The 41,579-nt window shown below is 63.7% G+C and carries 46 protein-coding genes and 2 pseudogenes (1 of these 48 only partly in view); 25 read left to right on the top strand and 23 right to left on the bottom strand.

The features are described 5' to 3' along the window. Both FQ664_RS27510 and FQ664_RS17535 read left to right on the top strand, forming a co-directional pair. Positions 1 to 366: pseudogene (locus tag FQ664_RS27510) on the top strand (PAAR domain-containing protein); the annotation flags it as partial. After that, positions 356 to 754, top strand: coding sequence for a hypothetical protein (locus tag FQ664_RS17535; RefSeq protein WP_144173689.1), 399 nt, complete (start codon positions 356 to 358; stop codon positions 752 to 754). The pseudogene FQ664_RS27510 and the gene FQ664_RS17535, both read left to right, overlap by 11 nt. Positions 755 to 851: 97 nt before the next feature. Here FQ664_RS17535 and FQ664_RS17530 read toward each other — a convergent pair whose 3' ends face one another. After that, positions 852 to 2,033, bottom strand: a complete 1,182-nt coding sequence (locus FQ664_RS17530; RefSeq protein ID WP_144173688.1) for an NnrS family protein — start codon at positions 2,031 to 2,033, stop codon at positions 852 to 854. A gap of 214 nt (positions 2,034 to 2,247) precedes the next feature. On the opposite strand from FQ664_RS17530, the gene FQ664_RS17525 reads away from it, so the two are divergent. The 9 genes from FQ664_RS17525 (at position 2,248) to ureG (ending at position 9,119) form a co-directional block, all read left to right on the top strand. Continuing rightward, positions 2,248 to 3,162 carry a site-specific integrase gene (locus tag FQ664_RS17525; protein ID WP_144173686.1) on the top strand — a complete coding sequence of 305 codons (915 nt, stop codon included), beginning with the start codon at positions 2,248 to 2,250 and terminating at the stop codon, positions 3,160 to 3,162. 394 nt (positions 3,163 to 3,556) lie between these two features. After that, complete coding sequence (locus FQ664_RS17515) at positions 3,557 to 4,390, top strand: urease accessory protein UreD (protein ID WP_144173685.1); 834 nt, start codon at positions 3,557 to 3,559, stop codon at positions 4,388 to 4,390. 9 nt (positions 4,391 to 4,399) lie between these two features. Beyond that, positions 4,400 to 4,702, top strand: a complete 303-nt coding sequence (locus tag FQ664_RS17510; RefSeq protein WP_144173684.1) for an urease subunit gamma — start codon at positions 4,400 to 4,402, stop codon at positions 4,700 to 4,702. A 19-nt stretch (positions 4,703 to 4,721) separates the two neighbouring features. Continuing rightward, positions 4,722 to 5,039, top strand: coding sequence for an urease subunit beta (locus tag FQ664_RS17505; protein ID WP_144173683.1), 318 nt, complete (start codon positions 4,722 to 4,724; stop codon positions 5,037 to 5,039). Continuing rightward, positions 5,036 to 6,739 carry an urease subunit alpha gene (gene ureC / locus FQ664_RS17500; protein ID WP_144173682.1) on the top strand — a complete coding sequence of 568 codons (1,704 nt, stop codon included), beginning with the start codon at positions 5,036 to 5,038 and terminating at the stop codon, positions 6,737 to 6,739. Before FQ664_RS17505 ends, ureC begins: the two co-directional genes overlap by 4 nt. 10 nt (positions 6,740 to 6,749) lie before the next feature. Next, the gene (gene ureE / locus FQ664_RS17495) at positions 6,750 to 7,247 is read left to right on the top strand and encodes an urease accessory protein UreE (protein WP_144173681.1); all 498 of its coding nucleotides are present in this window, start codon (positions 6,750 to 6,752) and stop codon (positions 7,245 to 7,247) included. 17 nt (positions 7,248 to 7,264) lie between these two features. Next, the gene (locus tag FQ664_RS17490) at positions 7,265 to 7,810 is read left to right on the top strand and encodes a HupE/UreJ family protein (RefSeq protein ID WP_144173680.1); all 546 of its coding nucleotides are present in this window, start codon (positions 7,265 to 7,267) and stop codon (positions 7,808 to 7,810) included. Then, positions 7,810 to 8,484, top strand: coding sequence for an urease accessory protein UreF (locus tag FQ664_RS17485; protein WP_144173679.1), 675 nt, complete (start codon positions 7,810 to 7,812; stop codon positions 8,482 to 8,484). Before FQ664_RS17490 ends, FQ664_RS17485 begins: the two co-directional genes overlap by 1 nt. Before the next feature lie 11 nt (positions 8,485 to 8,495). Continuing rightward, positions 8,496 to 9,119 (top strand): urease accessory protein UreG, encoded by a 624-nt coding sequence (ureG, locus tag FQ664_RS17480; RefSeq protein ID WP_144173677.1) that lies wholly within the window; start codon positions 8,496 to 8,498, stop codon positions 9,117 to 9,119. 329 nt (positions 9,120 to 9,448) lie between these two features. Here the strand turns inward: ureG and FQ664_RS17475 are convergent, their stop codons facing one another. From FQ664_RS17475 to mcpP, 12 genes and pseudogenes are all read right to left on the bottom strand, one after another. Further along, positions 9,449 to 10,177 (bottom strand): DUF899 domain-containing protein, encoded by a 729-nt coding sequence (locus tag FQ664_RS17475; RefSeq protein WP_144173676.1) that lies wholly within the window; start codon positions 10,175 to 10,177, stop codon positions 9,449 to 9,451. A 95-nt stretch (positions 10,178 to 10,272) separates the two neighbouring features. Next, positions 10,273 to 12,474 (bottom strand): LTA synthase family protein, encoded by a 2,202-nt coding sequence (locus FQ664_RS17470; protein WP_144173675.1) that lies wholly within the window; start codon positions 12,472 to 12,474, stop codon positions 10,273 to 10,275. 136 nt (positions 12,475 to 12,610) lie between these two features. After that, positions 12,611 to 13,891, bottom strand: a complete 1,281-nt coding sequence (locus FQ664_RS17465; protein WP_144173674.1) for a transporter — start codon at positions 13,889 to 13,891, stop codon at positions 12,611 to 12,613. A 39-nt stretch (positions 13,892 to 13,930) separates the two neighbouring features. After that, entirely contained in the window at positions 13,931 to 14,683 is a 753-nt protein-coding gene (locus tag FQ664_RS17460) for a hypothetical protein (protein WP_144173673.1), read from the bottom strand. Between the two features lie 46 nt (positions 14,684 to 14,729). Continuing rightward, the gene (locus FQ664_RS17455) at positions 14,730 to 15,410 is read right to left on the bottom strand and encodes a C39 family peptidase (protein WP_144173672.1); all 681 of its coding nucleotides are present in this window, start codon (positions 15,408 to 15,410) and stop codon (positions 14,730 to 14,732) included. 62 nt (positions 15,411 to 15,472) lie between these two features. After that, complete coding sequence (locus tag FQ664_RS17450) at positions 15,473 to 16,783, bottom strand: heme utilization protein (RefSeq protein ID WP_144173671.1); 1,311 nt, start codon at positions 16,781 to 16,783, stop codon at positions 15,473 to 15,475. Positions 16,784 to 16,832: 49 nt separating this feature from the next. Then, positions 16,833 to 17,411 (bottom strand): adhesin, encoded by a 579-nt coding sequence (locus tag FQ664_RS17445; protein WP_144173669.1) that lies wholly within the window; start codon positions 17,409 to 17,411, stop codon positions 16,833 to 16,835. Between the two features lies 1 nt (position 17,412). Continuing rightward, positions 17,413 to 17,847: a hypothetical protein gene (locus FQ664_RS17440; RefSeq protein ID WP_144173668.1), complete on the bottom strand. Its 435-nt coding sequence runs from the start codon at positions 17,845 to 17,847 to the stop codon at positions 17,413 to 17,415. Positions 17,848 to 18,145: 298 nt separating this feature from the next. Next, positions 18,146 to 18,715 carry an AAA family ATPase gene (locus FQ664_RS17435; RefSeq protein WP_144173666.1) on the bottom strand — a complete coding sequence of 190 codons (570 nt, stop codon included), beginning with the start codon at positions 18,713 to 18,715 and terminating at the stop codon, positions 18,146 to 18,148. Further along, positions 18,712 to 19,278, bottom strand: coding sequence for a nicotinamide riboside transporter PnuC (gene pnuC / locus FQ664_RS17430; RefSeq protein WP_144173664.1), 567 nt, complete (start codon positions 19,276 to 19,278; stop codon positions 18,712 to 18,714). The genes FQ664_RS17435 and pnuC overlap by 4 nt, the downstream gene beginning before the upstream one ends. Positions 19,279 to 19,519: 241 nt before the next feature. Then, positions 19,520 to 20,254: a methyl-accepting chemotaxis protein gene (locus FQ664_RS28315; protein WP_474707147.1), complete on the bottom strand. Its 735-nt coding sequence runs from the start codon at positions 20,252 to 20,254 to the stop codon at positions 19,520 to 19,522. 138 nt (positions 20,255 to 20,392) lie between these two features. Continuing rightward, positions 20,393 to 21,064 (bottom strand): annotated as a pseudogene (gene mcpP, locus FQ664_RS28310) (methyl-accepting chemotaxis protein McpP); the annotation flags it as partial. Between the two features lie 388 nt (positions 21,065 to 21,452). Here mcpP and FQ664_RS17415 point away from each other — a divergent pair. Together FQ664_RS17415 and FQ664_RS17410 are read left to right on the top strand one after the other, a co-directional pair. After that, complete coding sequence (locus FQ664_RS17415) at positions 21,453 to 22,283, top strand: undecaprenyl-diphosphate phosphatase (protein ID WP_144173661.1); 831 nt, start codon at positions 21,453 to 21,455, stop codon at positions 22,281 to 22,283. After that, entirely contained in the window at positions 22,276 to 22,689 is a 414-nt protein-coding gene (locus tag FQ664_RS17410) for a DUF1294 domain-containing protein (RefSeq protein ID WP_144173659.1), read from the top strand. The genes FQ664_RS17415 and FQ664_RS17410 overlap by 8 nt, the downstream gene beginning before the upstream one ends. 24 nt (positions 22,690 to 22,713) lie before the next feature. Here FQ664_RS17410 and FQ664_RS17405 read toward each other — a convergent pair whose 3' ends face one another. After that, positions 22,714 to 23,592: a helix-turn-helix domain-containing protein gene (locus FQ664_RS17405; protein ID WP_144173657.1), complete on the bottom strand. Its 879-nt coding sequence runs from the start codon at positions 23,590 to 23,592 to the stop codon at positions 22,714 to 22,716. Between the two features lie 172 nt (positions 23,593 to 23,764). Here FQ664_RS17405 and pobA point away from each other — a divergent pair, with 172 nt between their 5' ends. From pobA to FQ664_RS17390, 3 genes are all read left to right on the top strand, one after another. Continuing rightward, entirely contained in the window at positions 23,765 to 24,952 is a 1,188-nt protein-coding gene (gene pobA, locus FQ664_RS17400; RefSeq protein ID WP_144173655.1) for a 4-hydroxybenzoate 3-monooxygenase, read from the top strand. Positions 24,953 to 25,135: 183 nt separating this feature from the next. Then, the gene (gene ggt / locus FQ664_RS17395) at positions 25,136 to 26,926 is read left to right on the top strand and encodes a gamma-glutamyltransferase (RefSeq protein WP_144173653.1); all 1,791 of its coding nucleotides are present in this window, start codon (positions 25,136 to 25,138) and stop codon (positions 26,924 to 26,926) included. Positions 26,927 to 26,995: 69 nt separating this feature from the next. Beyond that, complete coding sequence (locus FQ664_RS17390) at positions 26,996 to 27,877, top strand: LysR substrate-binding domain-containing protein (protein WP_144173652.1); 882 nt, start codon at positions 26,996 to 26,998, stop codon at positions 27,875 to 27,877. A 214-nt stretch (positions 27,878 to 28,091) separates the two neighbouring features. Here the strand turns inward: FQ664_RS17390 and FQ664_RS17385 are convergent, their stop codons facing one another. After that, positions 28,092 to 28,265, bottom strand: a complete 174-nt coding sequence (locus FQ664_RS17385; RefSeq protein WP_368667970.1) for a hypothetical protein — start codon at positions 28,263 to 28,265, stop codon at positions 28,092 to 28,094. Between the two features lie 49 nt (positions 28,266 to 28,314). Continuing rightward, the gene (locus FQ664_RS17380; RefSeq protein ID WP_144173650.1) at positions 28,315 to 29,367 is read right to left on the bottom strand and encodes an ornithine cyclodeaminase; all 1,053 of its coding nucleotides are present in this window, start codon (positions 29,365 to 29,367) and stop codon (positions 28,315 to 28,317) included. Positions 29,368 to 29,553: 186 nt separating this feature from the next. Between FQ664_RS17380 and FQ664_RS17375 the strand changes: the two genes are divergently transcribed. Next, complete coding sequence (locus FQ664_RS17375) at positions 29,554 to 29,976, top strand: Lrp/AsnC family transcriptional regulator (protein ID WP_144173648.1); 423 nt, start codon at positions 29,554 to 29,556, stop codon at positions 29,974 to 29,976. Between the two features lie 448 nt (positions 29,977 to 30,424). Here the strand turns inward: FQ664_RS17375 and FQ664_RS17370 are convergent, their stop codons facing one another. Together FQ664_RS17370 and FQ664_RS17365 are read right to left on the bottom strand one after the other, a co-directional pair. Further along, positions 30,425 to 31,024, bottom strand: a complete 600-nt coding sequence (locus FQ664_RS17370; RefSeq protein WP_144173646.1) for an START domain-containing protein — start codon at positions 31,022 to 31,024, stop codon at positions 30,425 to 30,427. A 91-nt stretch (positions 31,025 to 31,115) separates the two neighbouring features. Further along, positions 31,116 to 31,952, bottom strand: a complete 837-nt coding sequence (locus FQ664_RS17365; protein WP_013972924.1) for a bifunctional allantoicase/(S)-ureidoglycine aminohydrolase — start codon at positions 31,950 to 31,952, stop codon at positions 31,116 to 31,118. A 287-nt stretch (positions 31,953 to 32,239) separates the two neighbouring features. Between FQ664_RS17365 and FQ664_RS17355 the strand changes: the two genes are divergently transcribed. Continuing rightward, a complete protein-coding gene (locus tag FQ664_RS17355) occupies positions 32,240 to 32,911 on the top strand; it encodes a TetR/AcrR family transcriptional regulator (RefSeq protein WP_144173642.1) in 672 nt (223 codons plus the stop codon). Between the two features lie 209 nt (positions 32,912 to 33,120). On the opposite strand, the gene FQ664_RS17350 is transcribed toward FQ664_RS17355, so the two are convergent. Continuing rightward, entirely contained in the window at positions 33,121 to 34,128 is a 1,008-nt protein-coding gene (locus FQ664_RS17350; protein WP_144173640.1) for a GlxA family transcriptional regulator, read from the bottom strand. Positions 34,129 to 34,289: 161 nt separating this feature from the next. On the opposite strand from FQ664_RS17350, the gene FQ664_RS17345 reads away from it, so the two are divergent. Next, positions 34,290 to 34,760, top strand: coding sequence for an FAD/FMN-containing dehydrogenase (locus tag FQ664_RS17345; protein WP_144173638.1), 471 nt, complete (start codon positions 34,290 to 34,292; stop codon positions 34,758 to 34,760). A 104-nt stretch (positions 34,761 to 34,864) separates the two neighbouring features. Then, on the top strand, positions 34,865 to 35,077 hold the full coding sequence (locus tag FQ664_RS17340) for a PLDc N-terminal domain-containing protein (protein ID WP_144173636.1): 213 nt from the start codon (positions 34,865 to 34,867) through the stop codon (positions 35,075 to 35,077). Positions 35,078 to 35,121: 44 nt separating this feature from the next. Here FQ664_RS17340 and FQ664_RS17335 read toward each other — a convergent pair whose 3' ends face one another. Next, on the bottom strand, positions 35,122 to 35,448 hold the full coding sequence (locus tag FQ664_RS17335) for a hypothetical protein (RefSeq protein ID WP_144173634.1): 327 nt from the start codon (positions 35,446 to 35,448) through the stop codon (positions 35,122 to 35,124). A 228-nt stretch (positions 35,449 to 35,676) separates the two neighbouring features. Between FQ664_RS17335 and FQ664_RS17330 the strand changes: the two genes are divergently transcribed. Further along, entirely contained in the window at positions 35,677 to 36,087 is a 411-nt protein-coding gene (locus tag FQ664_RS17330; protein WP_144173632.1) for a RidA family protein, read from the top strand. Positions 36,088 to 36,164: 77 nt separating this feature from the next. Here FQ664_RS17330 and FQ664_RS17325 read toward each other — a convergent pair whose 3' ends face one another. After that, positions 36,165 to 36,884, bottom strand: a complete 720-nt coding sequence (locus FQ664_RS17325) for a TorF family putative porin (protein WP_144173630.1) — start codon at positions 36,882 to 36,884, stop codon at positions 36,165 to 36,167. An 81-nt stretch (positions 36,885 to 36,965) separates the two neighbouring features. After that, complete coding sequence (locus FQ664_RS17320; protein WP_144173628.1) at positions 36,966 to 37,217, bottom strand: hypothetical protein; 252 nt, start codon at positions 37,215 to 37,217, stop codon at positions 36,966 to 36,968. 130 nt (positions 37,218 to 37,347) lie between these two features. On the opposite strand from FQ664_RS17320, the gene FQ664_RS17315 reads away from it, so the two are divergent. The 3 genes from FQ664_RS17315 to FQ664_RS17305 all read left to right on the top strand — a co-directional run bounded on the left by FQ664_RS17315 (position 37,348) and on the right by FQ664_RS17305 (position 40,620). Then, complete coding sequence (locus FQ664_RS17315) at positions 37,348 to 38,007, top strand: VIT1/CCC1 transporter family protein (protein ID WP_144173626.1); 660 nt, start codon at positions 37,348 to 37,350, stop codon at positions 38,005 to 38,007. A gap of 229 nt (positions 38,008 to 38,236) precedes the next feature. After that, positions 38,237 to 39,706, top strand: a complete 1,470-nt coding sequence (locus tag FQ664_RS17310) for a DUF3300 domain-containing protein (protein WP_144173624.1) — start codon at positions 38,237 to 38,239, stop codon at positions 39,704 to 39,706. Further along, the gene (locus tag FQ664_RS17305; protein ID WP_144173622.1) at positions 39,703 to 40,620 is read left to right on the top strand and encodes a DUF2950 domain-containing protein; all 918 of its coding nucleotides are present in this window, start codon (positions 39,703 to 39,705) and stop codon (positions 40,618 to 40,620) included. Before FQ664_RS17310 ends, FQ664_RS17305 begins: the two co-directional genes overlap by 4 nt. Positions 40,621 to 40,624: 4 nt before the next feature. Here the strand turns inward: FQ664_RS17305 and FQ664_RS17300 are convergent, their stop codons facing one another. Then, on the bottom strand, positions 40,625 to 41,479 hold the full coding sequence (locus FQ664_RS17300; RefSeq protein ID WP_144173620.1) for a LysR family transcriptional regulator: 855 nt from the start codon (positions 41,477 to 41,479) through the stop codon (positions 40,625 to 40,627). A gap of 92 nt (positions 41,480 to 41,571) precedes the next feature. Between FQ664_RS17300 and FQ664_RS17295 the strand changes: the two genes are divergently transcribed. Then, positions 41,572 to 41,579, top strand: the 5' end (the start) of a protein-coding gene (locus tag FQ664_RS17295) for a multidrug/biocide efflux PACE transporter (RefSeq protein ID WP_144173617.1). It continues 421 nt past the right edge of the window; 8 of the gene's 429 nt are visible here — the first part of the coding sequence; it begins with the start codon at positions 41,572 to 41,574; the stop codon falls past the right edge of the window.

Raw genomic sequence — 41,579 nt, 5'->3', positions numbered from 1 at the left:
GCACGGCTCAGCAAGTACCTTGAGTATGGTGGGTATGCTGCAATTGGCCTGGGTGGGACTTCTTCTTATCTGAAAGTGCAGGAGGTCTGTCGAGCCGGAAACGAAGAAGCTTGCGCAAGGATACGATATGTTGAAATCGGATCATTTAGCGCTGGGATAGGGGGCGCGTCAGCGGGTGCAGCATTGGCTGGTACTGCAGTAGGTACGTTGTGTGCGGTCTTTAGCGTAGGTACTGCGGGAATAGGTTTTCCAGTTTGTGGCATCGTTATTGCGGGCGCAGGAAGTCTAGCAGGAGGGATGTTAGGAGAAGTGGTGGGCGGGCGTGTAGGGGAGTTTATTTATGAGGCTTCTAATGATGAGCTTTGAAAGCTGGCCTGTCGTCATGAAAATTCTTTTCCTAATCACGCCATTTGCTATTGCCATTCTAGGGGCGTCTATTAATTTGTATACCACGCTAACGCGCGATTTTAAAATTGTCTGTGCTTCGATCACAAGCAATCCGTATATGGAACAGCTAAAAGTCTGTTGGGGGACATCAAGTCTGAAATGGCGCTGGATGCTGGTCTGTAGTATCGGCGGTCTTGTTACATTTCCCGGCCTGGCTTTGCGTTACGGCAAGCTGGATGTCGATGAGTTAAAAGCATTTCCACCAAAGCTCAAACGAAGGCTTGGGATTTCTGTATGGTTATCCATCATCGGGTTTACTTGGATTGTGGTTGCGGTCGTTGTACTCGAGTCTTCCAAAGTGCAGTGAACTTGTCTAGGTAGCCTCATTAATTTAACTTTTTCGCTGAAATCGCTTGGGCCGCTTTGCGGCCCTATCGCGACACAAGGCCGCTCAACTTGTCGCATTAGCCAGGCATGCCATCTACCCGGGGCTGCAGCAAAATGGGCAGGTAGTGGCGCAGGAACAGCAGCAGCGCCAGGCTCCAGCACACTACCGAAAGGCTCACCCCGAGCGGTGTGAACAGCGGCAGCACCACCCTTGCCAGCGTCGCCAGTTGGATCAAGGCAAAGGCCCAGGCAATGCTGGTTGGCACCTGCAGCGGCCTGCCGGTGTGGCCCAGGCTGACCCGTGCCATCATCGCCAGGATCAAGCCGGTCATGGCACCCACGGTCAGGGCGTGAGTCACCAGGCTCGGGCTCAGCGCCACCCCGGCGTGCCACAGCGCCATGCCCAGGCAGGCAATGGCAATCCAGGCATAGGCCAGGTGCAGCGACCACAGCAGGGGCACACGCCACAGGCCGCGGTCATGCCACAAGGCCAGGCGCGTAGTGTGCAAGGCGCACAAGGCGCCGAACAGCACGGCCAGGCCAATATGCGGCGTATCGGCCAAGCCCGAGGCAAAGGCCAGCGGTACCGTCACGCTCAGTAGCAGGCAGGCCCGGTCCAGCCAGGGGCGGGCAGGGGCCGGGGCCATGTTGCCCAGACCGCGCCGGGTGAAGAACGGGATCACCCGCCCGCCCAGCACGGTCATCATCGCGGCCACCAGCCACAACCCGGCAAATACCCCGCGGCGCTGCCACAGTTCGTCCTGGCGCAGCCAGCCGACCGAGGTCAGCCACTGGCAGGCGGCGATCAGCAGCACCAGGCCGACGATCGGGTAGTTGTTGCGCAAGCGCCGTTGCACGATCGGCCGTGCCAGGGCCAGTGCCACCAGTGGCAGGAAGCTGCCCTCGATCACTACCAACAAGCTGCCCGGTAATGGCAGGAACCAGCCCGCCCGGCCCAGCAGCCAAAGCAGGAACAAGCCCTGCAGCGCGCGCCCACTCAAGCCTGGGATGCCGCTCCAGTTCTGCACGGCGGTCAGCAGGAAGCCCGCGATAATGGCGGCAGCGAAGCCATAGAGCATCTCGTGGCGGTGCCAGGCGAGCATGCCGCCGGGAGGCGTGGGCTCCAGCGCTCCGGCCAGTACGCCGGCCCACAACAGCAAGGCGAGCAGTGCAAACAAACTGCCAGCCAGGAAGAATGGGCGGAAACCCAGGCCCCAGACGGCCTGACGTGGGCGTGAATCGATCGGCTGCACAAGCATGGGCGGACCTTCGTTCGTTCAGTAGGCTTAATTGGGGTAAGATCACGATCCGTGCCAGCTTCAAACCCCTTGTATATCAAGGTGATGGCACCTCTCCGGGTCAGAATGACATGCGTATTTTGCTGTTATTCAGACTTGCTTGTATGTCGTTTTGACTTGCTTCAGGGTTTGGCCGGTTCGCCGCTGGCCAACGCTTCGCTACAGGATTCACGTTTTGTCCGAACTCTCGAAAAATCCGCTGCTGCAGTACATGGCCCGCCTGGCCCCATCCAGCCAGCAAACCATGCGCTACATCCTTCAGGACGCTGCCGACCGGCTGGGTTTTGTCGACTGCAATATCGTCGATGTGCCTTGGCATCGGCTCGAGCCCGGCCATGTGATTGCCCTGGTGGCGGCCCTGCGTGAGGACGGTTACGCGCCCAACAGCTCGTCACTGTACGTCAACGCCATCCGCGGGGTGATGAACGAGGCCTGGCGCCAGGGCCTGATCGACCACGAGCAGTTGTTGCGCATCCGCGAGGTCAAGCCGGCCGCCGGCAGCCGCCTGCCGCCGGGGCGCAACCTGCGCCGCAGCCTGATTCGCGAGCTGATGGATGTATGCGCAGCCGACCCCCGGCCGCAGGGGGTACGGGACGCGGCAATCATCGCCTTGCTGTATGGCACCGGCATGCGCAAGTCGGAATCGGTGGACATCGACCTGGACCAGGTCGACTTCGAGGCGCGCAGCCTGCAGGTATTGGGCAAGGGCAACCGCCAGCTGATCAAGTACGCCCCGCCATGGGCGTTCGAGAAGTTGCAGGCCTGGCTGGACCTGCGCCGCCAGGACTTGCCGGCAGGGGCTGAGGACGACCCGTTCCTGTTCAACCGCATCCGCCGTGGCAGCCATATCACCCGGGCGCGTATCACCAAGCATGCCATTTACTACATCGCCCGCCAGCGTGGCGCGCAGGTGGGTGTGAAGATCATGCCGCATGACTTCCGTCGAGCGTTCATCACCCGGGTGATCGAAGAGCATGACCTGTCCATTGCGCAGAAGCTGGCGCACCATGCCAATATCCAGACCACGGCCATTTATGACCGGCGCGATGACAACGAACGCCGGCGCGCGGTGGACCGCTTCGATTACTGAGGCCCTGCCGCTGTATAAAGAGCTTGATCCAACCCTGTGGGAGCGGGTTCACCCGCGAACACGGGCGAAGCCCGTGCCATGCACTGGTTGGATTCTTCGCGGGTAAACCCGCTCCCACAGGGGCCGCCTCTCAACATCGGGTAGTTTTTGCCTTGATATGGCCCAGCACCGAAACAGGGCCGAAGCACGCCCCCACCTCGTGCGCCATCTCGCTGTATGCCCGATGCCAGAGCGGCGGTGGCAAGAGTTTCATTTTCGTTCACCTGCGGAATTGGCCCGCAACCTGCTATATCCAGCCTGCGAATTTGATCGAGTGGTCAGGCCGCGCGCGCTGTAGCCGTGCGTGCCTGCCCCTCTAAACGGCCAGCAGGCCACGGATTTCAGGGGCCGCAGGATGTCGCTCGCGGAGCAGATCGAACAACGGCAAGACGATGCAGGCTGGAGCGCCCACCTGCAGTTGCGCTTTGTCAGGCGCGACGCGGTGACCCGCCTTGGTGCGCGCCGGCATTTCGGACCTCTTTTGGTGCAGCGGCCGTTCTATCCGGAGGGCGCCCCGTGCCATGTCTACGTGCTGCACCCGCCCGGTGGCATCGTCGCCGGCGACCGCCTGGAACTGGACATCCAGCTGGAGCCGGGCAGCCATGCGCTGCTGACCATGCCCGGCGCCAGCAAGTTCTACCGCAGTATCGGCCCGACCGCGCGGCTGGCCCAGCGCTTTCACCTGGCCACCGGCAGCACCCTGGAGTGGCTGCCGCAGGACAGCATCTTCTTCTCCGGCGCCCGCGCCAGCCTCGACAGCCGTTTCACCCTCGAACCGGGCGCGCGCCTGCTGGCCTGGGAAACCCTGTGCCTGGGGCGCCCGGTGATGGGCGAGCGTTTCGACCAGGGTGCCCTCGACAGCCGCCTGCGCATCGAACTGCCCGACGAAGTCGGCCTGCACGAGCGCCTGCGCCTCGAAGGCGGGCGCCTGGACAAGCTTGGCGGGCATCCGCTACTGGCCACCTTCTGCGCCGCACCAGCCGACCAGGCCGTGCTGGAGCAGGTGCGCCCGCTGCTCGACGAACTGGTCAACCCGGCCGGTGCGACCCTGCTCGGGTCGCTGCTGGTGATCCGCGTGCTCGACCATGACAACCAACACCTGCAACGCACCCTGCAACGCCTGTGGCATGTGCTGCGCCCGGCCGTCCTCGGCCTGGCGGCCTGCCCCCCGCGTATCTGGGCTACCTGAGAGAGCGCCATGGAGCTGACCCCGAGAGAGAAAGACAAACTGCTGCTGTTCACCGCCGCGTTGCTGGCGGAGCGGCGCCTGGCCCGTGGCCTGAAGCTCAACTACCCGGAAGCAGTGGCGCTGATCAGTGCCGCCGTGCTTGAAGGCGCCCGTGATGGCTGCACTGTCGCCGAACTGATGAGCCTGGGGCGCGAAGTGCTGAGCCGCGAGCAGGTGATGCCCGGCATTGCCGAAATGCTCCACGACGTGCAGGTCGAAGCGACCTTCCCGGATGGCACCAAGCTGGTGACCGTGCATGACCCCATCGTCTGAAATTGCCCAGGAGCCCCGCATGATCCCAGGTGAAATCCAGGTCGCCGCCGGCGACATCGAGCTGAACAGCGGCCGCGCGACGCTCAGCGTCAGCGTGGCCAACCATGGCGACCGGCCGGTGCAGGTCGGTTCGCACTACCACTTCTACGAAGTCAACGAGGCGCTGGTGTTCGAGCGCGCGCCGACCCTGGGCTTTCGCCTGGACATCCCCGCTGGTACCGCCGTGCGTTTCGAGCCGGGCCAGGCACGCACCGTGCAACTGGTAGCCTACGCCGGCAAGCGTGAGGTCTACGGCTTTCAGGGCAAGGTGATGGGCGCGCTGGAGGGCAGGGCATGAGCCGTATTTCCCGCCAGGCCTATGCCGACATGTTCGGCCCAACCGTGGGCGACCGCGTACGCCTGGCCGACACCGCGCTGTGGGTCGAGGTGGAACAGGACTTCACCATCTATGGCGAAGAGGTCAAGTTCGGTGGCGGCAAGGTCATCCGCGATGGCATGGGGCAGGGCCAGATGCTGGCCGCCGAAGCCATGGACCTGGTACTGACCAATGCCCTGATCATCGACCACTGGGGCATCGTCAAGGCCGATATCGGCATCAAGCACGGGCGTATCGCCGTGATCGGCAAGGCTGGCAACCCCGATGTGCAACCGGGCGTGAACGTGCCGGTGGGCCCCGGTACCGAGGTGATCGCGGCCGAGGGCAAGATCGTCACCGCCGGTGGCGTCGACTCGCACATCCATTTCATCTGCCCGCAGCAGGTGGATGAGGCGCTGAACAGCGGTGTCACCACCTTCATTGGCGGCGGTACCGGGCCGGCCACCGGCACCAACGCCACCACCTGCACGCCCGGCCCCTGGTATCTGGCGCGCATGCTCCAGGCCGCCGACAGCCTGCCGATCAACATCGGCTTGCTGGGCAAGGGCAACGCCTCGCGACCGCAAGCGCTGCGCGAGCAGATCGCGGCCGGTGCCGTGGGCCTGAAGTTGCATGAAGACTGGGGTTCGACGCCAGCAGCCATCGACTGCTGCCTGGGCGTGGCCGAGGAAATGGACATCCAGGTGGCGATCCACACCGACACCCTCAACGAGTCCGGCTGCATCGAAGACACCCTGGCGGCCATCGGTGACCGCACCATCCACACCTTCCACACCGAGGGCGCGGGTGGCGGTCACGCCCCGGACATCATCCGTGCGGCGGGGCAGGCCAACGTATTGCCGTCCTCGACCAACCCGACCCTGCCGTACACGGTCAACACCGTGGACGAGCACCTGGACATGCTCATGGTCTGCCACCACCTGGACCCGAGCATCGCCGAAGACGTGGCCTTTGCCGAGTCGCGCATCCGCCGCGAAACCATCGCCGCCGAGGATATCCTCCACGACATGGGCGCCTTTGCCATGACCTCGTCCGACTCCCAGGCCATGGGCCGGGTTGGCGAGGTGGTGCTGCGCACCTGGCAGGTGGCCCACCAGATGAAGCTGCGCCGCGGGCCACTGGCGCCAGACACCAGCTACAGCGACAACTTCCGGGTCAAGCGCTACATCGCCAAGTACACCCTCAACCCGGCACTGACCCACGGCATCGGCCACGAAGTGGGTTCGGTGGAAGTCGGCAAGCTGGCCGACCTGGTGTTGTGGGCGCCGGCATTCTTTGCGGTCAAGCCGGCCCTGGTGATCAAGGGCGGGATGATTGTCACCGCGCCCATGGGCGACATCAACGGCTCCATCCCCACGCCGCAGCCGGTGCATTACCGGCCGATGTTCGGCGCCCTGGGTGCCGCGCGGCATGCCACGCGCATGACCTTCCTGCCCCAGGCGGCGATGGACCGCGGCCTGGCCGAGGAGCTGAACCTGCGCAGCCTGATCGGTGTGGCCCACGGCTGCCGCCGGGTGCGCAAGCCCAACATGGTCCACAACTCCCTGCAGCCGCTGATCGAGGTCGATGCGCAGACCTACCAGGTGCGTGCCGACGGCGAACTGCTGGTCTGCGAGCCGGCCCGCGAACTGCCGCTGGCCCAGCGTTACTTCCTGTTCTGAAGGAGCACCGATGATTGTCTTGACCCGCCGTATCACCGACCCCGGCATGCTGGGCGAAACCGGTACTGTCACCCTGGACGTGGACAGCCGCATCAAGAGCCGCCTGCGGGTGACCCTGGATGATGGCCGCGAGGCCGGGCTGATGCTCGAGCGCGGCCACCTGCTGCGCGGAGGCGAACTGCTGGCCGATGCCGAGGGCGCCCAACTGATCCGCGTGCTGGCGGCGCCCGAGGCGGTGTCCACGGTGCGCTGCGCCGACCCGCACCTGCTGGCCCGCGCGGCCTATCACCTGGGTAACCGCCACGTGCCGCTGCAGATTGAACCCGGCCTGTTGCGCTTCCAGCACGACCATGTGCTGGACGACATGTTGCGCGGTCTGGGCCTGACGGTAGAGGCCGAACAGGCACCGTTCGAGCCTGAAGCGGGTGCCTACCAAAGCGCGCCGCACAGCCATAGCCATGCCCACGGCCACGATCATCCGTTCGTGCGCCTGCCTGCCCATTCCTGAACTGCCTGGAGCAACCGATGAAAAAGACTTTCGCCCTGTTTCTGCTGATGCTGGCGCTGCCAGCCTTCGCCCACCCCGGGCACGACAGCAACCCGCTGCAGGACGGCCTGCTGCACCCGCTGACCGGCCTTGACCACCTGCTGATGCTGCTGGGTACCGGCGTGCTCGCCGCGTTGACCCGGCGTAGCCTGACGCTACCCCTGGCAACCCTGGCGGCGATGTTCGGCGGCGCGGCATGCGGTCACCTGTTCGGCGATGTGCTGGGCATGGAAACCCTGATTGCCGTGTCACTGCTGGTGGCTGCCGGGGCCGTGCTGCTGCCCAGCCGCCAGTTGTTGCTGGCCATGGCCATGCCGGTGTTCGCCCTGTTCCATGGCTGGGCCCATGGCGTGGAGGCCACGCCAAGCGCGTTCTGGCTGTTCAGCGCCGGCTTCGTCACGGTCAGCGGCCTGTTGCTGGCGGCCGGCTTCGCGGTCGGGTGCCTGATGCGCAGGCATAGCGGCTTGCAGAAGGCCTTTGGCGGCGGCCTGCTGGCCGCCGCCGCGCTGGTACTGGCCGGTTGATGGACAGCGACCTGGCGTTGCTGCGCCTGCTGCAGTTGGCCAGCCCTGGCTTGCCGGTGGGTGGTTTTACCTACTCGCAAGGCCTGGAGTGGGCGGTCGAGGCGGGCTGGGTGCGGGACGTGGAAGGTTTCGCTGCCTGGCAGCGCGAACAGATCGACGACACCCTGGCCTGCCTCGACTGGCCGGTGCTGGCGCGCCTGTACCAAGCCTGCCAGGCTGAGGACGCCGAGGCCTTCGGCCACTGGAGCCGCTTTCTGCTGGCCAACCGCGAAACCGCCGAGTTGCGCCTGGAAGAACAGCAGCGCGGTGCTGCGCTGGCACGGCTGCTGGACGGCTGGCAACTGGGCCAGGCGTCAGCCTGGCGTGCCAGCCTCGAACTCACTCAGCTGGGCGCTATGGCCTGGCTGGCTGCGCACTGGGCGATCCCACTGCGCCAGCTGGCCCTGGGTCATGGCTTTGCCTGGCTGGAGGGAGCGGTAATGGCCGGGGTCAAGCTGGTGCCGTTCGGCCAGCAGGCTGCCCAGACCTTGCTGCGCGACCTGGGCGCAGGGCTGCCCGCGGCCCTCGACCAGGCATTGGCTTTGGGCGATGACCAGCTTGGCGGAGGCCTGCCGTTGCTGGCCATTGCCTCATCGCGTCACGAAACCCAATACACCCGTTTGTTCCGTTCCTGAGGACTGCCTGCATGCAAAGCTATCAACAACCCCTGCGCGTCGGTGTCGGCGGCCCGGTCGGCTCTGGCAAGACGGCGCTGCTCGAAGCCTTGTGCAAGGCCATGCGCGACCACTACCAGATCGCTGTGGTCACCAACGACATCTACACCAAGGAAGACCAGCGCATCCTCACCGAAGCCGGGGCCCTGGAGCCGGAGCGCATCGTCGGCGTGGAAACCGGCGGCTGCCCGCACACGGCGATACGTGAAGACGCCTCGATGAACCTGGCGGCGGTCGAAGCACTGGCGCGCAAGTTTGGCAACCTTGAGGTGATCTTCGTCGAAAGCGGCGGTGATAACCTGAGTGCCACGTTCAGCCCGGAGCTGGCCGACCTGACCATCTACGTGATCGACGTGGCCGAAGGCGAGAAGATCCCGCGCAAGGGCGGGCCGGGGATTACCAAGTCGGATTTCCTGGTGATCAACAAGACCGACCTGGCGCCTTATGTGGGGGCTTCGCTGGAAGTGATGGCGCGCGATACCCAGCGCATGCGTCCGCAGCGGCCATGGACCTTCAGCAACCTGAAGAAGGGCGAGGGGCTGCAGGTGGTTATCGATTTCATCGTCGAGCGCGGGATGCTGGGTGTGCGCGGGTGATGTAACGGGTTGAACGCCGTCTGGGCCCTGGCGCAATTCCTGTGGGAGATGGCCCAGCCCTTTGGGCTGCGCTGTCGCATAGAGAACTGAATTCGCAAGCGGTCCGTGCATCCTGTGGGCTTTAGCCGCGAAGAATCCAACGCGGTGCATGGCACCGGCTGCGCCGGTGTTCGCGGCTAAAGCCGCTCCCACAGGGGCCCTGCTAATTCAACGAGTTATGTGCAGTTCTATGAGAGCGGGTTTACCCGCGAACACCGGCCAGCCGGTGCCACCCACCGCGTTGGATTCTTCGCGGCTAAAGCTCCCACAGGGATATATGTTGCCTCACGTTATGTATGGCCGCAGTGAGGTTTGTCCGGTTGCCCTTCATAGCGATCATGATGCCGCACCCAGTCCATGGTCCCACCCTCATTGCGCCCCAGTGGCGCAATGTCGAGGAAGTTGTAGGTGTTGACCAGGATATCCAGCCCGCGGGCATAGGTTGAGTAGGTGTGGTACACGCTGCCATCCGGCTCGCGGTAGAACGCACTCAGGCCGGGAAGCTCGCTTTCAGCTCCGTCATATGGCTCATAGTTGTACTGCCGCTGGCCCTCACTGCCGACGCTGACGCCAAAGTCCTCGTTGAAGCCGCTGCCATGTGACGAATACCAGGGGAACTGCCAGCCCATGCGCCGGCGGAAGGCCTGGAACTCGGCATACGGCGCCTGCGACACCGCCACCAGCGACACGTCGTGATGCGCCAGGTGCAAGTTGGCGCCGTCAAAGTGGTCGGCCAGGAACGAGCAACCTGGGCAGCCTTCGCTCCAGCCCTCGGCGAACATGAAGTGGTAAACCAGCAGCTGGCTGCGGCTTGCGAACAGGTCGGCCAGGCCCAGTTCGCCGTCCGGCCCTTGGAAGCGATAGTGGTGCTCCAGCTTGACCCAGGGCAGGGCGCGACGGGCTGCGGCCAGCGCGTCGCGGTGGTGGGTAAAGGCTTTTTCGTGCAGCCACAGCTGCCGGCGAGCCGCCAGCCACTGGCTGCGGGAAACCACCGGGTGCCTGCTTTCGCTCGTGCTCATGGTGCTGTCTCCACGTTGGGGGATTCACAAACTAGTCGAGCACGCGCGGGATGAATCGACAGGCAGCGGTGGCGGGGCGATGAGCGGTACTGTGCTCAACCCGAATGGGCGATATGCCCCTCGTCCAGGTCCTCCGTTGCTTCATCTTCCCCAGGCAGCGCGGTAATCACGCTGAAGTCGCTGACTTCAACCTGGCCACCGCCATAGCCCAGCAAATGGAAGGAAAACGCCTTGCGCGCGGTCGGGTTGTCGAAGCTGAACTCCATCTCCAGTGGCTCGTCGGCGGTGACTTTCACTTCGTCAGGCAAGCCCAGCGGTACGTCCTGCTCCAACTGCTTGGCCTTGAGCTGGATATAGGCTGCGCGCTGAGGGTCCAGCGAGCGTACCTTGACCCGCACGCGGGTATGCGACCCCTCGGGCATCTCCAGGTACTGGGCGCCGATCAGGTTGTCGGCCCAGTCATCGTGAATGCGTTTGCTCAGCTGGATCGGCGATGGGCTGCCGAACTGGTAACGCAGGTTGAGCGGTGTTTGCAGCAGGGACTGGTCGAGCACCCCGGCGAGGGCCCCGATCTGCTGGCCGAGCAGGCTGTCGCCCGGGCCAAGGTAACGTGCCTGGTCAGCAATGAAGCCCTCGCTGGCGTAACGTCGGCAGCGCTGCTGGAAGTCACATTCGGTGAACACACCGTGGCCGTCGTGATAGCGCAGCATGCCATTGGTGTAGGAGATCATCTCGCGACCGCTGTCGTAGTCGCGGTACAGCGAGCGACCGCCGAGCGCCATTGGGATGGGCAGGGCAAAGTAGTCGAGCAGGGAGGTGGCCAGGTCGATATGGCCGTAGGTTCCGTGCTTGATCTGTGGCAACTGCGCCTGCTCCGGCGCCAGGGTGAGGTTGAAGCCCCAGGACGAGGCCAGGCGCACACCGTCGATGCCGTGGGACTCGTCGGAGGTCACCACCACCAGGGTGTCCTTGAGGACGCCCTGGCGTTCGAGGTTGTCGAGGAATGCCCCGAGCGCGTCGTCCAGGTAGGCGACTGCCGCCTGTTTCGGCGTGTCGTAGCGCTGCAGGTACTCGGCCGGTGCCGAGTACGGCTGGTGGGTGCCCACGGTGAGCAGGGTCAGCATCCAGGGTTTGTCCTGCTTTTGCAGCTGGCCGACGTAGTCCAGCGCACCTTCGAAGAAGGCCCGGTCATCCTTGCCCCAGGGGAAGTCCAGGTAGTTCTTGTTGCGGAACCACTCCTGGCCGTGCACCGCGTCAAAGCCGATGTGCGGCATGATGCGGTCCTTGGCCATGAAGCGCAGGCCGGCGCCCTGCAGGTAATGGGTGGTGAAGCCGGCCTGGCGCAACTGCGCCGGCAGGCAGGCCTGGTTGCGTTCGTTCTGGGTCAGCAGTTCGACGCCCTTGGGCGTGCCATTGGCCAGCTTGTCGTAGTCACCGCACAGCATCGCGTACAGGCCACGGATGGTCTGGTGGGTATGCAGCACGTAGTCCGGGGTGTTCATGCCGCGCTCGGCCCACCGGCTGAGCTTGGGCATCAGCTCTTCGTCGAAGCGGCTGTGCAGGGCCTGACGGTTGGGCCGCAGGTAGGCCCCGGGGATGCCTTCGACGGTGATGAGCAGCAGGTTGCGGGCGTTGCCTGGCCCGGCAAGCAGGCGCTGGCCATGCAGGTCGGACTGGGTCAGGCCCGTGCTGGCCAGGGGGGTGAAGGTTTGCGTCCGGCCCATCCAGCCTTCAACCTGGCGCTGCAGGTTGCCGGCCCCGGCCGACAGCAGTTGGTGGGTGAGGTTGTATTGCCGCCATTGCTCGGCGTCGGAAGGTAGCAATTGCTGGCTACCCCAATGAGTACCAAACAGCAGCAGCGGAATGGCCCAGGCCTTGCGTGGTAGCGGCTGGCTGCGTTGCGTGCGGCTGCGCCAGACGCTGGCCAGCCAGGCCAGCAGGCCGGCGCCCATGGCCCAGGGCAGCCACGCATGGGCCAGGCCGCCACCGGTCGAGTTTTCCATGAACTGCGGGTCGACCAGGTACGTCAGGTCGGCGCTGGTGGGCAAACGGCCCACCGCGCTCACCAGTTCGGCCGAAGTCACCCAGAGGGCAGCCCAGGCCAGCAATACGGGCAGCGCCAGCCACCACGGCCGACGGTGCAGCAGCAAGAGCAGCAGGCTGCCGAGGGCGAGGTCGGACAGGTAACCGAGCGGGTTGGACCAGCCCAGCATGGCGCGCGTACCCAGTGGGATCACCAGTACCAGGGTCGCCAGGGCGACAAGCCGGGTACGTGGGTGGTCTGACAGGTTCTTCACAAAAACATCCCTTTTGCCATTAAATCGTCATGCAACTGTGCTTGATCATAACAGGCTGCGGCAGGGAAGGCGGTCCGGGACAAGGCAGATAACCAGAAGCCGGGCCCGTTCGCGCGGGCCCGGTCGTTGGCAAGTATCAGAAGTAGTAGGGGAATTTCAGGCTGAAGGAAAAGTCTGGCGCGTCATCGGTCAGACCAATGGCCAGGTTGGGCACGATGGTCAGGTTGTCGGTGGCGGCGAAGGTCATGCCGATGTTGAAGTTGGCCGCGTTGTAGTCGCTGTTGGCGATCGACTGCCAGTCGCCGCCATCCGGTTTGATCTTGCTCTTGCGGGCAAACTGGTCAGACACCGAAAACGACATGCTCATCTTCTCGTTCAGGGCAAAGGCGATACCGCCGCCGATCTGCCAGGAGTCGCCCAGCTTCACGTCACCCGGCACCTTGCTGTTGGCCTGCGGGCTGATGTCGCTGAACGAGTCTTCCATGTTGTAGGTGTAGGACAGGCTGGCGAACAGCACGGCCGGGTCGAAGGTCTTGACCAACGAGATGCCCGGCGTGATCGACCAGACGCCGTTGCCGGTCGGCAGGCTTTCCGGCACCGACAGGTTGTCGTTGCCGGGCACTTCGCGCAGCTTGATGCCATACGGGTCCTTGCCGGTGGGCGCCTTGATGCGCAGGGTGGCAACGGCGTCTGGCCAGGTCTGCGACTCGTCGAGGAACTTGTAGGCCACGCCGACGTTGATGTCGCCGATTTCCGGGTCGCGGGTGACGGTTTCGTCGGAAGTGCTCGGCCCGGCACCGCCCGCGCCGCCGGAGGAATAGGTGGACTGGCGGTACACCACCGGTACGTTGATGTCGAACTGCCAGCGCTGCGCCACGTTGTAGCGGCCGGTCATGTCCAGGGTCCAGTTGTCTGCCTTGATCCGGTCGAGGTTGATGCTGCCGAGGAAGATCGAGTCCAGCGCCAGGAAGCCGTTGAGCACCAGTGCCCGGGTATCGTAGTGGGTATAGGTGATGCCGGTTTCGAAGCTGAACTTGCCGCCGCCGAAGAAGCCGCTGGCCTCGTCATACAGGTTGGATACGCTCTGTGCCGGTTCGGCGTCGGCGGTCAGCGCCTGGCCATAGGAGCTGCCGCTGGTGCCCGGCGCGCCTGACGCCACCGTCTGCGCGCCCTTGACCCCCTCGGCGGGGGACCTGACCAGGCGTTTGGGTGGCGGCGCGGCAGGGGTTTCCTCAACCTGGCGTACGCGCTGCTCCAGCACCATCAGCGCCTGTTGCTGCGCCTCGTAGCGCTGCTTGAGTTCGAGCAGTTGTTGCTTCAGTGCTTCGACCTGCGGGTCGGCAGCTGCGAAAAGGGCGGTGGCCGGAGCCAGGCTGGTCAAACAGACAATGGCGCTGAACGTAAATGATCGGTGCATGGATTTGCCGTCCCTTTCGACTGCCTTTGAACTTGGAGATCAATAGCCGAATGTGCGCAGGCCCTTGAGCTGGTCGAGGCTGCCGTTCAACGAAGCGGCTGTCGGCACGTTCTCGCGCATGACCACGTTGAGGGATGTGACGTTGTTGACGTGGTTGCCATTGCCAAGCAGCGTCGAGCTCTGCATCAGCCCGCCCTGGGCCAGGCGCTGTACGCTGCTGCCCTGGTTGTTGTTGGCATTGATGTGCAGTTGCACGCCAACACCGGTCGACGACACGCTGAGCGAGCCGGCAGCGTTTTCGCCGACCAGGGTCTGGCCCGCGGCCAGCACCTGGCCCTGTGGTTGTGTGGCCGGTGCCTGGTTGGCCTTGGTCACGTTGATGTCGACATTGTTGTAGGCGGTGTTGTTGTCACCGGCCGCGCGCACCACTTGGGTCACCCCTTCGGTGCTGTTGAGCCCGCTGCCGCCAGTGACCGTACCGTTGCCGGCGGACGCAGCGCCGCCGGCGGTCGAGCCGCTGCCTTTTTCGTCGATCATCGACACATGGAACTGTGGCTTGATGGTCGACTGCTGGATCTGCAGGGTGGAAGTCGCACCGATCACTTCACCATTGGCGTTCTGCCAGGTGCTGGTCATGACGATGCCGAAACTGACGATGCGCCCCGGCAGCACGTAGCGCCCGCGCAAGTTCGCCAATTCCTGGTCCTTCAGTTCGATGGGCTTGAACGTTTCGGCGTGGGCCGGCAGGCTGGCTGCCAGGCAAACTACTGCAAGCCAGAATGGATTGTTCATTGGGGGGCTCCCCGGAGCGTCGTGCTCCTTGTCGTTGCAAGCGTCGTTAGAAGAAGTCGCTTTTGATGAAACCGAAGTCCAGCAGCTCTGCGTCCTGCACCGGGGTGAAGTTGTTCACCCGGCCTTTGGCGGTCAGCGGCAGGGGCGGGTCGAGCAGGACGTTGTTCTTGTCGTAGCCCTGGCCGATCACGGCGAAGATGATGCCGTTCCAGCCCTTGAGAAAATCGTCGACCTTGTAGCGCTTGTGGCCCAGTACCGGGTCACCGATGTACACCCAGCCCTTGTCGACCTTCTGCATGACCACGAAGTGCTTGTAGCCGCGCACGTCCATCAGTACCACGACCGGGATGCGCACGCTGTGCAGGGTCTCGGGGGCCACCCGGTAGCCGCGGGCACGCATCCCCAGGCTTTCCACGTAGCGTTTCATGTCGAGCATCGAGAAGCCTTGCGTGCGCACCAGGTCCTGGTCGGCGTGGGCCAGCATGCCTTCGATGATCTGTTGTTCGTCCACATCCAGCCAGTAGGCCTGGCGCAGGATGGTGGCCAGTGCGGCGGCGCCGCAACTGAAGTCGGTCTTCTGTTGCACCAGGTCGGCGAATTTGCGCTCGCGTACGCTCTGGATGGGTTTGAACACCACGGCACCGCCCGGCAATACGGACAGCGGCATTTGTGCCGCTTCGCTGACGCTGGCCAGGCACAGCAAAAACGCCAAGGCAATAATGCGCATGATCGGATGCCTTCCGGTTGTGTTGAAGAAAGGCCCCCCGAAGGGGGCCTCAAGCACAGCGATCAGAACGAGGTGTTGGAGATGGCCAGCGAGTTGCTCTGCTGGTTGCCCACACCGGCTGCCACGTTCACGCCCAGGTTGCCGCTGCCACCGTTCACCGAACCGCTCAGGGTTGCAGTGTTGGTCACAGGGTTAGCCCAGCCGGTCGGGGTCAGCACCTGGAACGACACGGTGTTGCTCAGGTCGTACGAGCTGCTTTCGCTGTAGCTCTTCACCACGTCTTTCGACGAGTCCTTCTGCTGGCTGCCCGACTTCTCGTACGAGGAGTCGAAAGCTTCCTCGAACGAGGAGTCAAACGACTTCTGGAACGACGAACTGGACGACTTGTCGCGGGTTTTTTCGATCGACGCATCCAGCGATGCACTCAGCGAAGCGTCCACAGACTCGCTGCGAGTGTGGTCGTGACGGCCATGGTCGCGGGTGACGGTGTGCGAGGCTTCGGCGGCCGCTTCCAGGGTCGCGGTCAGCGTCGCGTTGTAGCTGGAGCTCGATTCCTTGTTGCGCGAGCCGCTGACATCCACCGACTTGGAGCCGCTGGCATCCCAGCTGTTGCTGCCACGCTTCTCGAAGCTCGACGACGAGCTCTTGTCGATGCTCAGGTTCGACGCGCTTTCCCGAGAGGCACTGCCGCTGGCCGATTTGGTGAAGGTCAGCGTATCAACCCGGTAGGTGCGGTCGGCGCTGTTGTTCACCACCAGGCCTGGGCCGTCCTGGTCGGCAGAGGCCGTGGCCGTGGCGTTACCCAGTGGTGCATGGGTGTTGGCGATGGCCATGGTGTTTTTCTGCTGGTTCAGGTCGCCGCCAGCAATGTTGACACCCACGTTGCCTTCAGCGCCGTCGGCCGAGCCGCTCATGATCGCCGAAGACTGGGTAGACCAGTTGTCGACGCGGTTGCCGTTGCTGTACTGGCGGACGTCAGCGGTGGCTTCGGCAGTGCCGAAGACGAAGCTGTTGTCCAGGCTCGAGTCGGACGCTGCGTTGGCAATGGCTGCGGCGTTGTCCTGCTGGTTGCCGTTACCGGCCGCAACGTTGACGCCGACGTTACCGCTGGCGCCAACGGCCGATTGGTTCATCTCGGCTTCGTTGATGGTCCCTTGGTTGGTGATGGTGTTGTCGGTGCTGCTCTGGTTGTCCCAGGCATTGGCCGTTGCATACACAGGGATCTTGGTTGGAGGAGGCGTGTGATGACCATTGTTGTGATGGTGGCCGTTATGGTGGTCATTACGCCGATCGTTTTGCCCAGCTTGTACAGCAACAGCCATGATCGCAGCAATTGCGAAAACCAGAGGCTTTATTGCCATCGAGGGTTTCATGGTGATTCTCCGTACTTTTTAGGTTAAGTGTTGTTCTTAACTGAATGGGTCAATCCGCGACCCGTATGCTCAAGGTGTTGGCCATTCGGTTTCCCACCCCGGCACTCTGATTCAACTGGATCACCCCGCGGCTACCGGTGAATGCCTGGTCACTGGTGGTGACCTGGCGATGGCCGAGTGAGGCGTCAGCTGAATCGGAGTTGTTGAGCAGCGCCACGTTCTGTTGCATGAGGACGCTGTCGTCGATGCTTTGCGGCTGGGCACTGAGGCTGATGCGCAGTGCGTTGGCTTGCTGGGTGTCGGCACCGGCACTCTGGTTTACCCCGAGGGCACCGCTGCCATTGCTGAAAGCGTTGCCCTGGATGCTCGATCGGGCATCCATCGGCGAGGCTGCGGGGGTGTTCAGGCGCTGGCGGATCTGCGTGGTGGCGCTGGCCTCGGGCCCCACGGCGAAGGCGCGCGTGTTGGCCTGTTGCTGTTGGTCACCGGCCGCCTGGTTGACCGACAGGTTGCCCTGGTAACGGCTACCCGAGCTGTCGATGTCGGCGTTGTTGCTCACGGGAACCGGGGATTGCGCGAAGGCCGAGGTACTGCACAGCATGGCCAGGATCAGCAGCGTGTGCTTCATCTCACTTGCCTCCGGTCAGGATCTGCAGCGGCGCCAGGCCGCGCTGCACACTCGAATTGACCATGTTCGAGATGCCATTGCCCGAGCCCGTGCCGCGGCCGCCTGCCAGGTTGGGCAGTTGGGTCTGGTTGTTGAGGTTGCCGCCCAGGTTGTTGGTCTGCTGGGTGATCAGCGTGCTGATACCCGCACCGCTGCTGATGCTGGCGAAATCGCCATCACTCAGTTCGCTGGTTTGCTTGAGGATGTGGGCGGAAGGGTTGGCGTTGGCGGTGGTGGGGTTGGGGTCGGGTCGTAACGGCGGGACCACGGCGTTGCGTGTCTGCACATCACGGGTTATCACGATGATGCCGTTGTCGGCCTGGGCCGTCAGGCTCAACGAGCCCAGCACACAGCCCATCAGTAACAGGTGATAAAGGCCTTTGTCAGGTTGCCTCACGACGGTAACTCCTTCTCTCGAGCGCTGGCCCTGTTCAGCGATGCGAAGGAGAGAGCAGAAGGTGTGCCGCTTTTGCGAAGCGTTTTCAGATCAACAGCTTAAGGTCAGTACCTGACAAGCTGCGGCGTATTCTGTCTCAGGGGTGAAACAGGCAGCCGCGAGCGTTGTCGGCAAAGCCAGTGGTGGTCTTGATTGGAAGGGTTCTTGCGGGGGTGTTTCAGCGGCTTGACACTACCCCCGAAGCAGGGGAAACCCCCCGCAATTTCGGGGCCTTTGCCCATTGGGATGTGTCAGTGGGTTAACACTCGGTAGCGCAGGCTGGCGCATCGCTACCAATGAGCTTAGCCACTGTTTGCAGTGCCAGCAACTGGCGTTGTGGCCAATTGCCTTCAATTATCTGGTATGCCTGGCCATGCTGTTGCAGCCAGTGCAGGCTGTCGTCGAAAAAGCGCTGGCGGTCGCGCAGTTCGGGCTGGCTGCGCTGGCCATCGGCAACCCAGTCCACACCTTGCGGGCTTAGCAGCAGGTGCAGGTGGTAATGCCGCGCCAGCAAAGCCTGTTCCAGCCAGGCCGGGCAGTCGTCGAACAGGGCGTGGCTCCAGAGCATGTTGCTGAGCAGGTGGGTGTCGAGAATCAGCAGCGGCGGCGCTTGCTCGCGGGCGTGGTCTTCCCAGGCCAGCTGGCCGCGGGCGATGGTGGGGATATCGGCGTAGCAGGTGTCACGGCATTCCTGGTCGATGAAGTGGCGCACGTATTCGGCTACCACCACACCGCCGAAATGCGCCTGGATCACCCCACTGAGCCAGCTTTTTCCGCTGGATTCCGGGCCGCACAGCACCAGTACCTTCATGGTCTGCGCCGCGCTCATGGCTGCACCAGCGCCGGGTCTCGGCGCCATTCCAGCCAGCCGCGCACGGCAATCAGGGTGAGCACGGCGAAGAAGCCCGCGGTGAAGTACAGCTGCTGGTGCAGGTACTGGCCTACGTAGACGATGTCTACCACCACCCACAGCGGCCAGCACTGCAGGCGCTTCTGCGCCATCCACAGTTGTGCCACCAGGCTGAAGCCGGTCAGGGTGGCGTCCAGCCAGGGCAGGGCGGCGTCGGTCCAGTTGGCCATGGCTGCGCCCAGGGCGGCGCTCAGCAGCACCCCGACGGCCAGACCGGTGAACAATGCCGGGCGCTGCAGGCGGGAGACCTGGCGGGCATCTTCAGCATGGCCTGGGCGCTTCCATTGCCACCAGCCGTACACTTGCAGGATGGCGTAGGCCAGTTGCAGCAGCATGCCCGAGTACAGCTTCACCTCGTAGAACAGCCAGCCATAGATCAGCACCATGACCAGGCCGATCGGCCAGCACCAGGCGTTCTGCTTGACCGTGAGCCAGACAGCGGTGACGCCGAGGACGGCGGCGATGAGTTCAAGGCCGGACATCGGCGATCCTTGGAGATTACAGGGGAGGGGCGCGATTGTAGCGGGTCGGAGATCGAAGGTGTATAGCGTCAGGCCTGGTATGCATATGAGCTTGAGAGAGTCTTGCACTAAGTCTACAAGTTAGCCCGGCACCCTGTGGGAGCGGCTTTGGCCGCGAACACCGGCGCAGCCGGTGCCATGCACCGCGTCGCCTTCTTCGCGGGTAAACCCGCTCCCACAATGACCGCGTCGCCTTTCAAGGCTATACCCGGAACTGGCGTAGCAATTGCTCCAGCTCTTCGCTCAACCGCCCCAGCGCCACCCCGGCATCGCTGGACTGCCGCGCTGCATCGGCGGTCTGCTGGGACAACCCGGCAGTATCCAGCACATTGCGGTTGATCTCTTCTACCACGTGCGATTGCTGCAAGGTGGCGCTGGCAATGGAGGCATTCAACGCGGTGAGGTTGTTCAGCGCCTGGTTGATGGCATCCAGGCTGGCACCGGCCTCACGGGCCTGCTCGACGGTCTGGCGCGAGGCCTCGCTGCTGGTGTCGATGGCCCTGACTGCAGCGTCCGACTGGCTTTGCAGGTGCTCGATCATGGTATGGATCTCGGCCGTCGACTGCGCCGTGCGCTGGGCCAGCAGGCGTACCTCGTCGGCGACCACGGCAAAGCCACGGCCTTGCTCGCCGGCCCGCGCCGCCTCGATGGCTGCGTTCAGCGCCAGCAGGTTGGTCTGTTCGGCGATGGAGCGGATCACGTCCAGCACGCCACCGATGCGCGTGCTGTGTCCGGCCAGGTCACGGATCACCTGCACGGCCTGGTCGATGGTCAGCGACAGCCGGTCGATCTGCGCCAGGCTGCCGTGAATGGCTTCCTGGCCGTGCGTCACCTGCTGTTGTGCGGTACGCATTTCCCCGGCCGCCTGCTCGGCGGTCTTGGCCACGTCCTGCACGGCGTAGGTCACCTCGTTGACTGCTGTGGCCACCTGATCCATCTGCAGCGATTGCTGGGCACTGCGCTGTTGCGCGGCGCCGGCGTTGTCACCCACATGCCCGGCGGATTGGGCCAGGGCATGGGCTGCCCCCTGCAATTGGCCGACCACACCTTGCAGCTTGCCGTTGAAGCGGTTGAAGTGTTCACCCAGGCAAGTGATTTCGTCGCGGCCATGGGTGTCCAGGCGCCGGGTCAGGTCGCTTTCGCCGCTGGCGATGTTGCCCATGGCCTGCACCGCCTCCTGCAGGGGGCGAGCGATGCTGCGGGCAATCAGCATGACCACCAGCGCCATCAGCAGGGCAATGGCCAGGCCGACCAGTGAGGCGTCGCGCAACTGACGAGTGAATTCGGCCTGCACGTCGTCGACGTACACGCCCGAGCCGATGATCCAGCCCCATGGCTTGAACAACTGGATATAGGACGTCTTGGCCACCGGCTCGCTGGCACCGGGTTTGGGCCAGCGGTAGTTGACCGGCCCGGCATCCTGCTGACGGGCCAGAGCGACCATCTCGTTGAACACGGCAAAGCCGTCGGGGTCGCGGATGGCCGACAGGTCCTGGCCGTCGAGCTTGGGGTTGGCCGGATGCATGATCATCTTCGGCCCCAGGTCATTGATCCAGAAGTAGTCGTCATGGTCGTAGCGCAGGGCGCGTACCACTTGCAGCGCCTGTTGCTGGGCAGCTTCGCGGCTGAGTGTGCCGGCCGCTTCCAGGCCTTGGTAATAGGCCAGTACCCCCGCTGCGGTCTGCACCACGTGGCGGGTCTTTTCCGCTTTGGCCTGGTACAGGTCACCATGGATCTGGCGTAGCATCAGCAGGCCCAGCACCAGCAGCATGGCCACTGCCACCAGAAGGATCAGCCACAGGCGGCGGCTGATAGACATCGATCTCAGGGTTTTCATCCCACAGCTCCCGCATTGTTCTTTTTATTCAGGTGCATCCAAGCATGGTTTGCGCCAGGGCCCTACTCGACTAATGGCTAAGTGCTATACGACTGATAGTCTGCAGCGGTCGTACAAGGCGATCGCGAAGGCGCTCTGCTAGGATTTCGGCCGCGCAAGATGAAACCTTTAGGCAGCGTGAACTTTTCTGCTGGCATTGCGCCCAACAGTCGCTGTAAAACAGCCGGGCCGCGTGCGGTAATTTCAAGCAAATCAAGAACAAGGGGCCTGCAACGCGCAGCGCTCCATCGGGGGAACGATGGATTTTTGGACTGCCTTCCAGGCAATCATCTTAGGCGTGGTAGAAGGGTTGACGGAGTTTTTGCCGATCTCCAGTACCGGCCACCAGATCATTGTCGCCGACCTGATCGGGTTTGGCGGCGAACGGGCCATGGCTTTCAACATCATCATCCAGCTGGCGGCGATCCTGGCGGTGGTGTGGGAGTTCCGCGGCAAGATCTTCGACGTAGTGTTTGGCCTGACCAGCCAGCCCACGGCGCGGCGTTTCACCGGTAACCTGCTGTTGGCGTTTTTGCCGGCGGTGGTGCTGGGCGTGCTGTTCGCCGACCTGATTCACCATTACCTGTTCAACCCGATTACCGTGGCGGCGGCGCTGGTGGTCGGTGGGGTGATCATGCTCTGGGCCGAGCGCCGTGAGCACCGTGTGGAGGTGGACCACGTCGACGACATGCGCTGGAGCCACGCGCTGAAGATCGGCTTCATCCAGTGCCTGGCGATGATCCCGGGCACTTCGCGCTCCGGTTCGACCATTATCGGTGGCCTGCTGTTCGGTCTGTCGCGCAAGGCAGCGACCGAGTTCTCGTTCTTCCTGGCAATGCCGACCATGGTCGGTGCGGCGGTGTACTCGGGCTACAAGTACCGCGACCTGTTCCAGCCCGGTGACCTGCCGGTATTTGCCATTGGCTTCGTGACCTCGTTCATCTTTGCCATGATCGCGGTGCGCGCGCTGCTCAAGTTCATTGCCAACCACAGCTATGCGGCGTTCGCCTGGTATCGCATTGCCTTTGGCCTGCTGATTCTGGCGACCTGGCAGTTCGGCTGGGTTGACTGGGCGACGGCAAATGGCTGAGGCAGCACGGGGACAAAGGGTGGAGGGCGTACGCAATGTACGCCTGAAGCTGCTGCTGTTGGGCTTGCTGTGCCTGCTACCGGGCCTGGGCGCGGCGCGCATGGCCTGGGTCGATCAGGCTTGGTGGCCACTGGCGCTGTACCCGGCGATGAGCCTGATCAGCCTGTTGCTGTATTGGCAGGATAAACAGCAGGCGCGCACCCAGGCTTGGCGTACGCCAGAGAAAGTGCTGCATGCCAGTGAGCTGCTGGGTGGCTGGCCGGGGGCGCTGCTGGCGCAGCAGCTGTATCGGCACAAGACGCGCAAGGTGTCGTACCAGTTGGTGTTCTGGGGGATTGTGCTGGTGCACCAGGTGTTCTGGGCGGACTGGCTGTTTCTTGGCGGGCGCTATCTGCCTTTTAGTTGATTGTTGTCTACCGGCAAGCAAACATCAGTCAGGCTGCACCGCCCGCCGATAGCCATTTGGCGTCTGTCCGCTCAGGCGCTTGAACCACCGGGCAAAGTACGTCGGGTCGGTAAACCCCAGGCTGTCCGACAGCTGTCCAATACTCATCCGCGTATACACCAGGCTCCGCCGCGCTTCCAGCAGCAACCGCTGGTGCACCACCTGCAGTGCAGTCTGCCCACTCAGCGCCCGGCACAGCTGGTTCAACTGCAAGCTGGGAATATTCAGCCGTGCGGCAAAGTCCTCCACCGACAGGTGCTCACGGTAATGCGCCTCGACCAGACGCAGGTACTGCCCCAGTAACTGGCGGTCACGCTCATCGCGGTTGCGCGGCGCCTGCCCCAGCTGCTGGCGGCGGCTGATCCACACCATCAGCGCCGTCACCAGCGCCTCGAGCAGGGCCGCCCGCGCCGGGGCGTTACCCTGATACTCCTGCTGCAGGGTATCGATCAGGCTGCGCAGGCGCGCCCGGTCCTGGCCCAGCGGGTAACACGCCGCTTTCGCCAGCACCGGCAACGGCGCGCCCAGGCGCTGCTCCAGGTTCGCCACCAGTGCCGTGCCAAAGGTCAGCACATGCCCCTGGATATCGGCGCTGAAGCGAAAGCCGTGCACGGTCATCGGTGGCACCACCTGGATCGCCGCTTCGCTGATGGCGCTGCGCACCCCCTCGATCTCCACCTCGGCCCGGCCGCGCTGTACGTAGAGCAACTGGAACAGCTCGGCATGCTGGTGCGGCTTGATCTCCCAGTGGTGCAGGCGGCTGCGCGCCGGGATCGACTCGCAGTGCAGCAGGTCGGTGCCGGGCCAGGCCTGGTTTTCGCCATACAGCTTGAACAAAGGGACGCCGGGTAGGGTGGATTTCATGCGGGTTGGCCTGTCCGTTAACCGAACGTTTTTCGTAAAAGTGCAGGTTATACATGGAATAGCACACTTCAATGGCTGTTTTTGCCAGTAAAAATGCAAGGGCAAACCCTAACAGCAGATGCCGCCCCACTGCCAGTCCAGGGCCGGCATCGTCCGCACAGAGACAACAACAATGAAAACTCAGGTCGCAATTATTGGTGCAGGTCCGTCTGGCCTGCTGCTGGGCCAACTACTGCACAAGGCCGGTATCGATACGGTCATCGTCGAACGCCAGTCCCCCGAGTACGTGCTCGGCCGCATCCGTGCCGGGGTGCTGGAGCAAGGCACTGTCGACCTGCTGCGTGAAGCCGGTGTGGCCGAGCGCATGGACCGTGAAGGCCTGGTACACGAAGGTGTCGAGCTGCTGGTCGGCGGGCGCCGCCAACGCCTGGACCTCAAGGCCCTGACCGGTGGCAAGACGGTGATGGTCTACGGCCAGACCGAAGTCACCCGTGACCTGATGCAGGCACGTGAAGCCAGCGGCGCGCCGATCATCTATTCGGCCAGCAATGTCCAGCCGCACGAACTCAAGGGCGAACGGCCGTACCTGACTTATGAAAAAGACGGTCAGCTGCACCGGGTGGACTGCGACTACATCGCCGGCTGTGACGGCTTCCACGGTGTTTCGCGGCAGAGCATTCCCGACGGTATCCTCAAGCAGTACGAGCGGGTCTACCCTTTTGGCTGGCTGGGCATGCTGTCCGACACGCCACCGGTCAACCACGAACTGATCTACGCTCACCACGAGCGCGGCTTCGTACTGTGCAGCCAGCGTTCGCACACCCGTAGCCGCTACTACTTGCAGGTACCGCTGGAAGAGCAGCTGGAGGCGTGGTCCGACGAGCGCTTCTGGGCGGAGCTGAAGGCACGCTTGCCCGCAGAGGTGGCTGCGTGCCTGGTCACCGGCCCGGCCCTGGAAAAGAGCATCGCGCCGCTGCGCAGCCTGGTGGTCGAGCCGATGCAGTATGGCCACCTGTTCCTGGTCGGTGACGCCGCGCACATCGTCCCGCCGACCGGTGCCAAAGGCTTGAACCTGGCGGCATCGGACGTCAATTATCTGTACCGCATCCTGGTCAAGGTGTACCGCGAAGGGCGCACCGACCTGCTGCAACAGTATTCGCCGCTGGCCCTGCGCCGGGTGTGGAAAGGCGAGCGCTTCAGCTGGTTCATGACCCAGTTGCTGCATGACTTCGGCAGCCACAAGGATGCCTGGGACCAGAAGATGCAGGAGGCCGACCGCGAGTACTTCCTGACCTCGCCGGCGGGGCTGGCGAATATTGCCGAGAACTATGTGGGCTTGCCGTTCGAAGAAGTGGCCTGACCAGCCATTGCGCAAGCCTGGCAATCACGTCATGCGCACAGCATCCCGGCAAGCGATGAACGCAATGGGGCAGGCTCCTCGGTGCCCTGCCTGCATCCTGGAAAAAACACGCCAGGGCTTGCAGTCAGGTTTGCGCATGACCGACAGTGCCTTGCTGAATAGGTAATGGCAGGAAGCACAACGATGACATTCTCCACACCCCTGATGGGCGCCTTGTGCCTGGTAGCTGCCAGTGGCTGGGCCTGTGCCGACCAGGTGCTGCCCGCGCCACCGGAACTGGCTTCCGGCTACCGCAGTGGCCTGCAGCCGGTGCATGCCAGCCGGCACATGGTCGCCGCCGCCAACCCGCTGGCCAGCGAAGCGGGGCGGGCGATGTTGCGTGCCGGTGGCAGCGCCATCGACGCGGCTATCGCCATGCAGATGGTGCTGACCCTGGTCGAACCGCAATCCAGTGGCATTGGCGGCGGGGCGTTCATCCTCTACTGGGATGGCCAGCGCGTGCAGGCGTTCGACGGCCGCGAGGCAGCCCCGGCGGCGGTGACGGAAAACCTGTTCCTGCAAGCCGATGGTTCACCGATGCCGTTCAGGGCGGCGCAGATTGGCGGGCGTTCGGTGGGCGTACCGGGGGTTCTACGAGCCCTGAAGCTGGCCCATGAGCAGCACGGCAAGCTGCCCTGGCACGACCTGTTCGCCCCGGCCATTGCGCTGGCACGTAACGGTTTCCCGGTGTCCGAACGCCTTCACACCCTGGTGGCGGGCGACCCGTTCATTGCCCGTTCACCGGCCATGGCCCGCTACTTTCTGGATGAGCAGGGTAAACCGCTGGCGGTGGGGGCTACCTTGCGCAATCTCGAGCTTGCGCAAACCTTCGAGCAAATTGCCGCGCAGGGCCCAGAGGTGTTCTACAGCGGCGAGATCGCCGCCGCCATCGTCGCCAAGGTGCGCAGCCATGCCAATGCCGGCTACCTGTCGTTGCAGGATATGCAGCAGTATCAGGCCAAGGCGCGCGAGCCACTGTGCGGCCCTTACAAGGCCTGGCGCATCTGTGGCATGCCGCCGCCGTCGTCGGGCGGGGTGGCGGTGCTGCAGACCCTGGGCATCCTCGAAGCACTGCAGCGGACTTCGCCACAACGCGACCTTGCCGGCATGCGGCCGCTGCGTACTTCGTCCGCTGCCGGGCTGGAAGTCCCGCCGCTGGCCGTACACCTGGTTGCCGAGGCCGAGCGCCTGGCTTATGCCGACCGCGCCCAGTACCTGGCCGACAGCGATTACGTGCCGGTTCCGCTCAAGGCCCTGACCGACTCCGCGTACCTGGCCAGCCGCGCCGCGCAGATTGGCGCGTACAGCATCAAGCGCGCCCGCCCGGGCCAGCCGCAGGGCGCGGACCTGGCCCTGGCGCCTGACCGCTCGCCACTGCGCATTTCCACCTCGCACCTCAGCGCGGTGGATGATCGCGGCCAGGCCCTGGCCATGACCACCTCGGTGGAAGCAGCGTTCGGCTCGCACCTGATGGTCAAGGGCTTTTTGCTCAACAACCACCTGACCGACTTCTCGTTCATCCCCCAGGAGCAGGGCAAGGCCGTGGCCAACCGGGTGCAACCGGGCAAGCGGCCGTTGTCGGCCATGGCGCCGACCCTGGTGTTCTCGCGAGCCTCCGGCGAACTGGTGGCCAGCCTGGGCTCGCCCGGCGGCTCGCAGATCATCGGCTACGTGAACAAAGCACTGATCGGCCTGCTGGACTGGCAGCTCGACCCGCAGCAGGCCGCCGGGCTGCCCAACTTCGGCAGCCGCAATGCCGGCACCGAAGTAGAGGCGGGGTTGGCCAGCCCGGCGCTGATCCGGCAGTTGGCGGCCTGGGGGCATGAGGTGACGCCGATGACCATGACCAGTGGCATGCAGATCATCCAGCGCAGTGGCGAGGGTTGGTCGGGCGGTGCCGACCCTCGGCGCGAAGGCGTGGCACTTGGCGACTAGCCGGCGCATTGCGGTGCAGCAGGTGGCGTGTTAGAAGTCAGTCTTGTCATTTAGAAGTTGAATACCAAGATGTCCATCAGCGCGAAATCGAATAGGGCCCTGTTCGACCTTGACCTGCTGCGCGCCATTGTCGTGGTGGCCGATTGCGGCAGCTTCACCACGGCTGCAGCCCGCCTGCATTCCACTCAATCGACCATCAGCCAGAAGGTGCGCCGCCTTGAGGATATGGTTGGCCACCGCCTGCTGGTGCGTGGCAATCGCGATGTGCTGCCGACCGATGCCGGGCAGACCCTGCTCGGCTATGCCCGGCACATGCTGGCCCTCAACGACCAGATGCTCGAAGCCTTGGCCGGGGCGATGGTTGGCGTGACCGTGCGCCTTGGCGTGCCCGAGGACTTCGTGGGCGGGCGTACCACCAATGCGCTGTCGGCGTTCAGCCGGCTGCACCCGCAAGTGAAGCTGGAAGTGACCAGCGGTCTGTGCCGTGACCTTAGCCAGGCCTACGACAACGGTGAGCTCGACCTGGTGTTGCTCAAGCAGCGGCGCAACAGCCGCGAAGGCGTGGCCTGCTGGCCCGAACGCCTGCAGTGGATCGACAGCGCGCGCACGCCCGCTTTCGAACTGGACCCGATCCCGCTGGTGACCTTCCCGCCCCGCGGCCTGTACCGCGATGACATGATTACGGCCATCGAAGGCATGGGCCGGCGTTGGCGCATCAGCTTCACCAGCTCCAGCCTCAGCGGTATCCAGGCCGCGGTCGCCGATGGCATGGGCATCAGCCTGCTGCCGCCACGGGCGGCGACTGGCGAGCACCGGGTGCTGGGGGCAGAACAGGGGCTACCGGAGGTCGACAGCTATGAAATCGTCATCGTCCACCGGCCGACGGCGGACGTGATGGTCAAAGCGCTGGCCGAGGTGATGACGCAATTGCTTGCGGGTGGCGGGATCTGACATGGTTGGGGCCGCTTTGCGGCCCATCGCAGGCAAGCCAGCTCCCACAGGGTACGCGTACCGCTTGCGAACTCAGTTCTCTGCCCGTCAGCGCAGTCCAAAGGGCTGGGCAATCTCCCACAGGTACCGCGCGCCCGGGAGAAATACGCGGTCCCTGTGGGAGCTGGCTTGCCTGCGAAGGACTGCGCAGCAGCCCCAAAATGGCGGCATCACGCTAGCTTCCGGGTGACAGGTGAATCCCCGCAATCATGCAGCGCACCGAGCCAGCCGCGATCTCGATGGTCGGTACGTCCAGTGGCACCAGCCGCGCCGAGCGCCCGTCACGCTCGGACAACTCGATGGCATTGCCAGCGAACTGGCTGATCTGATGGTTGCTCAGGTCGATCACATAGAACGCGTTGCAAATGCCACGTGAAAATACCAGGTTGGGAGCAGGGTTAGGCAACGCGTCGGATGCGGTTCTTGGCAGCGCGGCCGCGGGTATGGCTGAACAGATCTTTCGGGTCGTTTTCCACCCATGGCACCAGGTCGATCTTGCTACCCATGCCACGTTTTTCGGCTTGCTGTAGTACGTACCGTAGTACGGTGTAATCTTCCAGGGCGAAGCCCACCGAGTCGAACACGGTGACCTGGCCGTCGCTCTGGCGGCCCTCGGTTTCGCCGCGCAGCACGCGCCACAGGTCGACCACCGGGAAGTCCGCCGGCAACTGCTGGATGTCACCTTCGATGCGGGTCTGCGGCTCGTACTCGACGAACACCCGGGCGTTGCTCAGCACATCGGCATGCAGCTCGGTCTTGCCCGGGCAGTCGCCACCCACGGCATTCAGGTGCATGCCGGGTTCGAGCATGTCGGGAGTGATGATGGTGGCGTAGGTCTTGTCGGCGGTCACCGTGGTGATGATGTCCACGCCTTTCACCGCTTCTGCCACCGAGCCGGCGCGGCGGATGGTGAGGCCGCTGTATTCCTTGAGGTTGGCGATCAGCTTGGCGGTGGCGAGCGGGTCGGTGTCGTAGGCGACGATTTCTTCGATGCCCAGGTGCTTGTGGAAGGCCAGTGCCTGGAATTCGCTTTGCGCGCCGTTGCCGATCAGCGCCATCCTGCGCGAGTTCGGCCGGGCCAGCGCCTGGGCTGCCATCAGCGAGGTGGCCGCAGTGCGCAGCGCGGTGGCGATGGTCAGTTCGGACAGCAGCACCGGGTAGCCGGTGTCGACATCGGCCAGCACGCCGAAGGCCATCACCGTATGCAGGTTGCGGGCGGTGTTGGCCGGGTGGCCGTTGACGTATTTGAAGGCGTAGCGGCTGTTGTCGGCGACCGGCATCAGTTCGATCACGCCGACTTCCGAATGGCTGGCAACACGCGCGGACTTATCAAACGCCTGCCAGCGTTTGAAGTCTTCGCGAAGCGCGGCAGCCAGTTCGCCAATGAACGGCGCTACGCCAATGTCATGTACCAAGTCCGACATGGTTGGAACATCAATGAAATACGTCATGCTCTTGCACCTGATTATTGCGCTCTCACTCCATTCTTTGCAGGATAAACGCTTAAGATTGTTGAAGTGGCGTGAGCATTTTGATGAAAGGTTGCGTCAAGATGAAGGGAGCAGGTTGCCAGTTTCATCAGCTTTCTAGACAATCTGCCACCCCAAGATAGCAATCTGATTATTTGGCAGGCATCCATGGATATTATCGATCGGGAACTGATTGCGCTGTTGCGGGACAATGCGCGCACCCCCGTGCTGACCCTGGCGAAGAAGCTCAAGGTGGCCAGGGCAACCGTGCAAAACCGCATCACCCGGCTCGAAGAGCAGGGCGTGATCATCGGCTACACGGTACGCCTGCGCTCCGATGCGCTGGAGCAGGGCGTGCGGGCAATCACCAGCATCGGCATCAGCGGCCACCACGCCGCAGAGGTCAAGCACGCGCTGCGCGGGCATCCCAACGTGGTGGCCATCCATACCACCAATGGCCGCTGGGACCTGATGGCAGAGCTGCGTACAGACACCCTGGAGGCCTTCGACCGGGCGTTGAACGCCATCCGCTCGATACCGCACATCGAAAATACCGAGACCAGTATCCTGCTCTCGACCTACAAGATGTGACCGCTGGCTCAAGCCTTCTGGCAGGTGCATTGCGCAAACTGTCACCCAGGCTTTTCACACTGCACAAAATCCCTTTGGTGGTGTGCATTCTGTAGTGTTCCGCTTGACCCGGGCCGCTGGCAGAATGAAACGGCTTTCGCGGGACTGTATCGGGCGCGCCACTTTGGTGCGTTTCAATTGAATAAGTAAGCCCGTTGCGAAGTTGCATCGGGAACTGTTCTTCATCTGTGTTAATACCCACGCTTCGACCGTCTGCAATGACTAATAGTCTGCATTTGAGTACCGATTGATTGGTACGGCGCGGGGCGTTGAGGTTTTACAAAAAAAGAAGTTGCTGGCCTATCGGCAAGCCAGCTCCCACAGGTACTGCACGAGGCTTGAGGTCGCTGCAGTCGAGGTGGGCGCTGGCTTGCCGGCGATGAGGCCGGTGCAGGCATTTCAATACCCTCTAGGGCTGGCGCTCGGCTACCGCCCGCAAGGTACGCAACGTCACCACCGGCGCGTCCACCACAAACCGGTTTGCCAGCCACCCCGGCACATCCCCGGCAGGGTCGGCCTGCAGTTGGTAAGTCACTTCGGTCTTGCGCTCACCCAGTGGTCTCATACGCCACTCGCCGCTGAGGTGTTGCACACGGATCAGCCCCTTTACCTTGGGGATCCTGCCGGGCTCGGCGCTCAGGTGGCGCAGCAGCGTGCCATCGTCCAGTCGCTCGGTCGTGACCTTCAGCACGATGTCCCGTGGCATCGTCGGCCACGGCAGGTTGGTGGTCAGGTAAACCCAAGTGTTTTCGCCTTCCACATCCAGCAGGCGCATCTCGGCGCAGGCGTACAGCCACTTGCAGGCTACCCGCAGGTTCTCTTGCAGGTTGATGAGCGTGCGAATGCTGGCTTTCATGGTGCTGACACCACGGAATTGCTGGTAGGGCGAGTCGGCGGCGGCGCTCAGGTAAACGCGGATGCCTTCGCGGTCGTAGGCCAGGTTCCAGTCATCGGCGGCTGGGGCGGGGGTACAGAGCAGCAGGGCGGCGAGCAGCAGGCAGCGGTTCATGGCTGGTACCGCACGGGGGGATGGGTGTTTCAGTATGCGCGGCAAACAGCAAGCCCGCCAGGTTGGCGGGCTTGCGGGCATCAGCCTGGGCTTAACGCTTAGGGTTCAACGTCAGGTGCACGTGACGGTTCACGTCCTTGTACAGCAGGTAGCTGAACTTGCCTGGGCCGCCGGCATAGCAGGCTTGCGGGCAGAAGGCGCGCAGCCACATGAAGTCGCCGGCTTCCACTTCGACCCAGTCCTGATTCAGGCGGTACACCGCCTTGCCTTCCAGCACGTACAGGCCGTGTTCCATCACGTGGGTTTCGGCGAACGGGATCACGCCGCCCGGCTGGAAGGTGACGATGTTCACGTGCATGTCGTGGCGCATGTCGGCCATGTCGACGAAGCGGGTGGTGACCCAGCGGCCTTCGGTGCCCGGCATTTCGATGACGGTGGCGTTGTCACGGTGGGTAACGAACGACTCGGGAACGTCCAGGCCTTCGACCTTCTGGTAGTGCTTGCGCAGCCAGTGGAAAGTAACGTTGGACTTGCTGTTGTTGCGCAGGCTCCATTCGGCGCCCGGGGCCAGGAAGGCATAGCCGCCCGGTACCAGGGTGTGGTGCTTGCCTTCGACGGTGATGTCCAGTTCGCCTTCGACGATGAACACCACGGCTTCGGCGTTCGGGTCCAGTTCAGGGCGCTCGCTGCCGCCTTCCGGGGCCACTTCGACGATGTACTGGGAGAAGGTTTCGGCAAAGCCGGTCAGCGGGCGGGCGATGACCCACATGCGCATCTTGTCCCAGAACGGCAGGTGGCTGGTGACGATGTCACGCATCACGCCCTTGGGGATGACGGCATAGGCTTCGGTGAACATGGCACGGTCAGTCAGCAGCTCGGTCTGAGCCGGGTGCCCACCGTGGGGGGCGAAGTACGAATGGTTCGACATGGACGATCTCGACTTGTTGTTCTCTCCCCATGCCGTGAACCGCACCGGCCGGTGCGGCGCAGGGGATGTGACGACAGAATAGGGGCGAGCGCGCGCCATCTACAAATTAAATGTTGGAATACCCGGTATTTGCTGGCTGAATGCGAACTTGACGGCCAGCGTGCCCATTCGGCAAGCGCTTGCCCTGGCCGAACAGCGTGTGGCGCTACCCGACCAACAGCGTGCTTCCCTGCATGGCCGCGCTCGCGGATAATCCCCTCATTCAAATAAATAGCCTGTGAGTGGGTATGAGTGATTCCGTAGTCAGCCTCGGCCAGCCTGGAACCGAAGGGGGGCGCAAGACGCGCAAGAACAACCCCGAGAAAACGCGCGAGGACATCCTCCAGGCCGCCATCAACGAGTTCGTCCAGCAAGGGCTGGCCGGTGCCCGCGTCGACGCCATCGCCGAGCGCACCGCCACCTCCAAGCGCATGATCTACTACTACTTCGGCAGCAAGGAGCAGTTGTACTGCGAGTGCCTGATCAAACTGTACGGCGACATCCGCAAGACCGAGCAAAGCCTGGACCTGGAGTCGCTGCCGGCCGAGCAGGCGATCCGCCGGCTGGTGGAGTTCACCTTCGATCACCACGACCGCAACGTCGATTTCGTGCGGATCATCTGCACCGAAAACATCCACTATGGCGAGTACGTCAAGCAGTCGCCGGCCATTCGCGAAATGAGCAGCCTGGTGCTCGAGGCCTTGGGCAATACCCTGCGTCGCGGTGTGCAGGATGGTGTGTTCCGCGCCGGTATCGAGGTTATCGACCTGCACATGCTGATGAGCTCGTTCTGCTTCTACCGTGTCTCGAACCGCCACACCTTTGGCGAGATCTTCCAGATCGATCTGTCCGATGAGCAGGTCAAGCTGCGTCACAAGGCGATGATTTGTGACGCGGTGTTGCGGTACATCCGCGCGTAAGTACGTCGATAGGTATTCAGCGTCTGGCGGTCTTCGTGCAACCTGAATGCAAGCCCTTGCAAGATTCTCGACTGCCTGGGCTGGCCTCTTCGCGGGTAACCCCGCGCCCACAGGATCACCGCTGTCCCAAAGATTTGCACAATACCTGTGGGAGCGGGTTTACCCGCGAAAGGGCCGGCCCAGGCGACACATCAATGAAGCCTTGATGCTCACTCGCCCAACCGCTGCTCGCGCGACGGCGGGTAGCCAAAGTACGCCGCATAGCATTTGCTGAAGTGCGACACCGAAACAAACCCGCAGGCCACTGCCACCTCCATCACCGACAGGTCGGAATACTGCAACAGGCGGCGGCTCTTGGTGATACGCAGTTCCATGTAGTAACGCCGCGGCGAAGTACCCAGCTGGGCCTGGAACAGGCGGTCGATCTGCCGGCGCGAGCGCCCGCTGTAGGCGGCCAGCTGGTCGAGGCTGAGGGTTTCCTCGAGATTGTTCTCCATCAGCTCGACGATGGTGCGCAGGTGCAGGCTCATGGATTTCTTCGCCCCCGGGCCGACCTGGCGGTAGCGGGCACCGGAGAACGACAGGATCTCCTCGACGCCTTCGGCCAGGCCGTCGCCATACAGCCGGCGCACCAGGCCGAGCATCAGCTCCATGGCGCCATTGGGGCTGGCGGCGCTGAGGCGGTCGCGGTCGAGGGTGAAGCTGGCCGGGGTGATCCGCGTTTGCGGGCTGCGCTCGGACAGGCTGGCGCGCTGTTCGGGGTGGATACTGCAGCCATAGTCGTCCAGCACCCCGGCGCGGCCGAGGAACCACGCGCCGTTCCACAGCCCGCCCAGGGCCATGCCGTGGGCCGCGCAATCGCCCAGCAGGCGGTCAAGCTCGGGGTACTTCAATGGCGTGCGCAAGCCGCCGCAGATCACCAGCAGGTCCAGCTCTTTCAGCGCCTCGGCGGACAACTCGGTGGCCACCAGCTCCAGCCCCAGGTCGCTGAGCACGCGGTCGCCTTCCAGCGACAGCGGGGTGAACCGGAAGCTGTCGGCGCGCAGCAGGTTGGCCGTGACCAGCACATCCATGGCCACGGTGAAGCTGGCCATCGAGAAGTGTTCGAGCAGTACGAAATCGACCCGATAGGGGGCCTGGGCATTGGCGCTGGTGGACTTCAGCCGCAGCATGTTGCTGGTGCTGGTCTTCTTGCTGAACTGGCGTGGCGTGGGCACTCTGGACTCCGCTTCCTGGCTGGCCTTGAGAGTGTGGCGGGTGGCCGGGGGAAAGACAATCTCCCGGGTGGCCGTGTCGTGTTCCAGGTCGTGTTCAGGCAACCTGTCTGGCTTGGCCGGTTGCCGCTATGCTGATGCTCCTGTCACTGAGGATGCCCTTGATGAAGTACGCCGCTGCCCTTTTGCTTTGCCTGATGCCATTGCTGGCCAATGCCCTGGAACCTGGCGACAAGCTCGCCCCGTGGACGCTGCTCGACCAGTACGACCAAGCCTACAGCCTCGATGCCGGTACACACATTCTGCTGGTGGCGCGTGACATGGACGGTGCCAAGCTGGTCAAGGCGGCGCTGACTGGACAGCCCAAGGGCTACCTGGAAGCGCGCGATGCGGTGTTCGTTGCCGACATCCAGCGCATGCCGGCGCTGATCAGCAAGCTGTTCGCCATCCCTGCCATGCGTGACTACAACTACCGGGTGCTACTTGACCGCGACGGGCGGGTGGCCAGCCGGTATCCCGGGCAGGATGGCCAGGTGCAGTGGTTGCAACTGGAGCAGGGTAAGCTGGTGAGCCAGCGGGCGTTTGCCGATGCCCCGGCGTTGAAGGCGGCGCTGGAGCAGGTGGCGCGGCATTGAGGGTTGCCTGCGCCGGCGATAGGGCCCTAAAGCCAGCCAAATCAATCTGAACCCTCAGCAGCCTCTGCAACCCAACCCATTACATGTCAAATGGGAGAGCGCTCATGGAAATCGGAACGATCTGGATCATCATCGCGGCCTTTGTGGTCCTGCTGGAAATATGGGCCATCTGGCACATCATCGGCAGTGACCGGCGCGCCGAGCGCAAGATGCTGTGGATCGTCTTCGTGGTCTACGCGCCATTTCCCGGCTTGCTGTTCTGGGCCTGGCGCGGGCCTCGGGCGGTGAAGGGCAGGGCGGTACTGCAGGAAAAATGACGGTGTACGGCATCAGGCGCGGCGGCGCCTGATGCCGTTACTGTTCACTTGGGCAGGATGTCAAAGCGCATGGCTGACCCCAACCCGTCCACCATCAGGCAGCCGTAGAACTTCACGGTCGACAGCACACGCAGTTGCTTGAGCGCTTCATGGATGTAATCGTGAAGCAGCTTTTCGGCTTCGCGTTTGCGGTCTGCGAGTGTGGTGCTTTTGAGTGTGATCACCCCGAGCAAGGTGGTTTCAATGTGCTCGACGGTGTCCAGGCCAATTTTCTCGCGCAGATGCAGTCGCGCCTGCGCAGCATCGGTTTCATCTCGGGCAGGGTTGTTTGGCTTGATGGTATAGGCCAGTTGAAAATCAAATTTGCTCATCGCTTTATCCTTGTTACGTACAGGCCTCCATGCCGGGTCTTGCAATCTAGCGCCTGGCGGCCGCTGCGCATACAGACGCGTGGTTTACGGAAGCCAGTGCGCTGTACGAAAACCCCTACACTGCGGCGCCTGCTTCACGGGCAAGCCCGCTCCCACAACCCGCGCTTGACCTCAAGTTAACTCAAGGTCCGATACTCCGTCACTCTCTCAATTGATCGAGGACTTACCGTGAGTCATTCAACCGCGTTCCAACTGAGCAACCCCGAAGGCCTGTACGACCCCAGCGGCAATGCCTATTCCCATGTCGCCGAAGTTCATGCCGACAGCCGCCTGCTGTTCATCGCCGGTCAGGGCGGGGAGGGCCGCAACGGGCAGCTGTCGCCGCTGTTTGCCGAGCAGGCCCGCCAGGCGCTGGCCAACCTGGAACTGGCCCTGGCCTCGAAAGGCGCCAGCCTGGCCCAGGTGTTCAAGCTGACCCTGCTGATCGTCGAGCATTCCGACACGCGTCTGCGTGAGTGGGTAACCGAGGCTGACAGGGCCTGGGGCCCGCACATGAAACCGACCTGCACGCTGATACCGGTTCCGCGGCTGGCGCTGGATGGCATGCTGGTGGAGATCGAGGCGGTGGCAGCGGTGTAGCGCCAGGCAATGGGGTGGTGGCGCCAAGCAAATGCTCTGTTGTATACCGGGTGCGGCATTGCGCTGGCGCCGCCTCGCTAGAAGAAACTGCGCTGTGCCTTGAGGGTAACCATGCTGTCGCAATAGCTATTGATGCCCGAGTATGCATCACACCCGCCGCCACTGAGGCTGGAGTTGCTGTAGATCAGGTTCAGGTCGATGCCAAGCCAGGGCCGGGACAGTTCCAGCGACCAATCGGAAAAGGTATTCACCTGGCTGCCATCGCCAATGGTGAATGGCGCGCCCAGGCGGTGATGGGCGAGCTTGACGGTAAGGTCGACGTCGAACAGCGGCAGTTGGCCGAAGTCGGCGAACAGGGTGCCGGTGCGGTTGTCGGGGTTGTCGCGCAGCGCTCCGCCGAAACGCCTGCCCAGCACCGACAGCCCGCCGTACAGGGCATAACTGTCGGGGCCTGCGATGTCCGGCTGACTATAATGGATCAACCCCACCTCGTAGCCCAGGCTGCTATCGAAGCGGTGCTTGTAGCCCAGGTAACTGTCCAGCCGCAGGGTGGAACCGGGTGTCACGCCCATGCTCGGGGCGTACTGGCCCAGATACCAGCCGCTGGGGTGGCTGAAGTCGAGGCCACCGTGGAACGCACCGATGGCGCTGGGCGAGATCAGCCCCTGGGCCATGCTGCGTGAAGGTGTGGTGGCGAGGGTGAAGTCGAAGTCGCCCAGTTCGCGTTTGATTTGCTGGGCCAGCAGCACGGGGCTGAACAGCAGTGCAGCACTCAGCAACAGAAGGGGCCTGGTCATGGTCTCCGTCCTGGAAGGCTTGCAGTTGAGCTGTAGAGCATACCCGTGCCGGCGGAGGGAGGGAACCGTTGGCTAGCCCGTTCAGCCTTTGGTCGAACGGTCAGCGTCAGCGGTTTCGGTCACTACCGGCAGGTTGCCGGCCCGCTGGATTACCCGCCGTTGCTGCTCATAGTCGTCCAGCGACAGGCCACGGCGCTGCAGCGCTTCCAGTTGCAGTTGACGGGTTTCTTCGGCGGTGTAGGGGCGCAGTTCGGGGTGGCTGGCACAGCCGCCTGTGATGGCGATGGCAACAACGGCAAGGGTGGCGGAGAGCAGGCGGGCCAGGGTGTTCATCAGGTCGCTCCAGGGGCCGGGGTCGTGGACGGCAAGTCGATGGAGCAAGGTTATTCGGCCAGGTCGTTTGGCAGAAATTGCCATTCTCGATAGTGACTATCGATGGTTCCAGAGGAACCGGGAGGGTGCGATGGGGCAAGACGAACAACCGCGCAAATGGGGCGTGCTGGAGCCGATCGACCGGATCACCGAAGTCATCTTCGGGCTGTTGATGGCGATGACCTTCATCGGCTCGCTAAGCGTTGCTACGGCAGGGCGCGAAGATGCCCGGCTGATGCTGATTGCCGCGTTCGGCTGCAACCTGGCCTGGGGCCTGGCCGATGCGGTCATCTATTTGTTGCGTACCTGGACCGAGCGCACCCGCAGCCGGACCTTGCTGGCCCGCCTGCAAGCCGTTGAAGCCAGCCAGGGGCGCAGGCTGATTGCCGATGCGCTGCCAGAGCGCATCGGCCTGGCACTGGATGCTGACGGCCTGGAGATGCTGCGCGGGCGGATGCAGCGTGATGCTGGCCGCCCGCTGCCGGTGCGCCTGGGGCTGGATGATCTCAAGGCCGCCCTGGCCACTTTCCTGTTGGTGGTACTGGCCACCTTCCCGATGGTCATTCCATTCCTGCTGATCGAGACCACCGGCACGGCCATCCGCGTGTCGAACCTGGTCGCCCTGGCCATGCTCTTCCTTGCGGGCTGGCTGCTGGCACGCTATTCCGGTGGCCGTACCCTGTTGACCGGCGTGGTCCTGGCAGCGGTCGGGGCGGCGCTGATCATGGCGATCATCGCCCTGGGCGGCTGAGCCCCGCCCGCTCTCACAGGATCACCACAGGTTTGAACATTGTGGAGTACCTGTGGGAGCGGGCGTGCCCGCCAAAGGGCCGCTACAGTCAATTACAGATGTCAATCCAGCCCTGATATAGATTCAAAAGCAGCAACCACCCCCACCCTTGGCGCGCGCCCCGTATCTGGCTAAAAGCAGCGTCATTGCTACCCTTAATCCACGCGGCCTGATCTCACGGGGAGAAGCGATGCGCATGCCATTGTCAGCGGTCCTGCTGGTGATCCTGTATCTGAGCGCTACGCCTGGCCTGGTGCTGGCAGAGGACGTACCGGCCCCGGACCCGGCGCCACAAACCGATACGGTCGCGGCCAAGGATCCGGTGTTCACCGAGGAGCAACTGGACCAGATGCTCGCACCCATCGCCTTGTATCCCGATGCGCTGCTGGCCCAGGTGTTGATGGCATCCACCTACCCGGGGCAGGTCAGCGAAGCCGTGACCTGGTCCGAGGCCAACCCCAAGGCCTCCGGCGACGATGCCGTCAAGAAGGTGGCGAACCAGCCATGGGACCCGAGCGTACAAGCGCTGGTGGCCTTCCCGCAGGTGCTGGCAACCCTGGCTCAGGACCCGGTCTGGGTACAGCGCCTGGGCGACGCCTTCCTTGCGCAGCCCGACGATGTCATGGGCGGCGTGCAGCGCCTGCGTCATCAGGCCCAGGCCGCCGGCAACCTGCAGAGCAACCAGTACCAGAACGTGACCGTGCAGACTGCGCCCGCACCAGCACCGGCCCCGGCCTCCAAAGGCAGCGGCACCCCGGTGGTCACTGCCAGCAGCCCGCCCACCACCATCATCATCGAGCCGGCCGACCCGCAAGTGGTGTACGTGCCCAGCTACAACCCGAGCAGCACCTACGGCACCTGGGCCTACCCGGCCTCGCCGCCGGCGTATTACCCGCCACCGCCCATGTACTACCCCGGTTCCGCGCTGGTGGCGGGCCTGGCTTTCGGTACCGGCGTGGCGATCGTCGCCTCGCTGTGGGGTGACTGTGACTGGGGCAACAATGACATCGACATCGACGTCAACCGCTACAACAACATCAATGCCAACAACCGCATCACCAACAACCAGAACAAGTGGCAGCATAACGCCGCCAACCGCGACGGGGTGCCGTATCGCGATTCCCGCAGCCGTCAGCAGTACGGTCGCCAGCTGGACGGTGCCACCCAGCGTACTGCCTTCCGCGGCGACGACGCCCAGCGCGCCCAGGCGCGGGACAAGGCCAGGGCGTCGATGGACCGGGCCGGCATCGAACGGCCGGCTACCAGCAATCGGCAGGCACGCCAGCAGATGCGCGAAGCGCAGGCGGGCAATTCGCCCGGTAACCGCCTGCAGCCCCGTAGCGACAACCCGAGGGCAACCGACCGCCGACAGGACACCCGTAACACCCAGGCTCGGCAGCAGAACAACCAGCTGAACCAGCACAGGCAGGGCGAAGGCCAGGGGCGGCAACTGGCGCAAAACCGGCCCTCCAATACAGCTGGCCGGGCGCGTAACAATGCCTTCGACGGTGTGCGTTCGCCCTCGCGCACCAGCGCACAGGCCAGCCGCGGCCGCACCAGCCAGTCGCTCGCCCAGCGCCCCAGCACGTCGCGCGCCGCCGGGCACCAGATTTCCCGGCCCAGTGCGCCCGCACGCCGTGGGGGAGGTGGCCGCCGATGAACCGCCAATCGATAGCGTCACTGGTACTCGCAGCCGGTATGGCCTGGTCGACCCTGGCCGCTGCGCAGGAAGCCTTCCCGACCCCGGAGAAGGCCGTGGAGTCCTTCGTTGCCGCGCTGGGCGAGGAGAAACCCGATGAAGCCCGCCTGGCCCGGTTGCTGGGCGATGACTGGCGCATCTACATACCGCGCGGGGGCGTGCAACGCAGTGACGTGGACACGTTCCTGGCGCAGTATCGTGCGCAGCACAGCTTCGACATGTCGGGGGTGAACAAGGCCATCCTCGCGGTGGGCAGTGATCACTGGACGTTGCCCATACCGTTGACCAAAGGCAACCAGGGTTGGCGCTTCGACCTCAAGGCCGGCAGCGCCGAAATCCGCGCCCGGCGCATTGGCCGTAACGAACTGGGGGCCATGCAGTCGCTGCTGGCCTACCACGACGCGCAGATGGACTATGCCACGCAGGACCACAACGGCAACGGTGCGCTGGAATACGCGCAGAAGATATTCAGCGAGCCCGGCAAGCATGACGGGCTGTACTGGAACGACGATGGCGACGGCCAGGTCAGCCCGCTGGGCCCGCTGTTCGGCCAGGACATGGTCGGCGACGCCTGGTATGGCTACCACTTCCGCATCCTCGATGCACAGGGCCCATCCGCCCCCGGCGGCGCCTACAGCTACCTGATCGGCAACCAGATGAGCCGCGGCTTCGCCATGGTTGCCTGGCCGGCCAAGTACGATGACACCGGGGTGATGAGCTTCATGATCAGCCATGACGGCGAGGTGTTCGAAAAAGACCTCGGACCGCATGGCAACAAGCTGGCCAAGGAGATGAAACGCTTCGACCCGGATGACAGCTGGAAGGTGGTAGACGTGCCGGCGGGTATTGACCCTGAGGGAGCTGGCAAGCAGTAAAGGTCTATTTGCCCAACATCTGCCGCACCAGCCACTGCCCCGCCGGCCCGAGCGCGCGCCGGCTCGACCAGGCCACATCCATATCAACCCGGCGCGGGTACCCGGCCACCTGCAACTCCACCAGCCCACTGCCAAACCGTGCCACCAGCGCCCTGGGTAGTTCGGCCCAGCCGAACCCGCGCACGGCGAACTCCAGCAGGGTGAGGTAGTCCGGTGCCGACCAGGCCTGGCCGCGACCGTGGTGCAAGCTTGGGGCATAGGTCTTGATATACAGCTGGCGTACGTTCTCCAGGTGCTGCGTCTGCACCTGAGGCAAAGCCGCCAACGGATGCCCGCTGGCCACGTACACCCCAAACTCTGCCTGCTCGGGCAAGCGCGCCACGGCGACGTCAGCGGGGTAGCTGGGTTGGGTGGCAAGAATGCCGATCTGTGCCAGGCCCTGTTGGATCAGCTCGATCACATCGGCATCTTCCGACGGGCCGCAGCGCAGCTCGGTATGCGGGTAGTGCTGGGCGAAGCGGGCCATCACCGCGCCCTGGAAGGTCACGCTGTAGCTGTCCGACATCACCACCGAGACCAGTGCCTCGACGTTTTCCGTCAGCCGTGCCGCCAGGGCATCGAGCTGGGCGCTGGCATCGAGAATCGCCTCGACATGGCTCAGCACCTGGCGCCCAGCTTCGTTCAGCGTGGGGTGACGGCCGCCACGCTCGAACAACGGGCAACCCACATCGGCCTCGAAATTGGCGATGGCGATGCTGATGGTGGACTGGCTTTTGCGCAACTTGCGCGCCGCAGCGGAGAACGAACCCAGCGATGCGGCTTCGACAAAGGCAACCAGAGCTTCAGGTGAGTAGCGCATGGTATTGATAAAACCGATGGTAGCTATGTCGCGAGTATCAGTTTTATCAAAGAAAATAGGAAGCACGACTCACGCAATGGATGGAATATGCAATGAAAAA

It is taken from the genome of Pseudomonas persica, from assembly GCF_900291015.1.
Lineage (GTDB): Bacteria > Pseudomonadota > Gammaproteobacteria > Pseudomonadales > Pseudomonadaceae > Aquipseudomonas.
The sequence above is the reverse complement of the archived record's forward strand: the minus strand, read 5'-3'. Positions and strand labels throughout refer to the sequence as shown.

Bases quoted from the DNA above. Each gene is read 5' to 3' on its own strand.
- FQ664_RS17375 (WP_144173648.1), top strand. From the start codon at position 29,554: ATGGATATTATCGATCGGGAACTGATTGCGCTGTTGCGGGACAATGCG.
- FQ664_RS17320 (WP_144173628.1), bottom strand. From the start codon at position 37,217: ATGAACACCCTGGCCCGCCTGCTCTCCGCCACCCTTGCCGTTGTTGCC.
- ggt (WP_144173653.1), top strand. From the start codon at position 25,136: ATGACATTCTCCACACCCCTGATGGGCGCCTTGTGCCTGGTAGCTGCC.
- FQ664_RS17305 (WP_144173622.1), top strand. From the start codon at position 39,703: ATGAACCGCCAATCGATAGCGTCACTGGTACTCGCAGCCGGTATGGCC.
- ureE (WP_144173681.1), top strand. From the start codon at position 6,750: ATGATTGTCTTGACCCGCCGTATCACCGACCCCGGCATGCTGGGCGAA.
- FQ664_RS17530 (WP_144173688.1), bottom strand. From the start codon at position 2,033: ATGCTTGTGCAGCCGATCGATTCACGCCCACGTCAGGCCGTCTGGGGC.
- FQ664_RS17505 (WP_144173683.1), top strand. From the start codon at position 4,722: ATGATCCCAGGTGAAATCCAGGTCGCCGCCGGCGACATCGAGCTGAAC.
- FQ664_RS17340 (WP_144173636.1), top strand. From the start codon at position 34,865: ATGGAAATCGGAACGATCTGGATCATCATCGCGGCCTTTGTGGTCCTG.
- FQ664_RS17490 (WP_144173680.1), top strand. From the start codon at position 7,265: ATGAAAAAGACTTTCGCCCTGTTTCTGCTGATGCTGGCGCTGCCAGCC.
- FQ664_RS17475 (WP_144173676.1), bottom strand. From the start codon at position 10,177: ATGAGCACGAGCGAAAGCAGGCACCCGGTGGTTTCCCGCAGCCAGTGG.
- FQ664_RS17410 (WP_144173659.1), top strand. From the start codon at position 22,276: ATGGCTGAGGCAGCACGGGGACAAAGGGTGGAGGGCGTACGCAATGTA.
- FQ664_RS17455 (WP_144173672.1), bottom strand. From the start codon at position 15,410: ATGCGCATTATTGCCTTGGCGTTTTTGCTGTGCCTGGCCAGCGTCAGC.
- FQ664_RS17370 (WP_144173646.1), bottom strand. From the start codon at position 31,024: ATGAACCGCTGCCTGCTGCTCGCCGCCCTGCTGCTCTGTACCCCCGCC.
- FQ664_RS17510 (WP_144173684.1), top strand. From the start codon at position 4,400: ATGGAGCTGACCCCGAGAGAGAAAGACAAACTGCTGCTGTTCACCGCC.
- FQ664_RS17310 (WP_144173624.1), top strand. From the start codon at position 38,237: ATGCGCATGCCATTGTCAGCGGTCCTGCTGGTGATCCTGTATCTGAGC.
- FQ664_RS17355 (WP_144173642.1), top strand. From the start codon at position 32,240: ATGAGTGATTCCGTAGTCAGCCTCGGCCAGCCTGGAACCGAAGGGGGG.
- FQ664_RS17460 (WP_144173673.1), bottom strand. From the start codon at position 14,683: ATGAACAATCCATTCTGGCTTGCAGTAGTTTGCCTGGCAGCCAGCCTG.
- FQ664_RS28315 (WP_474707147.1), bottom strand. From the start codon at position 20,254: ATGGATCAGGTGGCCACAGCAGTCAACGAGGTGACCTACGCCGTGCAG.
- pobA (WP_144173655.1), top strand. From the start codon at position 23,765: ATGAAAACTCAGGTCGCAATTATTGGTGCAGGTCCGTCTGGCCTGCTG.
- ureC (WP_144173682.1), top strand. From the start codon at position 5,036: ATGAGCCGTATTTCCCGCCAGGCCTATGCCGACATGTTCGGCCCAACC.
- FQ664_RS17365 (WP_013972924.1), bottom strand. From the start codon at position 31,952: ATGTCGAACCATTCGTACTTCGCCCCCCACGGTGGGCACCCGGCTCAG.
- FQ664_RS17390 (WP_144173652.1), top strand. From the start codon at position 26,996: ATGTCCATCAGCGCGAAATCGAATAGGGCCCTGTTCGACCTTGACCTG.
- pnuC (WP_144173664.1), bottom strand. From the start codon at position 19,278: ATGTCCGGCCTTGAACTCATCGCCGCCGTCCTCGGCGTCACCGCTGTC.
- FQ664_RS17415 (WP_144173661.1), top strand. From the start codon at position 21,453: ATGGATTTTTGGACTGCCTTCCAGGCAATCATCTTAGGCGTGGTAGAA.
- FQ664_RS17435 (WP_144173666.1), bottom strand. From the start codon at position 18,715: ATGAGCGCGGCGCAGACCATGAAGGTACTGGTGCTGTGCGGCCCGGAA.
- FQ664_RS17380 (WP_144173650.1), bottom strand. From the start codon at position 29,367: ATGACGTATTTCATTGATGTTCCAACCATGTCGGACTTGGTACATGAC.
- FQ664_RS17485 (WP_144173679.1), top strand. From the start codon at position 7,810: ATGGACAGCGACCTGGCGTTGCTGCGCCTGCTGCAGTTGGCCAGCCCT.
- FQ664_RS17465 (WP_144173674.1), bottom strand. From the start codon at position 13,891: ATGCACCGATCATTTACGTTCAGCGCCATTGTCTGTTTGACCAGCCTG.
- FQ664_RS17315 (WP_144173626.1), top strand. From the start codon at position 37,348: ATGGGGCAAGACGAACAACCGCGCAAATGGGGCGTGCTGGAGCCGATC.
- FQ664_RS17325 (WP_144173630.1), bottom strand. From the start codon at position 36,884: ATGACCAGGCCCCTTCTGTTGCTGAGTGCTGCACTGCTGTTCAGCCCC.
- FQ664_RS17300 (WP_144173620.1), bottom strand. From the start codon at position 41,479: ATGCGCTACTCACCTGAAGCTCTGGTTGCCTTTGTCGAAGCCGCATCG.
- FQ664_RS17535 (WP_144173689.1), top strand. From the start codon at position 356: ATGAGCTTTGAAAGCTGGCCTGTCGTCATGAAAATTCTTTTCCTAATC.
- FQ664_RS17405 (WP_144173657.1), bottom strand. From the start codon at position 23,592: ATGAAATCCACCCTACCCGGCGTCCCTTTGTTCAAGCTGTATGGCGAA.
- FQ664_RS17345 (WP_144173638.1), top strand. From the start codon at position 34,290: ATGAAGTACGCCGCTGCCCTTTTGCTTTGCCTGATGCCATTGCTGGCC.
- FQ664_RS17445 (WP_144173669.1), bottom strand. From the start codon at position 17,411: ATGAAGCACACGCTGCTGATCCTGGCCATGCTGTGCAGTACCTCGGCC.
- ureG (WP_144173677.1), top strand. From the start codon at position 8,496: ATGCAAAGCTATCAACAACCCCTGCGCGTCGGTGTCGGCGGCCCGGTC.
- FQ664_RS17450 (WP_144173671.1), bottom strand. From the start codon at position 16,783: ATGAAACCCTCGATGGCAATAAAGCCTCTGGTTTTCGCAATTGCTGCG.
- FQ664_RS17335 (WP_144173634.1), bottom strand. From the start codon at position 35,448: ATGAGCAAATTTGATTTTCAACTGGCCTATACCATCAAGCCAAACAAC.
- FQ664_RS17515 (WP_144173685.1), top strand. From the start codon at position 3,557: ATGTCGCTCGCGGAGCAGATCGAACAACGGCAAGACGATGCAGGCTGG.